Source organism: Secundilactobacillus folii (assembly GCF_009720675.1).
In the GTDB taxonomy this organism is placed as follows: Bacteria; Bacillota; Bacilli; order Lactobacillales; family Lactobacillaceae; genus Secundilactobacillus; species Secundilactobacillus folii.
The window spans coordinates 287,539-345,209 of the sequence record NZ_WNJO01000001.1 but is presented as its reverse complement, the minus strand read 5'-3'; the positions used below and the strand labels follow the sequence as shown (position 1 = coordinate 345,209).

The window sequence follows — 57,671 nt, the reverse complement described above, 5'->3', positions numbered from 1 at the left end:
GATTGTTGGTGCTGGTTACATTGCGATGGAATTTGCAACAATTGCTAACGCTGCTGGGGCTGATGTAACGGTGTTGATGCATGGTGATCAAGCTTTACGGCAATTCCATCAACCGTTTGTTAACGCGGTGATTGATGATTTGACTAAGCGCGGGGTCAGCTTTGTTAAAAAGGCGCAGGTTTCAGCCTTTGCCAAGAATGGGAATGCTTTGACCGTTTCATTTGGGGATGGCCAATCATTGACGACAGATTGGATTCTCGATGCGACTGGTCGGATTCCAAACGTTGAAAATATCGGCTTAGAAAAAGTTGGTGTTAAATACAGTGCGCACGGCATTGAAGTCAACGACCATCTTCAAACCAGTGTGGCCAATATTTACGCCTCAGGAGACGTCATTGATAAAAAGCAGCCGAAGTTGACGCCAACGGCAATTTTTGAATCGGTTTACTTGATGCAGCTGTTTTCTGGTCAAACTAACGGTCCAATTGATTATCCAGCGATTCCATCCACCGTTTTCACCTCGCCGCGAATCGCAAAAGTTGGCGAGTCTGTTGAAAGCGCTCAAACCACTGGTGATTCTGTGGTTGTCAATCACATTGCAGATGATTGGTACCGTCAAATCGATAAGCAAACTTTAGGGGATAGTAAGCTGGTCTTTAATAGCCAACACCAACTTGTCGGTGCAACTGAAATGAGTGAAGAAGCTGATAACGCCATTGATACCTTGCTTCCAGCGATTGAATTTGGACTTGATGCGAGTCAAATTGGGCGAATCGTCAATCTTTTCCCATCGATTGCATCATCGGCATGGGAAAAATTATAATTGTCAAAGATTCAGGTAAAAAATAGCAATCTTTAATGTCGTTTAAAGCATAAATTGGAAAATACACCAGTGGGTCCTTCATAGATTCACTGGTGTATTTTCGAGTTGCAAGGTGATACTGATTCTTAAATTTTGAGTAAGCCGTTTCTGCAACTGGTTGGCATTACAAATAAGCGGTTTACCCGTTATTTAATTCGTTTTTAACAAATCAAACTTAATCGCCTTACTGTATTTTATAAAATAATGTATATAATTATGAATACAAAGGAAAAATACGTATAAAAAGCAAAAATAACTTGCATTATATGAATATTGGTGTTAATCTCGTATCATTAAGTCAAAATGAAGAAATGAGAGGGACATCACATGACAGAAAATAAAAAAGTAGTACTAGCATATTCAGGTGGTTTGGATACATCAGTAGCAATTCCTTGGCTAAAAGATAAGGGTTATGATGTGATTGCTTGCTGTATCAACGTTGGTGAGGGCAAGGACATCGATTTTATCAAGCAAAAAGCGTTAGACGTTGGTGCTGTAAAGGTCTACGTTATCGATGCTCTGGAAGAATTTGCCGAAGATTACGCCTTAGTCGCCCTACAAGGCCACACATACTATGAGGGTGAATACCCGTTGATCTCAGCATTGTCACGGCCGTTGATCAGTAAGAAACTGGTGGAAGTGGCACAAGAAGAAAACGCACAGGCTGTCGCTCACGGCTGCACTGGCAAAGGAAACGATCAAGTTCGTTTTGAAGTTGCGATTCACGCCTTGAACCCCGCTTTGGAAGTGCTCAGTCCCGTTCGTGACTGGCACTGGTCACGGGAAGAAGAAATTGATTATGCTAAAAAGCATAACATCCCGATTCCGATTGATCTGGACTCACCATATTCCATTGACGCTAACATTTGGGGCCGGGCGAACGAAGCCGGAGTTCTGGAAGATCCATGGGTCAGCGCACCAGAAGATGCTTACGCTTTAACCAATCCAATTGAAGCTACGCCGGACACACCAACAGACGTTGAGATCACCTTTGAAAAGGGTGTGCCAACGAAATTAAACGGTGAATCAATGCAGTTAGCTGACCTGATTCAAAAGCTGAATAAGATTGCTGGCGAAAACGGTATTGGCCGGATCGATCACATTGAAAATCGGCTGGTGGGCATCAAGTCACGTGAAGTGTATGAAGCCCCTGCAGCAACGGTTTTGATGAAGGCTCATAAACAACTGGAGGATCTGACCTTTGAACGCGATCTTGCGCACTTTAAGCCAGTGGTTGAAAAACAACTGAGTGAGATGATTTATAACGCCCTTTGGTTCTCACCTTTAATGGATGCGTTGCTAGCCTTTTTGAAGACCAGTCAAGAAGTTGTGACTGGGGTGATCAAATTAGAGCTGTTCAAGGGTAACGTGATCACACTTGGTCGGAAGTCTGATAGTTCACTTTATGATAAGGACCTAGCAACTTACACGGCTTCAGATTCCTTTGATCAGGAAGCAGCCAAGGGCTTCATCAAGCTTTGGGGTCTGCCAACTACGGTTTACTCACAAGTTAAAATGAAGAATCAGCAGTCAGCGTTTGTGAATGCAGTGACTCAAAACACTAAGAGCAAGGTGAAAGTAGCGGTTAAGAAACAGGCTGACAAACACACGGAGGCGGCAAAGTAATGGCAACCAAAAAACTCTGGGGTGGCCGGTTCCAAGAACAGGCGGCCGCATGGGTCGATGCTTTTGGGGCGTCCATTTCCTTTGATCAGCTCATGGCTGAAGAAGATATTGAAGGGTCTTTAGCCCACGTCAAAATGCTTCAGAAAACCGGTATCGTTCCAGTTGATGACTGTGATCAGATTATTGCGGGCCTGGAGGGTATTCAACAAGACCTTGAGAAGGGTCAAATTAAATTTGATGTTGAAAACGAAGACATTCATATGAATATCGAAAGTATTTTGACGGATCGCATTGGCCCAGTAGCGGGCAAGCTGCATACTGCACGCTCGCGAAACGATCAAGTTGCAACGGATTTCCACTTGTATTTGAAAAAACGTTTGCCTAAAGTGATTGATGAGATTACCACGGTTCAAAAAACGTTGATTGACCTCGCTGAGAAAAACGTTGAGACCATCATGCCCGGATACACTCATTTACAGCACGCTCAGCCCATTTCATACGGTCATTATCTGATGGCCTATTACCAGATGTTTAAGCGCGACAAGGAACGGTTTGCGTTTAATGAAGTGCATACTGATATCTCACCCTTGGGTGCTGCAGCGTTAGCTGGAACAACTTTTCCAATTGATCGGCAAATGACGGCCAAGACCCTAGGCTTTTCCAAAGTTTACGCGAACTCGTTGGACGCTGTTTCAGACCGGGACTTTGCCCTGGAATTTCTCAGTAACAGTTCAATTCTAATGATGCACTTATCACGTTTTTGTGAAGAGCTCAGTATGTGGGTCAGTCATGAATTTCAGTACCTGGAACTTTCCGATGCCTACACAACTGGTAGTTCAATCATGCCGCAAAAGAAGAACCCGGATATGGCCGAATTAATTCGGGGTAAATCCGGCCGGGTATACGGGCATCTAATGGGCTTGCTGGCGACAATGAAATCGTTACCTTTAGCCTATAATAAGGACCTTCAAGAAGATAAAGAAGGGGTCTTTGACACCGTTAAAACTCTATTGCCAGCCCTTAAGGTTTTCAACGGCATGCTGTCAACTATCACGGTCAAGGCTGACAATATGAAACAAGCGACGGAGAACGATTTTTCAAATGCCACGGAGCTGGCAGACTATCTCGCAACTAAGGGTGTCCCCTTCCGAGAAGCACATGGGATCGTTGGCCAGTTGGTTCTCAAAGGGATTCAGACCCATCAGAATTTGCAGGATATGTCACTTGCTGAGCTACAGGCTGCGTCCCCTAAGATTGAAGCCGATGTTTATCATGATTTGAAGTCAGAAGTGGCAGTTGAACGTCGCCATTCAGAAGGTGGCACAGGCTTTGATCAAGTGCGCAAGCAAATTGAACAGGCCAAGCGGGACTTAAGTGAATCGGGTGACAAATCTGATTAGGCTGGTTTGAAAGCAGAATAGATGTAACTGACGACTAAAAACAACGCGCTATCGAAATAGTTTCCAAATTCTGGAAATTATTTTGGTAGCGCGTTGTTTTTCAGTTAGTACTAAATGGTGATGATGGCATGGACATTACAGGAAGTGTGTCTCAGCGAAAACATCCTTTTTAAAACTAAAAAAGGGCTTTGATAAGAGCTAATGAAAGCCCTTTACCAAAACCATTGGTCGTGCTGATTTAAACACGGTTGATTTACTTGTGATAACTTCGGTGCTCCTTGATTAAAGCCTTGGCTTTTTTAGAAGCATCTTTTTTTTCGTCATGTTTTAAAAACTTATCGCGTTTTTCATCTTTCAGATCCATTTCGGCAAACTTACCAAACATGGCGTTGAGATCATCTTGACGTTTGACTTTTAATCCCATCGTAACTCAGCTCCTTCATTGAAGTTAGTGTATCATGGATAATTCCGACTAGCAAGCCGTTTGGCACGAATGTCTTTTAAAAGAAATGGCGCGTCAAATTCGTTAACCAGATGAGAAGTTTGAATTAGATTCGTAATTAAATATTGCATATTATAATGAATATTTGGCCGCTAAATAAAATAATTGTGTATAAAAAAGAGTTTTTCTTGATTTTTATTGCATAAAGAATAAAAAAGGTGTACGATTGAAATATTAAAATTTAGAGAGGAAGTTACGGCGGATGAAAGTTCAGGGGAAAAAAGTTATCCTAGCAATTTTAACTTTTTGTTTATCGTTATTTGTCTTATTTAGTATTCAGCCAACGCATCAAACCGCTTATGCCGCGGATCAATCGCTGCAAAGAATTAAGCAAAAGGGGACCATCGTCATGGCGACTTCGCCAGACTACCCACCCTATGAATTTGAGGTTCAAAAGAATGGTAAGTCTCAAATTGTCGGCATGGATGTCGACATTATGAAGAAGGTGGCTAAGGACTTAGGAGTCAAGCTGGTCATCAAAAGTATGTCGTTTGATTCCGTCCTGGTCGCCGTCGAAACTGGGAAGGCCGACGTGGCGATGAGTGGGATCAACCCAACGCCTTCCAGACGTCAAAGTGTTGATTTCTCCGAGATCTACTATAATGGTGGTCAAAGTTTCTTAATTAATAAGACTGATGTCGCTAAGTATAAGAATCAGTCAGCCCTAGCTCATAAAAAAATTGGTGCTCAAACTGGGACGTTGCAATATAATTTAGCCAAGTCTAAGATTCCTGGCGCTACCGTTAAAGGAATGGATAAGAATACCGACTTGGTGTTAGCTTTAAAGACGCATAAGGTCGATGCCCTGGGGATTGAAACACCATCTGCCGAAGCATACATTAAAAATGATCCAGACTTGGCGATGTTTAAGTCCAGTTACCATTTGAATAAGAATGAAACTGGTTCTGCTATGGCGCTGAAGAAGGGCTCTGGAACTTTAGTAGCCGCCATCAATAAGAGTATTGACCAGATCAAACAGCAGCACCTCGCTAATCAGTACCTTGCTGACGCTGGTAAATACATGAAGGTCAACACCCACAATACGTCAATGTGGCACTATCGAAGCTACTTCTTAAAGGGTGTTGAATATACGCTGATCATTTCAGCAATTTCCGTTATCTTTGGTGTTTTGCTGGGGACGATCTTAGCCTTAATGAGATTTAGTAAGAGTAAGATCTTACATGCCATTGCGGTAGCCTACATTGAATTCGTTCGTGGGACGCCTTTGATGGTTCAAGTGCTGTTCGTTTACTTTGGGGTTGGAATCATCATTAACCTACCGGCGTTACTTTCAGGGATTATCGCTGTTTCACTGAATAGTGGTGCTTACGTTGCGGAAATTATTCGTGGTGGTATTAATTCAGTTGACAAAGGTCAAACGGAAGCTTCAGCAAGTCTTGGGCTGACGAAGGGCGACAGTATGCGCTACGTTATTTTGCCTCAGGCTTTGAAGAACATTTGGCCAGCATTAGGTAACGAATTTGTTTCTCTGATCAAGGAAAGTTCAATCGTGTCGATCATTGGTGTCACCGATTTGATTTACCAACTGAACATCGTTCGGGCGGATACTTATCGGGGCGTTATGCCGGTCTTCGTTGCGATGATCATTTACTTCATCATCACCTTTATCTTGACCAGAGTACTCAACTACTACGAAGGGAGAATGAAACATGCCAGATAAGCCATTAATTAAAGTTGATAAACTTGAAAAGAAGTTCGGCGATAACGAAGTCTTGAAGGAAATTGACGGGACCGTTATGGCGGGACAAGTGATTTGTGTGATCGGCCCTTCAGGATCAGGAAAAAGTACCTTTTTACGCTGTTTAAACTTATTGGAACACCCAACCGGGGGTAAAGTTTACTTTGAAGGTAAAGATACTGAAACCTTTACCGAAAGTGAGCTGACGACCCTGCGTGAACGGATGGGGATGGTCTTTCAAAGCTTCAATCTATTCCCTAATTTAACGGTCCTTGAAAACTTAAAATTAGCCCCGATGCGGGTCAAAAAAATGTCGGACCAAGAGGCGGCCGACAAAGCAATGTCGCTACTTAAGCGGGTTGGCCTGGAAGAAAAAGCGGATGTTTATCCGGCGAGTCTTTCCGGTGGTCAACAGCAACGTGTTGCCATCGCACGGGCGTTAGCGATGGATCCAGAGGTCCTATTATTTGACGAACCGACCAGTGCGCTTGACCCCGAAATGGTTGGTGAAGTTCTAGCTGTTATGAAGGGACTTGCTGAGTCTGGTATGACGATGGTGGTTGTGACCCACGAAATGGGCTTTGCCAGGGAAGTTGCTGACGAAGTCTGGTTTATGGCGGACGGCTATATTCTGGAAAAGAATAAGCCAGATGACATGTTTAACCACCCTCAAAACGAGCGTGCTAAGGACTTTATCAGTAAGATTATTGGTCAGTAAAAAACGTTATTGATCTGAATGTTTCGTGATTTAAAGCTCAGATAGTGAATCCTATCAACAAGAAGACAAGCAGTAGTGAGTTTCGGTACGTTTCGAAACTCTCTGCTGCTTTGTTGTTTGTGTTGATAGTAGGAATTGGCGGGGTTGGTTTTGTCGATTCGCTGTTTTTCCCACTGAGTCGTCTTTTGGCAATTGTGGATCAATCCGCGTCAAAATCAAGTTTATTTTAGTTAACCACGCCAGGAATGAACAGATCTGCCATGCAATAATGATCTTAGGTAAAAATGACTGCCAGATGTCCATAAATGGCTAAAGTGCCTTTCTGCTTGCCCCAAACACCCATTCGGTTTATAATATAGGTTCGATACTGGGTCAGTGTGGATTAAATCTGGCTCAAACTTGAATTGAAAGGAGGCCGTCCGATTGGCGACCGAATATCTTGAACATAAATTGGCGTTACTACCAGATATGCCCGGTATTTATATGATGAAAAATATTAATGGTCATATCATTTATGTGGGTAAAGCTAAGAATTTAAAGAATCGGGTTCGTTCCTACTTTAAGAGTAGCCACGAGGGTAAAACTGCCCGGTTGGTCTCTGAAATTGCTGATTTCGAAACGATCGTTACCTCCACTGATAAGGAGGCTTTTCTGCTTGAAATCACAATGATTCAAAAACATCAGCCGTATTTTAATATCAAATTAAAACAGGGGACAGGGTACCCCTACATTAAAATCACGAATGAGCGGGATCCGCAAATGCTGATTGTCAGCAATGTGCGCAAGGACGGCGGTTATTACTTTGGTCCTTATCCAAACGTTTACGCGGCGGAAGAAACACTGCATTTTTTACAAAAAGTTTATCCTTTACGGCGTTGCAATGGGTTTCAGAACCGCCCGTGCTTGTACTATCACATGGGGCAATGCCTGGGTGCCTGCTTTAAAGAGGTGCCAGAGGAAGTTTACGCGAAGCAAATTGAACGGATCAAATCTTTTTTGAACGGGAACGTTGCCAGTGTTAAACGGCACCTGCAAGCCCAAATGAAAAAGGCGTCCGATAATATGGAATATGAGCGGGCGGCTGAGATCCGCGATCAGATGCACTACATTGAAGTGACGGTTGAAAAGCAAAAAATCATTTCAAATGACCGCACCCCTCGAGATATCTTTAATTTTTACTTGGATAAGGGCTGGTTATCCGTTCAGGTTTTCTTCATTCGTCAAGCGCGTTTGATCAAGCGCGAAAAACGTTTATTTCCAATCGTGAATGATGAGATTGAAGAAATGACGAGTTTTATTATTCAATTCTATCACCGAAAGAACAGTGTCTTTCCAAGGGAGATCTTGGTACCAGAGAGTTTGCCAAAGGATATTTTGGAAGAGATGTTGCCAATGCCGGTGCGGACGCCACAACGAGGTGAAAAACGCGCCTTGTTAGAAATGGCTGGGAAGAATGCCCGATTAGTTCTGGAAGAGAAGTTTCGCTTGCTGGAGCTTGACGAGCAGAAAACGACTGGTGCCATGAAGGAAATTACCGACGCACTAGGCATTGCTCCAGGCCATAAAATTGAAGCGTTTGACCACTCCCACATTCAAGGGGCAGACCTGGTTTCCGCGATGGTGGTTTTTGTAGATGGGCTGCCAAATAAAAATTTGTATCGAAAATACAAGTTGCGAACGGTTGACCATGCCGATGAAGCTGCCAGCACACGGGAGGTTATCCGCCGCCGCTATACACGGCTATTGAAAGAGCACGCTCAAATGCCTGATTTGATCTTGATGGACGGCGGTGCGATTCAGCTTGAGGCGGCTAAAGACGTCCTCGAAAACGAGCTGGGGCTTGACGTGCCAGTTGCTGCAATGGTGAAAAATGATAAGCATAAGACGTCGGATCTGCTGTCCGAAGTCAACGACACACCACTTCATCTGGATCCTAAGTCACAGGGTTTCTACTTGTTACAGCGAATTCAAGATGAAGTGCACCGCTTTGCCATCACCTTCCATCGGAAAGTACATGCTAAGAACTCCTTGAGCTCCCGTTTGGATGATATTAACGGTGTTGGACCAAAGACCCGTAACAAGCTATTACGGAAATTTGGATCAATGAAAAAAATTGCCGCAGCCACGCCAGAAGAAATGCATGAAATTGGCATCTCAAAGTCGGTTGCTGACACGATTCACCTGACTTTAGCTAAGACAGCCGAAATAAATTAATTGCGAAAATAAAAAAGTTTTCAATTTACGGTGGTATTTTGGCGGCATTCATTAGATAATGGCAAAGCAGGAAGTTCGAATGAAAAGAATTAATGGAGAAAATTATGTTTGTAGATCACGTTACAATAAATGTTAAAGCTGGTAATGGTGGCGATGGTATGGTTGCATTCCGGCGCGAAAAATACGAACCAAATGGTGGTCCTGCCGGCGGCGACGGAGGTCGTGGCGGCAGTGTTATTTTTAAAGTCAATACGGGTCTACGTACCCTGATGGACTTTCGGTATAATCAAAAATATAAGGCTGACCATGGTCAAAATGGTGGTATCAAAGGTATGACTGGTCGTGGAGCAGAAGATCGCATTATCCTTGTGCCACAGGGAACCACTGTAATCGATGACGAAACCAATCAAGTGATTGCGGATCTCGTTGAGCCTGATGATCAGGTTGTGATTGCAAAGGGTGGCCGCGGTGGACGCGGTAACGTTCATTTTGCGACGCCTAAGAATCCGGCACCGGAGCTTTCCGAAAATGGGGAGCCAGGAGAAGAACGTCGGGTGCGATTAGAACTTAAATTACTGGCTGATGTGGGTTTGATTGGTTTTCCGTCAGTTGGTAAATCAACTTTATTGGCGGCTATCACCAGTGCGAAACCTAAGATTGGTGAGTATCACTTTACGACTTTGACGCCTAACCTAGGAATGGTTAGACTTAGTGACGGCAGAGACTTTGCTGTTGCTGATCTGCCAGGCCTGATTGAAGGAGCTGCTAGTGGTATCGGCTTAGGCATTGAATTTTTAAAGCACATTGAACGCACGCGGGTCCTCCTTCACCTAATTGACGTTAGTGGTTTTGAAGGACGAGATCCGTATGATGACTTTTTAAAGATCAACGCGGAACTGAGTAAATATGATCCTGATTTGCTGAAGCGACCACAGATCGTGGTTGCAACCAAAATGGACTTGCCCGATTCGGCTGATAATTTAGCGATTTTAAAAGAAAAGTTAGCCCATGATCAGACGCTGGCTGTGCCACCTGTGGTGATGGCAATTTCCAGTGTCACGCATGAAGGTTTGACGCCGCTGATTCAAAAAACGGTCGAAATTTTGGATACCACACCAGCTTTTCCGGTTAAGGGTGTCGATGACCTTCAAAAAATGCTGGTTAACGATGACCAGTCTGAGGCTGGTGCCGACTTTGAAATTAACCGCGATGAAGATGGTACTTGGGTCTTAAGTGGAGCTAAATTAGAGCGTCTTTTTCATATGACCAACATGGAACATGAGGAAAGTACACTGCGGTTTGCTCGACAGATGAGGGGTATGGGCGTTGACGACGCTTTGAGAGCGAAGGGAGCTCACAATGGCGACCTAGTCCAAATCGATGATTTTACCTTTGAATTTGTTGAGTAGTCCGGTGAATACACTAGTTTATTGAGGAAATGAGGGAGCATCAGATGCGACATGCAGGGAGTAAACGGCTGAAAAATAGTCGTTATATTTCTGGGTTCGATGGTATTAGAACAATTGCGGTGATTGGCGTGATCGTCTATCACCTGTTACCATACAGCCTGCAAGGGGGTTATTTAGGCGTACCCATTTTCTTCGTTGTTTCGGGTTATTTGATTACCGATTTACTCTTACAGGAATATGAACAAAACGGGCGCATTGATGTGCTCAGCTTTTATGGCCGACGGATGAAACGCTTGTATCCGGCGTTAGTCACAATGGTATTAACAACCGCAGCCTATATTACGCTGTTTCAAAGATCACTCTTTGTGAGCTTAAAAGCAATCATTACGACTAACTTACTGTACGTTTATAACTGGTGGGAAATTGGGCATGGTCAATCTTATTTTGATCGGTTTAACGGTGAATCACCATTTACCCACCTTTGGTCGCTTTCCATTGAGGGTCAATTCTACTTAATTTGGCCTTTGGTGCTGGTAGTGCTCCTTGGTATTTTTCATCAGCGACGGCAAATCTTCTATATGATAACTGGTTTAGCTGTCCTCTCAGCCATTTGGATGGGTGTCTTGTACACGGGCACAGCGATGACCAACCGTGTCTATTACGGGACGGATACGCGGATGTTTGCCATTCTGCTGGGCGTATCATTAGCCTTTATTTGGCCAGCCACAAAATTGAAAACTGATTTGTCTGACCGGTCTAAATGGTTATTGAACGGGACAGGAATTGTTAGTTTTCTGGCCATCGTTTGGCTCTTCTTTAAAATGTCAGGACAGGCTACGTGGACGTACCGTGGCGGGATGTTCCTGTTCACGTTCTTGTCTGCAATTTTAGTGGCTACAGTTGCGCATCCAGCGGGCTTTATGAATCAGGTCTTCACTAACCGAGTGTTTGACTGGGTGGGTAAGCGCAGTTATGGAATTTATCTGTATCAATTCCCAATTATGATTTTTTACGAAGCAAAGGTAACTAATATTGCGGCACATCCGTTACTTAATGCGCTGATTGAAACGGTTTTGATCTTGATTGTAAGCGACTTATCCTACCGCTATTTGGAACGGCCAATGCGGCATTATAATTACAGTCAACTACCTAATTTAGTTCGGCAATTCTTCAAACGGCCCAGTACTTTTGGCTGGCGCCGGTATGTAGTTATTCCAGCTGCCTTGATTGCCGCAGTTGCATTGTTTGGCGCGGCAACTTCGCCAGCTCATTCCAGGGAACAGCAAAGTGCACTGCAAAGTAGCATTAAAAAGAACCAAAAAGCAGCTTCCGCCTCTAATCAAAAGGCTTTAGCACAGCAGCGAGCAGAGCAAAAACAAGCCGCGGCTCAAAAGAAGCGCGAAGAAGCTTGGCGAAAGGTTAAGCTAACACCGCATGAACGCCAATTGATGAAGAGCTATGGACTGACTAAACGCCAAGTTGTCATTGCAAAGGATTTGCCAGTGACTGCGATTGGGGATTCGGTCATGCTTGATGCATCTAGAGACGTGCGAGAAGTGGTCCCTAATACCTATGTTTCTGCAGGAGTTGGCCGCCAGATCTGGCAGGCACCAAAGGAGATCCAAGCATTGCAGGCTCAAGGCGCACTGGCTAAGAACGTTGTCGTGAATCTAGGGACCAACAGCCCAATGACCGATGAGCAAATTGATAGCGTGATCCGAATGATTGGGCCTAAACGCCACATTTACTGGATCAACACGCACGTTCCAACGCGTAATTGGGAAAGTTCTGTGAACACAACGATTGCTAAAGCAGCACGTCGTTATCCAAACGTTGAAATGGTGGACTGGCATGATTTAAGCAAGAATCATCAAAGCTGGTTCTACAACGACGACGTTCATCCTAATCCAACTGGCAACCGGTACTTTACCCGTTTGCTAGTTCAGCGGATGACCCTGCATGCCAATTAGTTTAAAAATCAGAATGTATTTTTAATTAAAATAGGGCTGCCAAAAACAAATTTCTTCTAGGAAAATTGTTTTTGACAGCTCTATTTAAGTTGAAATCTAAAATCTAAGTGGAACCAGTTACTTTTAAATTGAAAAGCATGTAGCCAAAACTGTTAAACTTCAAGTGCACTTTACAGTTGGATACCAATGGCTTTCGGGGCGGCAATTACCGTTTGACCTGCATCGTTAAAGCCTCCCGAGAATTTAATCTGTAATTGAGACACTTTGAAACTGGTTGGGCCCGCCAGAATCATTGCGGAAAACGCTCGGGTTTGGCCAGCTTTAATCGTTGCACCCGCACTGGGATCACTGAGCCCGTCTGATTCAATATTTCTAGACGCGTTAATTGTGGCATGTGTAATACCGTCAATTTTGATTGCCCGGCTAGATTGATTTTTAACCCGAAACTTGATTTGAATCGTCTGGTAAGGATTAGGAATCTTAGCCACATTGAAAGCTTGCTCAGCCATTGATAATGCCCGTTGAGTCTTAGCGTTATTGCGATAACGTTTGACATCAGTTACCCGATAAACGATGCCGTTTGAGGCCGTTTGATGTTTTTGGGTTACATTTTGAGAAAGGGTCAGCTTGGTGCCTACTTTGTCGTAGGCAAATTGACCCGGCAGCGTTAATAAGCCTGAGCGGCGGTAGTCACGGTTCTGTTTTTCCGATTTTGGTACCTGATACGGTTTCATAGTTGCCTGATCAGATGCGGATTTTGCCGGTGTCTTTTGACTTTCGCTCGTTGAGCTTGCAGCTGAGCTCGTCGCTGATCGATGAGCGGTTGCTGCATGACTGCCACAGCCGCTTAATGCCAGTCCGGCGATTAAAATTAAAGTCAGTGTAAGATGTTTATTTGTCATAATGAGCCCCCGTTATTTAAATAATAACCAGTGATTTTCTTGACGGAAACCAAACAGCCGCTTTCCCGATGAAGAGAAAACCACTAGTTGGTCATCAAAGTGGGTCGCATGCTGTCGAAAGGCTTCAATCGTCAGAGGTGTTTTGGTGGCGGTATGGAACAGCAGCCGACCATCGCTTTTGGACATTCCAGAAATCGGTTTGATCGGTGATGAATCAAGGCCAAGCTTGAGTGACGGTGATAGTTGCTGCACTAGGGTCACGACTTCTTTCAAGCGCAAAGTACCCACTCCCCTCTAAAAACATTATACATGATTCAGGTTAGAAAGTGCTTCGGTAGACCGTTTAAGTTGCCTCGTGGCAGGAAATAGTTTGAATTTCGATCAAATAATCAAACAAATACAGCCTGAATCTGCTACAATTATATGGTTGGATTCACAGTAAAGGAACAAATGAACATCGCCGTTTCCGCGGTGCGATTTAATAGAAAAGGACGACAGACATGCAAATTGAATTTTTAGGTACCGGTGCCGGATCTCCTGGTAAATTTCGAAATGTGAGTAGCCTGGCTCTTCGACTACTCGAAGAACGCAATTCCATTTGGTTATTTGACGCCGGTGAAGGTACCCAGCAGCAAATTCTTAGAACAACTATTAAACCTCGAAAAATTGATAAAATTTTTATTACTCATTTGCACGGTGACCACATCTTTGGGTTACCTGGTCTGTTGAGCAGCCGCTCTTTCCAGGGTGGCAATGAAAAGCTGACGATCTATGGGCCACGAGGGATTCGTAACTTTGTGCTAACCAGCTTAAAAGTTTCAGAAACCAAGCTTTCTTACTACATTGATTTTGTCGAATTATCAGATGGTGGCGAGATTTTTAAAGATAATAAATTTACGGTTTATGCCGAACACTTAGACCATAAAATTGAAACTTTTGGCTACCGGGTGGTTGAACACGACCACCAAGGAGAATTGTTGGTTGATAAGTTGCGTGATGACCAGATTCCATCCGGGCCAATTTACGGTCAGATAAAAGCCGGTAAAACGGTCACATTGCCTGATGGTCGAAAAATTGATGGTCATGACTACATTGGTCACGCTCAAAAGGGCAGAATCGTCACGATCTTAGGGGATACTCGTAAAACTGCCAATAGCTATAAACTTGCGCAAAATGCCGACGTTTTGGTTCATGAAAGTACCTTCGCGAAAGATGAAGCGACAATGGCGCACAGCTATTATCATTCAACGAACGTTCAAGCCGCTACAATTGCTAAGGAGTCCCACGTTGGGCGCTTACTGTTAAATCATATTTCCGCGCGTTATAATGGTAAACTTGCTCATGAGCTGGAGAAGCAGGCACAAGCTGTATTTAAAAATGCCAAGGTCGTTAAAGATTTTGACCTGATTGATATTCCGTTTGATAAAGAACGCCACTAGGGGGAATTTGTTTGAAGCGTCAGGGGAAAGTTATTATTGCAATTTTGCTGGTTATTTTGATTGCCGTATTTGCATTGATGAACACAGAACCAGTGCCAATTCATTTTGGGTTCACAACGGTTTCTTGGCCACTAGTCTTAATATTGTTGGTCGCAATTTTTCTTGGCGCCATTTTGATGTTTCTTTTTGCGACGATTTCAAACTATCAGACTAAGCGAACCATAAAACGCCAGGCTGACCGAATTCAAACGTTAGAAACCCGGCTTGGTCGGCCTAGTAACGATCAAAAACAAGTCTCTAAAAAGGATAATCAAACAGAAGTAAAGGATGATAAACGTGATTGAAGCACATTATGACTGGCAAATTAAACATGTTGATCAGCCTTCCACAGCGGCAAAAGATTTAGCTAAATCGTTATCATTACAGCCAATGGTGGCACAGATCTTGCTTAATCGCGGCTACGACGATGAAACAAAGGCCAGTCGGTTTCTGCATCCAGATTTATCACAATTACATGATCCCTTTGCCATGCACGATATGCAAAAGGGGATTGACCGGATTCAAGAGGCAGTTGCAAATGGGGACCACATCACAATCTACGGTGATTACGATGCTGATGGTGTGACCAGTACTTCAATTCTATACGAAACGCTGGATCAGATTGGTGCTGACGTGGACTACTTCATTCCCAATCGCTTTGTTGATGGTTATGGGCCTAATAAGGCAGCGTTTGAGCGCTTGATCGAAGCCGGGACAAAGTTGATCGTTACCGTTGATAATGGGGTGGCTGGAAATGATGCCATTGCGCGAGCAAATGAACTTGGTTGTGACGTGGTGGTTACGGATCACCATGAGTTACCAAGTGACTTACCAGCAGCGTACGCAATTATCCATCCGCGTCACCCTGAGAGTGATTATCCCTTTGGTGGTTTGTCCGGCGCCGGCGTTGCTTTTAAGGTAGCGACCGCAATGTTAGATGAAGTCCCACAGGAGATGTTGGATCTAGCTGCGATAGGAACAGTGGCTGATTTGGTGCCATTAGTGGATGAAAACCGAGTTATTGTGACCGCTGGGTTACAATTAATGCGGCAAACGGATCGGTTAGGTCTTGTCGCACTCATCAAGCAGGCAGGCATTGATCCAGAGCGTATTGATGAGCAGTCGATCGGGTTTGGCATTGCACCTCGTTTAAATGCTTTAGGTCGGCTAGATGATGCGGCACCTGCCGTTGAATTATTAACGACACTGGATGATGAACGGGCAACCAAGTTAGCTGAACTAACGGAAAAGCAGAATAAATACCGTCAGAAACTGGTGGCTGATATTAGTGAGGTCGCACTGAAACAAGCTCAGGATGAAAATCACCGTGATCATCCCACACTTTTGATCGCCGGGAAGGGCTGGCATGAAGGAGTGCTTGGTATCGTTGCTAGCAAAGTCGTTGAGGCGACTGGCAAACCAACCGTGGTGTTAAACGTTAATTTAGAAAATGGTACTGCCAAGGGGTCGGGTAGAAGCGTTGAAAACTTTAATCTTTTTGAGGCCTTTGACGGTCAGCGCGACCTGTTAGTCAACTTTGGGGGTCATGCTGCCGCCGTTGGGATGACCGCGAAGGCTGACCAACTTGAGGAGTTGCAGACGGGGTTTGACCAGGCCGCTGCTGATCAGCAGTTAGCGGACCAGCCTAAAACGAAGTTAACGGTTGCTTCTGAAATGGCAGTGCAAGACGTTACGGAAACGCTTTACGATGAATTACGGCAGCTTGCACCTTTTGGGACTGATAATCCGGTACCCTTATTTGTCTTTAAACCTAACCAAGTCCAGAATGTTAAAGCCATTGGCGCAGAAAGCAAACACCTTAAATTCTCGCTGGTAGACGGTAATCAGCAGTTAAATGCGATTGATTTTGGTGCTGGGCAGCTGGCAACAGTCCTTCAAAGTGCTGATCAACAGGTAAAAGTGGTTGGGCAAATTGAAATCAATGTTTGGCAGGGTCGAACTTCGATGCAGCTCATGGTTAAGGATTTAGCGGTCGATGGTATTGTAATTGCTGACAAGCGAACCCAAAAATTACGTCGTGAAATGTTTTCAAACACGGATGCTACTTATGTCTTCTTCAACCAGCACCTTTACGAGCAGTTACAGCCACAGATTCCAGCTACAGCGAATAGCTGGCTACTGGCAGATGCCGAACGTTTGGGTCAAATCAAGACGACCACGATGTATCTGGTAGATTGTCCGGTAAAAATTGAGGATTTACAAACGGCTCTAAACCACGTCAATGCTGAACAAATCGTCACTTATTTTTATTTAAAGCAAAGTCATTACCTTTTAGGGATGCCAGATCGCGCACAATATGCTAAACTGTTTAGGTTCGTTCAAACCCATCAAAATGTTGATGTGGGTCATAGACTGGGCGAACTTGCCAAGTATTTGCAAATTGAAACGGCGCAGTTGGTGCTGATGCTACAGATTTTCCGGGAACTTAAATTTGTGACCATTTCAAATGGTATTTTAAATCAAGTGAAGTCTCCGGATCACCATCAAATTACTGAAGCCCCAAGTTATCAACGTCGTCAACAACAAATGGAAACTGAAAAACAACTATTGTACAGCGAGACGGCCGATCTCAAGTCATTGTTGACCTCGCTGATTGCACATGATTAAAGGAGCTGCTTATTAAAATGTCGATTGATTTAACCAAGTATATTGCTACGGTACCAGATTATCCTGAACCAGGCGTAATGTTTCGTGATATTTCACCTTTGATGGCAGACGGCGACGCTTACCGGTATGCAACTGATCAGTTAGTGGATTATGCCCGCAGTAAAAATGTTGAAATGATCGTAGGTCCAGAAGCCCGTGGCTTTATTGTGGGTTGCCCTGTGGCTTACGAATTAGGGGTTGGCTTTGCGCCGGCACGTAAGGAAGGTAAACTACCACGCGAGACCGTTAAGGCAACCTACGACCTCGAATATGGCAAATCAGCACTGTATTTGCATAAAGATGCGATTAAGCCAGGTCAACGGGTGCTCGTTACGGATGATCTATTAGCGACTGGCGGCACAATCAGCGCAACGATCCAGTTAGTAGAGGAACTTGGTGGCATTGTTGTTGGGACTGCTTTTATCATTGAGCTAAAGGATCTTCATGGTCGTGATAAGATTAAAGACTATGACCTTTTTAGTTTGATGGAGTTTTAATTTAAACACCTAAACACTAAATAATGGGCGAGGGTGGTTGCAAGTTTGGCCAGTTTTGGTATAATTATTTAGTGTGCTATGGAGAGTTGGCAGAGTGGTAATGCACCGGACTCGAAATCCGGCGAACCGGCTAATACCGGCGCGCAGGTTCAAATCCTGTACTCTCCTTATAATAAATCATGTAAGAACCCCGCTAAATTAACGTTTAGCGGGGTTCTTGTTTTGAACTATATTTTGAAAGCATGACTTTAACTAATTGTTCAAATCTTTGGTGAAAATAATAGGATCACTCCCGAATGTGCGGAAAATACCAGATCATTAAAGGCGTTCCGGGATCACCCCTGCATGTGCGGGGAATACCCTGCGACAAAAATAGTTCGATAACTGGATTCAGGATCACCCCCGCATGTGCGGGGAATACTGTTAGATTGTTGAGGCATGGCTATCACCATCGGGATCACCCCCGCATGTGCGGGGAATACCTGCTAGGCATAAACACCGCTTGGATGTCACTGGGATCACCCCCGCATGTGCGGGAAATACATTTTTCATCAAGATGTACGGGACGATTCAAGGGGATCACCCCCGCATGTGCGGGGAATACGCTTCATTCATCGAGATAATGCCATAATTGGTAGGATCACCCCCGCATGTGCGGGGAATACGCTTTTGATATCGTGCAGCACACTTCGATTCAGGGATCACCCCCGCATGTGCGGGGAATACTTGGTCCGCTGAATTGTATCAGTGTCATTTTCAGGATCACCCCCGCATGTGCGGGGAATACTTGCCAAAAGCTGTCGATGTGTCAAAATTTTCAGGATCACCCCCGCATGTGCGGGGAATACACGGTCAATACGTGCTTGCCAGTCTGACGCAAAGGATCACCCCCGCATGTGCGGGGAATACAACGAACTTATCATTAAGTATGAAGGCAATCAAGGATCACCCCCGCATGTGCGGGGAATACACTAAAGAATCCCTTATATAATGTTGTTTTGAAAAGTGAAAATTGCCATTTTTTATCACTTTTAATTTACAGAGAAACTTTTTTGCCTGATTTGATATTCTGGGTGTGACAACAATTAACTAGACTAAAAAGAGATGGTAGTTTTTTTAAGCATCACGCTAGCAAGAAAACAAATACAGGCATAATGCTAGAACTTTAACGATTGCTAAGCCCATTACTGAGGTAGGTCGTTAGTCCTACACTTGATTTGAAAATTCGTAAATCAATCATACGTTCAGCAAAGCGAAAATTGAAACTTCATTTAGATTCTATTGCCAAGTTATCCTGTTTTTAGAGACGGAAATTTTGACTAATACAATTTTCTTATAGAGATGCAGTCATTTTTGATTACTTATAGTACCAATGTCCACTAGCAACGAGGAAGAAGGTTCGATGATTATGGTAATAGATATTCTTTGATTTAATGATCCAGCCACCGGTGCTCATAAAGTATTGAGATGCATAGACTCGTGAACCTTTATGAAGATACTTATAGAATGACCAGTGATTATTAGCTTCACAATTTCCAGTTCGAATTTTGTAAACTCGAACTGTCTTTTTTGCTGTGACTAAGTGTGTAGCTTCTCTGGCATAGTCGTTCCCGTTTAAATAGCTTGCCTTAGCATCGGTATTAGAAATTGTCAATCCAGTTCCAAATGATAGTACTGCAATGGCAGAGATTGCGTAATACTTTATTTTCATGTTAACTATTCTCCTGATTAGTATTTGTGCCAAACTTGGACATAACCCATTCCTTCGTAGTTGATCAATTCTTTTTGACCATGACGATAGGCTACACGCCAGGGATCGCTACTCTGGTATTCGTACTTTGCTCTGTTGAAGTCGTAGACGCGATGGTGGTGAATTTTGTCAACATAATGAAAAGAAATTCGGTGTGAGCCGTATCTATAGCTTGAGTAAAATATTTTACCTCCAAATGATACGTAGTGGGCGGTGATGTGTAAATGACGTTGATAACCGGTTTTGCTGTAGTAGTATCCACGCCAGACTCGTGGCATATAATGAATAGCAGCATGAGCAGTTGGCTGGTTAACTTGAATGCCAATGCCCATTGACAATGTAGCAATTCCTAACAACACATAACGTTTTAATTTCATTTTTTAGCCCCTATACTTCCATCGAATTAATATGTAAATTTTAAAAAGTTAGTTAATACCGTTTGAGTATTGGCGCGGTAGACAGTTTCATCTTCACATTTTTCATTCACCAAGTTTCCGGTAGAGATTTAGTCCAGTTTTGCCCGCTAAACTGGTGCCGACGAATATTGATCCGATCTCGCGCAAGCAATCCTGAAGTAGATAGCAATATATGATTCTTTCCATACGTATATAATAATACGCTAAAGCAAAATAATTTAAAATGCAATTTTATTTTTTTGTTGAAAATCTATGATATTAGCATTAAGTAGCAGAATCTGTCTAACTTAACGGGACTGACGATACAAAGAAAAACTCAGGTGAATGGGAGATCAACAATAATCTCATTTTAATAATTTATAATATGTTTTAGTTAAGCCACAAATTCAGAAGAATTAAAAAATAATTAGAGTATTTTCAAAGTCCATTTCAAAATTGCTTTGAACTTAATTCCAACAATTAACCTGATATGTATAAAAATATTAGAGAACTATTGGAAAATGTAATCGGTTTCATTCCTAAATGTTCAAAAAATGGATTAATTTACAAAAAAGTCTTGCACCCAACGCATCGTTCGTGTACAATGCAACTTGTACTTTCTTTCGAAGTATCATTCTCAACTACAACTACATTATCTGGACTACTACACCCAGATAGCAAAAAGCACCGGTCAGTCTTTACCATAACGAAGACTACCAGTGCTTTTTGCTATTTTGGGAAAGAGTAGGGGTGATGCAATAAGAGTTTCTACCTTTTCGTTAGAAACCTTTCGAGTCAACTGAGTTTAAAAACCCACCAGTTGAGAAGTTGAAAGTTTGAGAACGATCCTTATCAAAGCGAGATCAATTTACCAGCCAACGGGTCCATCCACATTACTAAAGGTGGCAGTTACGTTATTTTCAGGTGCCAGGGCTAGCTCAATCAGCCGGGCAACACCTTCACTAACTGCTTTGGCACCCATTTTCTTGACTTTTTCGGGGTCACCGCCCCCAAAAGAGGTTGCTACCATACCTGGATCAACGGTATTCACTGTTATCGGCCAATGAGCATTTTGCATTTCCTTTGCTAGCTGGACCGTAAACATGTTTGCGGCCGCTTTAGCGGACTGATAACCGACCGCCGTGGCACGGTAGACGATTGAATGAGGGTCGAGCGCAGCGGTTTTCGATCCCATCATACTGGACATATTTAAGATCTTTGCTGATTTTGACTGTTTAAGAAGCGGCAGGAACTGCTGCGTGTTATCCACCAAGCCAAAGTAGTTAATGTCGAAATCTTTGCGAATATTTTCGAGACTAAGAACCGATGGAGCTTGGTGATGGTCAAATGCAGCACCAGCGTTATTGACTAATATATCAAGACGACCATATTTTTGCGCGATGGTTTTCACTGCTGTGCTGATCGACTCGTGACTGGTGACATCCAGCTCAACAACGTCAACGTCTAAGCCAGCGTCCTTAAGTTCATCTGCTGCTAGCTTTCCTTTTAACTGATTACGAGCGCCTAGAATCACGTGTTGACCATGTTGTGCTAATTCCTTCGAGATTTCAAAGCCCATCCCGCGATTAGCTCCTGTGACGAGGGTGAAAATTGTCTCTTCGTTCATGACATAGCTTCCTTATAATTTAATAGCTTCTGGACACTTAATGAGGATCCAGATAAATTGGAATTCATTGAAACAGAAAATACGAATTTGCGACAACTAAAGAATCTATGCTTTAAAGCAATTCAAAAGTTTAATTTAAACGGTTTGTGACCGCGGTCGCAAAAGAATCTCGTTGATAGCCACTTTTTCAGGTTGATCGATTGCATATGCTACTGCATTGGCCACGTCCTCAGCTTTTAAGCCGTTTTCTTTTTCCTGCTGCTCAGTCTTAGCCCGTTGATCCGGATCACTGATGGTGCTAAATAACTCGGTGTCCACAGCGCCAGGCGAGATCATAGTTGTTTTGATGTGGTTGTTAACTTGTTCCTGACGAAGGCCGTCCATAATCGCTTGAATGGCATACTTTGTACCGGCGTAAACCGCAGTTCCAGGGTGAACGACATGGCCAGCAACGGAATCAGTAGTGATGATTTGGCCGCTCTTTTGTCGTTCCATCACGGGTAACACGGCTGCGATGCCATATAAAACACCTTTGATATTAACGTCAATCATCCGGTCCCATTCGTCAACTTTAAGTTCTTCCAGTCGAGAAATAGGCATAAGACCCGCATTATTGTAGAGTACATCAACCCGGTTAAACTGCGCAGTAGCTAAGTTGATCAGGTCTTGGATACTTTGGCGATTAGTCACATCGGTCAGCTTATAAAGTACCTGATGCTCCGGAAACTGACTGGCGATTTCCTTTAAACGGTCTTCTCGACGAGCTCCAATCACGACTTTAGCACCCAAACTGGCTAATTTTTCGGCGGTTGCCCGACCAATACCGCTGGAAGCTCCTGTAATGACGACCACTTTGTCCTTTATTGTCAAATTCACTCACTCCTTTAATTTGATTACTTTAATCGTATCACAGGGTTGGGGGAGATGACTTATAAATTGTGAGACATCAGTCAACTTCACACGAGTAGTCTTACCTAGATTAATTTGACTTCGTGTGTACTCGAACTGCTATACTAAATTTGATTCAAGCAGTTGGGTCAAAATGATTTTAGAAGGGGATATTACTTCAATGAAAAAAGCAATGTTTGAAAAAGTTGGTGAAATGGCGATCGAAGATGTCGACCGACCAACGATTCAGGCAAGTGACGACGTTATTATTCACGTCGTCCGAACCTGTGTCTGCGGTTCTGACTTATGGAACTTCCGTGGCATTGAAGAAAAAGAGGAACACTCTGAAAATTCCGGTCACGAAGCAATTGGAATCGTTGAAGAGGTTGGCAGTGATATTTCAACAGTTAAGCCAGGCGACTTTGTGATTGCGCCGTTTACCCATGGCTGTGGTCACTGTGCCGCTTGTTTAGCCGGCTTTGATGCTGATTGCCAGTCGCACTCAGATAATTTCAGTTCTGGTGTGCAGGCTGAATACATTCGTTTCCAGCATGGTGATTGGGCATTGGTTAAGGTTCCGGGCAAGCCCGAAGATTACAGTGATGAGATGTTGGATTCACTTTTGAGCTTGGCGGATGTCATGGCTACTGGTTACCATGCTGCTCGCGTTGCCAACGTTCAAAAGGGCGACACCGTTGTCGTTGTTGGTGATGGTGCGGTTGGCCTTTGCGGCGTTATTTCGGCTAAAATGCGTGGTGCAAAACGGATCATTGCCATGAGCCGTCACGAAGATCGGCAAAAGTTGGCGCTTGAATTCGGAGCTACTGATATTATCCCAGAACGTGGTGATGAAGGTGTTGCTAAGGTTATGGCAATGACTAACAATGCCGGTGCTGATGCTGTTTTGGAATGTGTCGGGACTGCTCAATCAACTGATACTGCCATGAAGGTCGTTCGTCCAGGCGCAATTGTGGGTCGGGTCGGTGTACCGCACGATGAAAAGATGGATATGTCAGATTCCTTCTTCAACAACACGATCCTTGCCGGTGGTCCAGCCTCCGTAACGACTTATGATAAGCAAGTCTTGTTGAAAGCCGTATTAGATGGTGAGATTCACCCAGGGAAGGTCTTCACGAAATCGTTTAAACTTGATGACATTAACGATGCATACCAAGCAATGGACAAACGCGAAGCCATCAAAGCACTAGTTTTGGTTTAAATCCCAAATAACACTGAAAAATTTTCAAATTCAAGTTAAACCAGAGCAGCCATCGCACGTTTAGCTTCAAAAAATAAAGCGATACCAGGGGATGTTTCCAATTTTGGGAACTTCAACTGATATCGCTTTTTAAATTTTCAAAACGAGGACTGAACGGATTGAAATATGCTTGTTCTTAAAAAGTTAGCGTTATTTATTCATGTTTGCTTCCCAATGACCACGGGTATTCACGTGGGTTTTGGCAGCCAGATCCTCGAGTGATGTCATCTCATCTTGGGTCAACTTTAAGTCTGTCGCCCGTTTGGTGTCAGCAATGTATTCCTTTTTGGTGACCCCAATAATTGGCGTGGTCCCTTTTTGAATGACCCAAGCCGTTGCAATGTCAGCAACTGCCACACTGTATTTATCAGCAATTTCTGACATTTTATCGGTCAAAGCTGTCAGTTCTTTTAACATCGGATTGTAAGTTCTAGCCCGTTGGCTGTCGCCTGCAAAGGGATGATCAACGTTATATTTGCCGCTGAGAGCGCCTTGTTCCAGCACCATATATGGGAAGAAGGTAATGTTGTTTTGATGGCAGTAGTCCAAAATGCCAGTTTCTTGCGATTGTGGATACAACAGGCTGTAGTGGTTTTGAACGGCAGATAGTTCAACGCCACCCTCATTAAGAATCTCTTTAGCCCGCTTGATCTGAGCCAGATTATGGTTGGAAACGCCAATGTGCTTGACGAGACCCTGCTTAACGAGCGGAATCATTTTTGGGGTCCACTTTTCAACGTCATCCGAATTATGGATCCAGTAGAGATCGACGTAATCGGTGTGTAAGCGTTTTAAACTTTCCGATAGCATTTGGTCGACGGCATCTTCACCATCGCTGGCAAAAACGGGTGTGAACTTAGTTGATAAGAAGTAATCGCTGCGGTTATACTTCTGCAGACAATTACCTAATAATGTTTCGGAACTACCTTGACCGTACGCTGCTGCAGTGTCCCACAGGTTCAGTCCTGCGGCCATAGCAGTGTCGACCACTGCTTGAAGATCAGCTTGTTTCAAGTGGTTCCCAAAAATTTGATCACCACCATTGCGACCGGAGCCCCAAGACCAAGTACCAAGCGCAACTTTTGAATTGAACATAGTAAAACCCTCTTTTTAAAATTCATAATTAGTTTGCACATTTAATTATGAAGAATTTACTGTAAAAATGCAACTTGTGAGGGTTCAAATGTGACTGCTGAAAGGCATTTAACAAGACTCATAACTGGTAAAAAGCATGAGAAAACGAGGAAGACAAATTGCGGGAAAAATTGGTTATCCCGGGGTATACTACCTCTGAAATCGGTTGCAGAAGTGCGTTAAACGGGAGGTGGTTAAAAATGTCAAAATTTCGTCTTCATGCCCAGGCCACTGTTTTTGTGATGGTTACCTTCATGCTCGGTTGTAATGAATTTATGGTCGTGGGAATTTTATCTGACATTGCCCGCCATTTGCACGTGCCAATCACCCAAATCGGCTATTTGGTAACGGTATTTGCCATCGTTTATGCCGTCAGCACACCGATTTTGACAATTCTGACCAGCCGTTTCGACCGTTATAAAACACTGCTGGTATTCATTACTATTTTTCTGGTTGGAAATACATTGAGTGGGCTGGCCCCAAATTACATTTGGTTGCTGGTTTCACGGATAATTGCCGCCAGTGTTGCCGGAGCAATTATTTCGCTAGTGATGACGTTTGTGACTGCTATTGCGCCAAAAGAAAAGCGGGCGAGCCTGGTTGCTAGTGTTTTTGCCGGTTTTAGTATTGCGTCGGTATTTGGAGTTCCAATTGGCACCGCAATCAGTATGCGATTGTCGTGGCGAGCTGCTTTCCTAGTGGTTTCCGTGCTAACATTTGGCACGCTCCTTAGCCTAATTGCGTTGTTACCAAGACACACGCCGCAGGTCCGGGGGACGATTATTGATCAATTAAAATTATTTCGTGATCGGCGGATCATTTTAGGTAATTTACTGGCCTTATTTACAGCTGCGACGATGTATGGTTATTACACTTATATCCGACCATTGCTGACGAGTGGCTTAGGGTTCAGTCAAGGAAGTTTGAACCTGCTACTGTTTTTACTAGGTATTATGACCATTGGTTCAAACCGGTGGTCGGGTCATCTGGCGAAACACGGTGGTTTAAATCGACTACCAAAGTATTACGTGGCGGATATGATCATTTTGACGCTCCTACCAGAGGTCTTAACAAATAAGTTTTTTGGCTTGGGCATTATCTTATTATTAACGTTGATGGTGACGCTCTTAAGTTCACCATTACAGGTTCATTTACTGTCGATTGCAGAGCACGACTATCCCCAGGCACTGGTCTTAGCGTCTTCATTAAGTTCGATTTTCTTTAATTATGGTATTTCACTGGGCTCAGTCACAGCGTCAATGATGCTAGATGTCGTGGGTTTACGAGAAATCAATTTCGGTGCCGCCTTCTATGCAGTAGTTGCGCTTGGTTTAATTACGGCATTGAATAAAGCTTTGCGGCAACAACCAACGGACTGGGAAACATGAAATTCCGTATTTTTTGCAGCAAAGTGAACTTGGAAAATTATTGGCTAATCAGCTTTAAAAGTGACCAAGTCGACAGACTCATACTTCTGATTATTTTCTAGAAATCCGGCGTGTTGTCTAAGGCAACTGAGCTTGGAAAAAGTGATGGGTGTTAAGATCAAACTGATTTTCTAATGCAAGGAAGTTAAAATCGCTGTTCAATTTTAAGACTGCCTTTACCCGAAAACGCTCCTTAAACCCGGATCTCGCGCCATTGCGCAAATAACGTCGTAGATTCTAATATTAGAACTCCACGACGTTATTTATTCCATTCTGGAATCTAAGCAAGATTCCTTTCATTTTCAGTTTTTCAACTATAGGTCACCAGTTAAAAATTGCGCCTTTCCAGAAGTGAAACTCCAATCCTCATCAGTATTGACGATCATCGTAATCATTAAATCATTTGCATCTAGCCTTAATTTATCGTGCAGTTGTTCCATAAGCTGATGATAAAAGTTGATCTTTTGTTCCCGAGTTCGCGGCCGAGTCCGAATATTCAGCAGGATCCGTTTTTCTGAACGTTGAAAGCCTAGACCAGTATCGCCCATGATCAAATCATCTGGATCGTAGTAGCTGACAGTTTGGTAACGATCACCCTGGGGTGCGCCCAAAGTTTTTAAAGTCACATCGTAGGCACTATCCAGAATAGTCTGGACCTGCTCTTTGGTCCAAGCATCTTTAACAAGATTAAACTGAAGTAATGGCATTTTACAGACTTCCTTTCATTTTAAGGACTTGTGTTATTTTAATGGTGCGGTGGCGGTAACTCAAGTGACTTGCCTTAGAAAATGTCGTGGCTTGCTGATTAAAAATGGCTATCACGTATTTTATTCAAGGTAGGGTCGGTTTAGGTTACGTTTCCGTTGGTTAACAAAAAAGAGGAATCTCCTAAAATTCAGGAAATTCACTCTTTGAGTTGCTCTATTCTGATTTTAAACGAGCTTTGTCAGGCTCATTTAGTTGTTAGCTGGCCTGTTCTGCAGATTCATGGGGTAGTTTTTCGTAAACAAAACTTTCATCTGTTGGGTGATAGACACCGTAGATCTCACCAACTTTAGTAAAGCCCATTTTGTTGATCAAATGTTGCATTGGCTTATTGTCTGCATGGGTGTCGATTCGAATACTTCTAATTTCAGGGTGGTCAGAAATCACGTGGTTGATAACTGCTTCAAGTAGTTGTGTGGCATAGCCGTGTCCAGCATGGTTAGAATGAACAGCAACACGATGGATGACAATGTAGCTATCAGAATTGTTCCGCCATTGGCCCTTCATCGTGTCATAAGAGGTATCTGGCGCACTGACTACCGCAATTGCACCAACCGTTTGATTGTCATCAGATTGCGCCACGTAGGCGAAACCATGATTAATATCATAGGTAATTTGGTCTCTAGAAGGGTAGTCGCCCTGCCACTGATTAACGCCACTTTCGGCAAGCTGGTTACTGCCGTCTTTTAAAATATCAATAATCGTATCTAAATCTGCGAGAGTTGCTTTTTTTAGTTTCAAAATATCGACTCCTTTTCCTTAAAATCACTTTTACAAGATTACGCTAAGTTAACGCTAATTACCAGCAAAAGATTTCAATTTAAGGATCTTTTGCAATCTTTCGTCATCGAATTGTGATTTGCCCGTGATGTGTCCTTAATTCTGTTACGTTATGCTAGTAATCATATTATTTAATGTATAAGGAGGACGCCATGGACAAACGCATTAAAATGTCAGTTATTATGTTAGCTCTTGGTTTTCTGGGACTTAACTGGCTAAATAGCCAGGGGTTTCCAGCCGCAGCAGCTACCCGGCATACTTCGGCACTGAAACAGGTGACTACCCGCTCAGTCTCGACTAAACGTGTTACTGTGACGCCAACACATCGATTGCACGTGGTGATCACAGCCTATAACGCCAACCAAAAAGAAAGCCATCGTCGGTACACTTTTCGACTGTTCCGAAACGGCAAACGTTACAAAACGTTGACTTTCAAAAATGGCCATACCACACAAGCAATCAAGGTGAAACCGGGCAACTATTCAGTTCGGGTTTACGGCAACAGTAAAAATAACAGTTTTTCTGGCGGTATTTCGTCATCAAATCAGCCTCATTTTGTCTGAAAATACAACAAAATTCAACGCATTTTAATTGCACCTGCTCGTTTTTTCATTCATAATTAAATTAGTAAGAGGCTCAGGTTTGTCAAAGGAGTGATGACAATGTATTCCCAGATTTTGGTCCCGCTGGATGGTAGTGAGAACTCACGGTCGGCGCTGAAAACAGCAATTCAGATCAGTCGGTATTTTGGTTCGACCATTACGTTGATGTCGGTAGTTAACCAGAGTGGCATGGCAATTGCATCGGGTAGCATTCCGTATGATTTGAGTGGTGAATTTAGAAAACAAGCACAAGGTATTCTCACAGAAGGTCAGAAATTGACTGAGGAAGCTGGCGTTCAGACCAAGACGATCATCACTGAGGGCATCCCCAAAAATGAAATCGTCTCAGCAGCTGACAAGGAAGGTATTGATCTCATCGTGATGGGTAAATCTGGAGCGGATGCGATCAACCGTTTGTTAATTGGCTCGACAACGGCGTATGTAGTCCGTCAGGCAAACGTGCAGGTTCTCGTTGTGAATGCGCAGGAAAAAGATGAATGATCAGGGAAAGTTGACCGATTTGAATCTGTGTTCATTATTAACTAAACAAAAGAAGCGGTTGATTTCCATAATGGGGAATCAACCGCTTTTAACGTGCATAGACGCATTCACTGAACTTGGGATTGGTTTAAAGGCCACCGCTGGTTATCAATGGTTGGCATGAGCAATAAAACAAACAGCCACAAGTTGCCGATGACCGGTACAACCGTGATCAGCAGCCACCAGTTACTGTGGTCTGAGTCGTGAAGACGGCGCGCTCGAATGGTAAAGTTAGCGATCCAGTCCAAAATTAATAAAAGAATAAAAAACAGTGAGTTTAAACTGGCCCCCAAATGGGAAAAGTCACCTCTGAAAGCCCAAAGTTCCCCGCTGGCTAAGGCGTATAACCAGATAATGATTGCGTTAGCTATATAAGCCGTCCAATATTGCGACCGCGTAGCCGTTGCATTGAAGACGGTAATTTTGGTCCAAAATTCAAGGTAGTTTGTCAGCATGAACAGGCTCCTTTTTACTTTACAATGAAGTTGGATCGGAAGAGGTAACCGCATGATGGACAGCGGTTCATGCCATAATAAATTGTCATTTCATGATGACACTGAGGGCAGCTTCCGTGCATGCCACGACGAATTTTTTTAAAGGTCGACTTTTTTTCAGGTTCTTTTTTTTCAGGCATAGCGCTCACTCCTTTTACACTTTAGTATAGCATGATTTCAATTGTTAGATACCGTTTTACGTTGTTTGAAGAACAGTCACAAATCCCTTAATTTTCAGACTGTTCTTGAACCGATTGAACAAATTGTCGAACCGCTTGAGTCAAGTATCTGCTTTTTTACAAATCATTAAGTGTTTGATTGGATGGGCTCCTACTAGCGGCAGAAACTTTAATCCGGGAGTTCCGGAAATTAATGCACCGCCAGCACATAATGAATTAGCAACGTTTAATCGACAAAGATGTAAGGAGTTGGTGACTAGGTTTTGTGTTCCGATGATATTTAGGTCATCAGTTGAAATTCCTAAAGAGTCTGCTAAGCTATTCTGAACTAAAGAGCTGCGAGGAACTAGTAAGGGCATTTCTGTCATCTCTTTAGCTGATATTTGGTTTAAACGAGCGTATTTTGAATTCTGAGAGACGATGACTCCCCAACGATCGGTAACATTTAAATTCGAAAAATGATATTTCACCGCTTCCACAGGTTGCAGCACAAAACCTAAATCGATAACGCCTTGGTCTAAGTCGGTTTTGATTTCGTTACCATCCATATCATAAAGTTCAAATTTAACTAATGGAAAATGCTATCTAAACGCTTTAATATAGTTGACTAAAGCTTCAGAAATTGTGGATTCAACGCAACCGATGACGAGGGTTCCCGTTAATTCATCGTTACTAATTTTAACTTCGTCACTCGCTCGATTGATTAACGATAAGATTTGACGCGCTCGACTTTGAAAGATACCGCCAGACTCAGTTAAAGTCATATGGTGTTGTTCACGAATAAATAAGGCTGTTTGCAATTCGGCTTCTAGGTCTTTTAATTGTCGGCTCAACGTTGGCTGCGAAGGGAGCCGAATTTCTTTCAAAGGTTAATTGAGCATGTTAAGGATATCAAAATTTAATTTAAGATAGGATCATTAAAACATGAATGATATGTAGTCTAAGTGTCTAACCGACAACCGGGACTACGGAAATCAATCCAAATTCGAACAGCTGGGGTCTGATCAATTAGAAAATGGGTCGATTATTCAAAGAAAAACGACTTATCAAGAAATCCAATTGGAATTTTTCAATAAGTCGTTTTTGTTCATCATAATTTACGACACGTTATTGTCTTTGCTACTTAAAGTATTACACAGCAGACTGAAAATTAGTGTGAGGTCAATTTAGTAATCATCAACTAAGCATTGGGATTTACACCTGCGTGCAAATAACCACGCCAGATCCAGCCAGCATGTTTACCATTGCCACTGCGGATGTGGTAATAGATGATGGAACTCTTAGAGGCCTTCCGGTATAACTTTTCGTGACCGTCTGTATACCATGTCGTGTGCGGTAGATTTTTCATCGATGCGTATTTGACGCCCAGATGTTTAGAATACCGCGCGCCAGATAACGTCCAATAGGCGTGACGTTTCATTGAATAGCGCCAAACTAACCGGACAGAGTTAGAACGGGTGGCCGAGTAAGTATTCGTCGTGGCCGTGGGAGCTGGGACCTTAACTAGCGTCGTCTTCGGAGTGGAATTACTGGTGCTTGTATGAGCTGAAACTGAGGCGTCGCCATTAATGTAGTAGTCGTTGTTTAACTGGCTCACGTCCAGATCCTGTGATTCACCATTAAAGCGGTAGTCACTGGCCCATTGCCAAGCATTCGCATTCGGGTAGGAAGTCCCCGTGGGATTAGCGGGCCATTGAGCTATCCAGCCTTGGTTACTAGCATTGGTGTCGATGTGATCGCCAAGCCAGCTAGCCATTGTGTACAGGTCGGTCTTATTGTATCCGGCAGCGTTTAAGGTACTGTCAAAGGCAGCTAGATCAGCATCATTTTGACTCTTTGATAGTCCAGCCAGTTCACTGGACTCGAAGTCGACAACCATGACCATGTTTTTAGAATCAGTGACCGCTTGGACAGCCTTAATGAAGTTTTGTGCTTCAGTCTTTGCCGCAGCGACAGATGTAAAGTGCGCAAAGTGATAGTAGTTGACTGATAGACCTGCGTCTTGTGCATCTTGAGTCTGTTGCTGCAACACTGGGCTAGTGTATGTAGTGCCTTCAGTTGCTTTGATGGCGACCGCTTTAACACCGGCGTCATGGAGGTTTTGGTAGTCACTAGCACTTAAATTTGATTGCCAACTAGATAAATCGACCATGTCAGTTCGTGGTTGTGAACTATTAGGACTCAACGAGGCGTGCGCCGTTTGACTATTGGTGAAGACTAGTAGGGCGCCTGCCGCCACTAATCCGGTAAACAATTGTTTTGTTATATGCATGCTTAATATTCTCCCCTGAATCTTGCCGAAACAAGACAATCTGTGATAAAACTAAAAACAGTCGGCTAAATAGCTGCCGACTGAAAGGAACTTTAGACAGTTGTCGCAAACTTGTTATCAATTAAGGTTTGAACAACTTCTTTAAGTTGATCAGCGGTGCCGTCAACACTAAGCTGAATTTCGGCGCCCTCTGGAACTCCAAGGCTCATAACACCAAGCGAACTGTTAGCAATCGTTGTCGTGCCCTGATATTTCAGCATGACTTTAAAAGTATATTTTGACAGTTCATTCGTTAATTGATTAACAGTTTCACCTGTTAATCCGCCTTTGGAAATAATTTTAATCGAAGTACTTTCCAATCCAAACACCCCATTATATTAAAATAGTTTTGCGCAATCACTGCGCCAAGTGGTGTAACTGAAGCGATGTCTCACTATTTAAAACGCACCGCAGGATCGATCGCAGCATATTGAAGTACTGCGCCCAACCACAAACTGCTGATCAAGACCAACAGCAAAGTTATCACTAGCAAAACGATTCGTTGGCGCGATCTCGGGCGATGATAGAACATTGATGTCAACCAAAGACCCACCAGCAAAAGTATTAATGCAGTCAAAACGTTCCAGTTGCTAGAAAACCAAAATTGCAAGACAGTCACTCCTTGGTAAGCGATTAATACTATGATAGCATGGTAGACGATGAAATGAAAAGCAGACGGTATGAATAAGTACTTAATTTTTACAAAGGGGGCCGTAAAATGCGTTTTCAAGACCTAAAGCCGATTTCCTTAAACGTGATCGAAGCCTCGTCCGTTTATCAATCAGGCCAAAAACGGCCAAAGAAACACAATTGGCAAATTGACTGGACACGGTTACGACTGCTAATTTTGGATAATGATGAACGGCTTGATGAGGTGAAGGCAGGGATTGCCGAAGACTGGGTCAGAACTCACGGCACAGTGTGGGACCGAACCCAGGGCTTTCACCATCACCCAAACGACCCGTATGACTATGATGACACCGTCTTTTGGGGCTACTCATCGTGGGGGACCCCCGCAATTGCCGTGATTTTTGCCGATGAAACGGAGGCATCATACGAGCTTTATACGGATGGCATGGATTATAATTACCACTATCTTGGACAAAAAAATGCTAAATGAGGCGAACTTTTATGCAAATTGGAATTGATCAACTGGCGTTTTACACGCCCCAAACGTATTTAGACCTGACAGATCTTGCTCATGCAAGGGACGAAGATCCTGACAAATACCGGATCGGTATTGGTCAATCTGAACAAGCGGTTATTCCGGTGACCCAAGATGCAGTCACGTTAGCGGCCAACGCAGCTTCACAGATCATTGATCAAGACAACCGCCAACAAATTGCCATGGTTTTGTTTGGTACGGAATCAGGGATCGATAACTCTAAGTCAGCGGCCGTTTACTTAAAACGGTTGCTGAACTTACCTGATAACCTGCGAACAGTTGAACTGAAGCAGGCATGTTACGGTGCCACGGCCGGGCTGCAGTTTGCTCATGATTACGTCTTGCTGCACCCTGATAAACAAGTTTTGGTCATTGGGTCTGACATTGCCCGGTACGGGTTAAATACCCCGGGTGAGGTCACGCAAGGTGGTGGAGCAGTGGCGATGACGATCACCGCTGATCCACGACTTTTGATTTTAGATGACGCATCGGCGTTTCACTCAGAAGACATTATGGACTTCTGGCGGCCACTATATCGTCGTGAGGCTTTGGTGGATGGTCGCTATTCTGAAAATGTTTATATTGACTTCTTTAAAGCGGTTTGGCAAGACTATCAAGGCCAAACAGGGCGTTCAATTGCTGATTTTACAGCTTTTGCTTTCCATTTACCCTTTACTAAAATGGGTCTTAAGGGGTTACGCGCCATTCTTCCAGAGGCCACGGCGGCACAGCAAGAAACGTTGATGCAAAATTTTGAAGCTAGTCGATCTTACAATCGACGGGTCGGTAATTTGTATACGGGGTCGCTCTATCTCAGCCTTAGATCGCTTTTCGACAACGCCACGTTACACACCGGTCAGCGAATTGGATTATTTAGCTATGGTTCTGGTGCGGAGGGCGAATTTTTAAGTGGCACGATCAGTCCCGAATTTGACTCCAAATCATCACAGCAATGGTTTGAACACTTCTTTGCTTCTCGTAAACAATTAAGTGTTGCGGAGTATGAGGCAGTTTTTAACCGCCAGTTGCCAGCTCACGACGTTTTGCTTGATACATCGGATGATGATGCTAGATTTGTGTTAAAGGGCATCCAACATGATCAGAGACAGTACCTTGACCGCAGCAAAAAAGCAGTGACTGATCAGTAGTGGATCCAGGTTCTAACTAAACATTTAATTAAGGTCTTAAAAAGACAGGCGAGTCCGAAGATGTTTCGAACTCGTCTGTCTTAATTTTATATCCAGTGATTCATTGACATCACCATTGGCGCAATGCACTATGAAATTTCATCACGATATAAGCCGATGACCTTACCTAGAATTGTCACCTTATTGAGAATGATTGGAGCCATCGTATCGTTTTCAGGTTGAAGACGGTAGTAGTGATCTTCCTTGTAGAATCGTTTGCAGGTGGCTTCGTTTTCTTCAGTCATCGCAATGACGATCTCACCATTTTCGGCAGCGTGCTGTTTTTTCACAATGACTTTGTCACCATTTAAAATACCCGCATTGATCATACTTTCACCGCGAATCTGAAGCATGAATAAATCACTGGCTTCCTCTTGAAGTTGATCAGGCACAGGGAAGTAATCGACAGCCTCTTGGACAGCCAGAATTGGTTCACCAGCGGCAACGGTTCCGAGAACGGGAATCTTAGTGGGAGTCGTCACTACGCCCAGTGTCTCAATGCCTAAGTCGGTAACCTCTAGTGCCCTGGGTTTGGTAGGATCCTTAATCAGGTAGCCCTTTTTGGCTAGTCGGGCAATGTGGCCGTGAACGGTCGAAGTCGAGCTTAAGCCCACTTTTTCACCAATTTCTCGGACAGTTGGCGGATAGCCATGTGACTGAGTCTGATCATATATAAATCGCAAAATTGCAATCTGTTTTGATTCTGAAGATTTTGTCATGGGTACACCTCTAGCATTCGGTTTCATTTATCGCTATAATATCATAGTTTCTAAAGGATTTCAAACACATGTTCGGCTTTTGGCAAAATTGATCAATTATTAGTGCCTTGATTTAAAATAAACGTGTATCTATTCATTAAAGTCAGATGATTTCTGGTCTCGCATTAAGGTCAGGGCGGCTATGCCAGCAACAAATAAGACGATTGCGGATGACAGCGCAATGCCCTTCATCGATTGACTATACGCAGAAAGGACTACACGTTGAAAATCGTGGGCAAACGGCGTGGCAGCCATTCGTTTTGAAAAAGCGATGCCGTGGCCAGCAAACGGACCGGCATCCACGAGCGCTTTTTTTAGAGTGGTCACCAGGCCAGATGGCAGGTTGGCAATTTGATGAAGATGAACGTTCAAATAGTCCTCATAGCGGTTATCTTGGACGAGTCCCAAGCCAACCACGCCAATGGTCGTTCCAATTTGCCGGAAGACGTTGATCAATCCCGATGCCATCCCCATTTCTTGGGGAGGAACACCCTCCATTCCGGCGGTATTCAACAGCGGGTTGACCATCCCGTTAGTAATGCCCATCAAAATCATTGCTGGCCACATATTGCTAAAGCTAAGGTGGACAGTCATCGCATTCATAAACATTAAGAAACCAATGCCACCTAGGAAAAGACTGAAGCCAATCATTTTGCGCTTGGAAAAACGAGCCCCTAAAACACCGGTTACGGGACCGAGAATGAGTGACCAAATGCTGATTGTTAATTGCCGAACCCCAGTTTGAAGAGCTGAATAACCAATGTAGTTTTGCATTAACACGGTCAAAAAGGCGTTGAACGAATAAATTGCTGTTCCTAATCCGAGGGCGATGATCAAAGTGCCAATTAGATGCACGCTCTTAAACATCCTTAAATCAATCATCGGCTGCTTGACGTGGCGCTCTGTGTAAATGAAAAGGACTAATAATACAACGGCTGCAATCAGCCAGGCGAGGACATTTAAATTGGTCCACTGCCAAGTTGTGTGACCTTCTTTTTGGATCAAGCCATAGATCAGGCTAAATAGGGTAGCTGCTGATAGGATCATGCCCAGTAGATCGATTTTTTGATTGGCACCATAACTTGGCGTCTCGTTAACGTAGATAATGGTGAGAATAATGGTAATAATTCCGACTGGCACGTTAACAAAAAAGATCGATGACCAGCCAAAGTTTTCAACTAAGTAGCCACCAATTAGAGGCCCCGAAGCTGTTGACATACCGATAACCGACCCTAGGATGCCTAACGCAAGACCTCGTCTGGCACCGCTAAAGTTAGAAGCTACCAGTGCCATTGCTAAAGAATTCATGCCAGCGCCACCAACCGCTTGAAAAGCTCGACCAATATCTAAAACAATTGGATTGGGTGCGATTCCGTTAATGGCAGAAGCAACAATGAAAACGATAATTGAAGCTAAAAAGATCTTTTTACGTCCGTACATATCCCCGATCTTAGAAAGAATCAGCAGGCTAACTGCCAGGACTAACGTGTAAATGTTTAAAACCCACTGTAGATTAGTAAATGTCTCGTTAAAATGCCGAGCCATTGTTGGTAACGCCACGTTGACAACCGTGACATCCAGCAAGCCCATAAAAGTGCCTAATGACATGGCCGTTAACGCGATCCATTTACGATAACCTTTTTCCATAATATGACCTCTTAACTATCTTTTTTGTATTTTTGTTATATTTTTGGTGGTTCGATGAAAACCGAGTCATCGGATCTTGATTTTAGCTCGTTTAGTTGGCTTCGAGTCCAAGCCAGCTTAGCGTTTGAAACTGCTAGTTCCAGTTGTAAAGTTCGCAGTGACCATCCGACATCCATTTTCCTTTCTGGACGCTCAACAATTTTCTTTAGGTGCGAAATAACCTCCTGATAAACTTCTATATCGGAGTGAATGGCTGTTTGATAGGCTTGAAGAACGCTTCGTTGAAACTTAACTTTTTCTCTACCTAAAGCTCGAAATTTAAAGTGAAAGGTGGATTCTCGTTTAGCGTCCATCGCCACTGGCGTCTTCATTAAAGTGTGAAGATATTGTTCACCAGCCGGTGTAATATGGGCGATTTTTCTTTCATGGCCCTTGACGATCTTAGTGTCCAATTCGATATAGCCAGATTTCTCTAATCGATGTAAGAGCGGATACATCACGCCATTCGAGATTTGTCTTCGCGGATCAAGGCTAGTTTCAAGAATTTTTCGTAGCTTGTAGCCAGTACGATCGTGTACCAGTAAAGCACTTAGAACCAATAAATCGTACATAATTTCCTCCTTAATAGGTCGAACCGACATATTGAAGTATAGTTTTCTTTAATATGACTGTCAAGCTTTGATCAAATAAAGTAACTGTCAGCTGCATTTTTATAGTCCTTATCCTTGAACCGGACTGCCTTTTGCGGTATTATCAATAGTCGTGTTTGTACAAGGGAGTGAAAGTAATGGCAGATACAGAAATGAAAGAATTAATTGCCCGCATCAACGAATTGGCTCGTAAAGCTAAGGCCGAGGGTTTAACTGAACTTGAAAAACTGGAACGGAAAGATTTGCGTCAAAAGTACTTGAAAAAGTTCCGTGCTGGTTTTAAAAACGATATTGAAATGTTACGTGTCTTCGACAAATCTGGTAAGGAGATCACGCCTAAAAAAGTGCAAAAGATTCAAAAGAAAAAGGGTTTGCGCTAGTCACTTTTAAAGGTTTCCTTCAGAATCCCTTTTAAAATGACTTGAACTTGTGTAATATTACTTATTGGAAGTTACTGAAAAAGGAGGCATACCCGCTTGACACTTGGAACTGGCATTTGGATTCTAATTGTGATCGTTGCTTTATTAGCTGGGTTAGCAATCGGCTTTTTTGCTGCACGTCGGTACATGGAAAAATATATCCGTGAAAACCCACCGATCAGTGAAGATCAATTGCGCATGATGATGATGCAGATGGGACAACGTCCGTCCGAAAAGAAACTGCATCAGATGATGAACAGTATGAAACAACAGCAATCAGAAAAGCATTGATCCGCATTTACAGAGTAAAAGACTTGGGCGCGCCCGGGTCTTTTTTAATTTAGTCTTTGAAAGGAAAACTCGATATCAAAGAAAGGGGGCACCATGATGAGTATTTTTAGAAAGTTAGGTTGGTATTTTAAAGTCCAGTGGCGAACCTATTTATTTGGTCTGCTTGGTCTGTTATTTACGGCGTTATTAGCCATTATTCCACCACGAATGATTGGGGTTATCGTGGACTTGATCCACAGCCACCGATTGACGGTTCGTCTGCTGGTGATTGATCTATTGATTTTATTTGGCGCCGCTATTGGCCAGTATGGTGCCCGCTACATGTGGCGGACAGCCATTTGGGGGGCAGCTGCTAAACTCGAACAAACCTTGCGGCGCCGACTTTTTGGTCACTACATGAATATGGATCAAACTTTTTATCAAAAATACCGGACAGGTGACTTGATGGCTCGGGCTACTAACGACCTTCAAGCTATTCAGCGGGTTGCTGGTGGCGGTATTTTGCAGTTTGCTGACTCAATCATTACCGGTGGAACCACTTTGATTGCCATGATGACCTTGGTCAACTGGCGATTGACGTTAATTGCCGTACTACCATTTCCACTGTTAGCAGTGATGGCGTTTTATTTGGGTCAAAAGATCAACGTTGCCTTCCGTGATTCACAAGCGGCTTTTTCCCGTTTGAATAATAAGGCTCAGGAAAGTATTAGTGGCGTAAAAGTCATCAAAAGTCTGGGTCAGGAACAAGAAGATATTGATGATTTTAATCAGCAAGTTGACCAAACTATTAACGTCAACCGCCGTGTTAACCGTTTAGACGCCATGTTTGATCCAATTACCACACTGATCATTGCTTTAGCTTATGTAGCCACCATTGTGATGGGTGGTTCGTTAGTCGTTGATCACGTGATCTCAATTGGAAATTTAGTTTCATTTATTACCTATCTATCAATGATGATCTGGCCGATTTTTGCCGTGGGGATGCTGTTTAATACCATGGAACGTGGAAATGCCAGTTACGACCGGGTCATGCACCTGATCAACGAGCGGTCACAAGTGGTTGATCAAAGTAACGGGTTAACAAAACGGCCTAGTGGTGACCTGCAATTTAACGTTGAATCGTTTCATTATCCTGATGATGAACAGGTGACGTTGCAAAGGGTATCATTCACGATCCCAGCTGGTAAAACATTGGGAATCGTTGGTCGTGTGGGTGCTGGTAAAACGACGATCATGCGGCTGCTGCTGCGGCAGTTTGAACAGTACCGTGGCACGATTAGCTATGGCGGAACCAACATTTTAGACTATCAGTTGGATGCTTATTTGCCTGCGATCGGCTACGTGCCACAGGACAGTTTCCTATTTTCAGAGTCAGTACGTGATAACATTGCCTTTGCCAAGCCTGAAGCAACTCAGTCCGAAATCGAAGCGGTCGTGGCAGAAGCTGGGCTGACGGAACAAATTGCCCAGTTTGAAGACGGCTACGACACGCTTGTCGGTGAAGAAGGCGTATCCCTGTCAGGGGGACAGCGACAGCGATTGGCGATTGCTAGGGCCCTTTTGATCAAGCCGGAATTACTCATCTTGGATGATGCTTTGTCCGCCGTGGATGCGGAAACTGAAAGTAAGATCTTGAATAATTTGCACGGTGAACGAGCAGGTAAAACGACGATCATCGCTGCCCATCGTTTAAGTTCTGTCATGCAGGCGGATGAAATTATCGTGCTAAATCATGGCACCATCACTGAACGTGGGAATCACGCCGAACTGATGGCGCAAAACGGTTGGTATAAGCAGATGTTTGAACGTCAGGAACTTGAGATGAAGGTAAGGGGGTCTAACGTTGAAAAATAATAAGCATGAATCAGCTTGGGCTAAAAGCATTCCCATTAAACAGCAAATGAATGTTGTCGGTAAGCTGATCCGCTTCGCTAAACCCTACTGGAAGAACTTTATTGTCTCCATTTTTTTCGCGGCGCTGATCAGTGTCGTTAACATTCTATTGCCGATGATCATTCAAAACTACATGGATCACTACTTAAAGGTTGGTCGAGCAGATTTGAAAATCATGTGGTTCTTTGCGGGCCTGTACTTCTTTGCGATGGTCATCAAAGCACTGCTGCAATTTTGGCAAACTTACCTGTATAGTATGGGCGCTGAGTACATGCTGGAGCGCGTTCGTCGACTCCTGTTTAATAAGTTACACCGGCTTGGCATGCGGTTTTTCGATCAGGTGCCAAGTGGCTCGATTCTGTCGAGGTTGACTAACGATACCATGTCGTTTTCGACCTTCTGGCAGTTATTTAGCAGTCTAATTGTCGCCCTCTTTTCGGTGGTTTCTTCAGTGATCGCCATGTTTGTGTTAAATGCACGAGTGGCGATGTGGCTACTGATTCTATTGCCATTTCTGGCGGTAACGATCTGGTACTATCAACGGTATAGTTCCAAGGTCTACCGGCGGATGCGAGAACGTTTGAGTGAACTCAACGACCGACTGTCCGAAGCCATTACTGGGATTAGCATCATTCAGCAATTTCGGCAGGAAAAGCGAATGAACAAAGAATTTGATGAGATCAACGGGGCTTACTTTGATTCACGCCGCGCGATGATTCGAATCAATTCATTGCTATTGAGTCCGCTGATTGATTTATTTTATTCTTTAGGCGTTATCCTGGTCTTATCGTTGTTAGGTATTCGCGGTCTCAACGGTTTTGTGCCTGCGGGTATGATTTACGCCTTTGTGACTTATTTGGATAACTTATTTAACCCGATGACCAGTATGATGGATAGTTTGAGTGATTTCCAAGACGGAATCGTTTCTGGGTCCCGAGTCATGAAGCTGATGGCAGATGACACGGCTGTGCCGACTCAGCATCCAGTTGCTGGACGGGAGATCACGGATGGACGAATTGAGTTTAAACACGTCAGTTTTTCTTACGACGGCCATACGCCGATTTTAAATGACATTTCCTTTGTTGCTGAACCAGGCCAGACAGTGGCACTAGTCGGTGAAACGGGAAGTGGGAAATCTTCAATCATCAACGTCTTAATGCGCTTTTATGAATTTCAGTCTGGTGAAGTGCTGATTGATGGTCATGATATCCGTGAGTATGAGTACAAAACACTACGAAGGAAAATGGGCTTAGTGCTGCAGGAACCATTTCTGTTTTACGGCACGGTAGCCTCCAACATTCGGATGTTTGACAAATCGATCTCTGACCGTCAAGTCCGGGCCGCCGCACAGTTTGTGAACGCCGCCGACATGATCGAGTCGCTGCCACAGGGTTACGATTCACGGGTGATTGAACGTGGAAACGGTTATTCCAGCGGTCAACGACAGCTTTTGTCGTTTGCTCGAACGGTGGTTACTGATCCCAAGATCTTGATCTTGGATGAAGCAACGGCGAACGTTGATACTGAAACTGAACAGGAGATTCAAAAAAGTTTAGCAAAACTGCAATCTGGGCGAACCACAATTGCGGTCGCTCACCGGTTGTCAACCATTCAAAATGCTGATTTGATACTTGTTTTGAATCAGGGTCGCATTATTGAACGGGGAACCAATGATGAATTAATGGCGCAGAAGGGTGCTTACTATGATATGATTCAGCTGCAAAATACAGCTCATTTGGATTAGAGCGTGTTATTTTAGATGATTTCAGACTAATTTGGATGCAAATAAAAATAAAGCAGCAATAAGCGTAAACCTATTGCTGCTTTATTTTTGCTAATGAGAAAACTAATGGTGTGATTAAATTAGATGGTAACCGAATGGTTAATTGAGTAAGAATGGCTGGCAACATTATCGTTACCAGCCAATCCAAATAGCAAACATTAAATATTCAGCTGCCAACCCAACTGATTAAGCCTCCGACTTGGAACGGGCCTTAGCTTTCGGGTCAACGTAGTGGAAGTTGGGGTCGATTGCTTTATCAAGTGAATCGAAGCCCCGTTGCATTTTGGTTTCAATCACTTTGAAACCCGCATCGTCCATTTTCATTTTCGGATCAACGCTAAATGGTTCGCCAAATGCAACGGTGATCCGTTTGCGCGTGAAGAGCGCCTTAAACGTTAATGGGCCTTGATAAACGGTGGGTACGATTGGGACCTTCGCTAATTTGGCAATCACCGCCACGCCACCCTTGAGTTCCTGCGAATGCCGGGTACCGGAAGGAAACATGATCAATGATAAATCGGTGTTTTTCAACAGTCGAACCGGTGTTTTAATGGCTGATGGACCGGGGTGCTTTCGGTCAACGGGGAAGGCGTTGGCATGCTTTAAGATCCATCTGAGAATAGGGTTCTTGAACAGCTCGACTTTGGCCATGAAACTAAACTTTTTTGGACTACCCGCAAGTGCATAGTAGATTGGATCAAACCAAGTTCGGTGCGGTCCAACTAGGATGTAATTGCCCTTTGGGAGTCGGTCGGTGTGTTCGAAGTGTGGTTTACCATTAATAATATAAATGAGTATCCAGACTAAAACACGGATAAACGAGTAAAACATCGTTGTAACCTCTCTTACGTAAAGTTGTATAATAGTTGCTATTATAAAGATAATTTACGAAAACATCAATGAAATGGGTGATTATTTGACAACTCCTGAGCTTCTGGCTGGCGAACGAATTGACCAGCTATACAGCCAAGACATAAAGATTATTCAGAGCCCACAGGTTTTTTCATTTTCGCTGGATGCCGTTTTACTGGCTAATTTTGCTAGATCACCAGCAAAACGAACGGGACTGATGGTCGACCTGTGTGCCGGTAATGGTGCGGTTGGATTATTTATGGCGCCAAAAACCAGGGGCCACATCGCAATGGTGGAATTACAACCCCGGCTAGCAGACATGGCAAAACGCTCGGTTACTTTGAACCATTTGGATGAGCAAGTCACAGTCTACCAGCAAGACCTGGCGACGATCACTGACCAGATTCCTAAAGATTCGGTGGACGTGGTGGTTTGTAACCCACCTTATTTTGCGGATCTGCCAGCCAGTAAGAAAAATCCAAATCAGTACCTGGCAATTGCTCGGCATGAAATCACGACCTCATTAGAAACGGTGATCCGCGTGACTAGTGGCCTACTGAAAATGAATGGTCGCGCCTATTTCGTGCACCGCCCAGATCGGCTGCTTGACTTAACGACCGTCATGGGGCGGCATAGACTAGCCATTAAGCGGCTGCAGTTTGTTTACCCCAAGCCTGGTCGAGACGCTAATATTGTACTGGTTGAGGCAATTAAGGACGGGCAGGCAAGCGGCTTAAAAATATCACCAGCGCTAATGACCTACGATGAATCGGGGGAATATTCTGCACCGGTAAAGAAGATGTTATACGGTGAGTGAAAAGCAATCAACTCAAAAATACTATTTTTACGTCCTTTTGTGTGCAGATAATACGTTATACGGTGGTTTTTCTACGGACGTTTATAAGCGGTTTGAAGCCCATCAGCAGGGTAGGGGTGCCAAATATACGAGGGTTAAAAGTCGCCATCCACTAAAACTGATTTATTTTGAAACTTTTCTCACTAAATCGGCTGCCTTGAAAGCGGAATACGCGTTTAAGCATCAGTCACGGCGAGCAAAGGAACGGTATTTGAAAGCTCGCGGGATCAAGATTTAGTTGTGTTAGCGGTATCATTGATATTGTTGGGTACCGTCTCCAGTATGAAAGCATGCTCGAAAATGCACGTTTTTTGCAACATTTACTGGAAACGCTTATCAATCGCACTGAAACGTGATAAAATAATAGTCAGATTAGTGAATGGAGGAAACAATTGTGAAAATTATTGCATATGGTATTCGTGACGATGAAAAACCTTACCTCGAACAATGGTCCAAGGACAAGGGTATCGAAGTTAAGGCTGTTGCTGAATTATTGGATGACTCAACAGTGGATCAGGCTAAGGGCTATGATGGTGCTGTTGTCTACCAACAAAAACCATACACTGCTGAAGTTTTGGACAAATTAGCAAGCTTTGGTATCAAGTCGCTTTCACTGCGTAACGTTGGTGTTGATAACATTGATGCGGACGCGATCAAGCGGAATGGCATCAAAGTAACTAACGTGCCTGCATACTCACCAAGCGCAATTGCTGAATTAACAGTTACACAATTAATGCGTTTACTTCGTAAGACTAACACCTTTGACCGTAAGATCGCCCATGGTGACTTACGTTGGGCACCAGACATTGCTGATGAACTGGATCAAATGACAGTTGGTGTGATTGCAACTGGTCGCATCGGCCGTAAAGCAATCAACATTTACCGTGGTTTCGGTGCCAAGATCGTTGCTTATGATATCTACCACAATCCTGAATTGGAGAAGGAAGGTATCTACGTTGATACCTTGGATGAATTATATGCTCAAGCTGACGTTATCTCATTGCACTCACCTGCAACTAAGGAAAACGAGCATATGTTAGACGATGCTGCCTTCAACAAGATGAAGGATGGCGTCTTCATTTTGAACCCTGCTCGTGGGACTTTAATTGATACGGATGCTTTGATTCGGGCCTTAGACTCTGGCAAGGTTGCTGGTGCTGCTCTGGATGTTTACGAAGACGAAGTCGGCATCTTCAACACGGACTTTGGTAGCTTCGATGCTATTCCAGACGAACGTTTGAAGAACTTAATCAAGCGTGAAAACGTTTTGGTTACGCCACACATCGCCTTTTACACCAAGACCGCTGCTAAGAACATGGTTCAATTTGCTTTGAACAGCAACGTTAACTTGATTGAAAAGGGCACTGACGATAGTGAAGTTAAGTTCTAATTTGAATTAAGCTTAAAAGAAAACGGCCTTTACGGGTCGTTTTTGATTTACTTTGAGTTCAGAAAATAAAGCGCGAGGCCAGCAGCATTTTCCAAAACTTCGGGAATGCTGCTGGCCTCGCGCTTTATTCTTTCAAATCAGATTGTTATTGATAGTGAATTGCAATTGTGGTGAACACTTTAAAACTCTTTGTAGATTAAAGCTAGATATTTCTAAGTATCATATAAAACAGGTGAATTACATCTTCATACCCATTTTACGATATGAATCCATTCCGGCCATCCAGAGATCCTCTGGTTTAATGCCCCGTTCTTTAGCAAAGGCATTCATCAACGTATCCATATCCATCAATTTGTATTTTGGCATCGGTTTGCCCTTTTCGTAGGTTTGAATCTGGGCCATCATACCACCGTCTTCGTGCTCGATAATGTGGCAGTGATACATGTAGACGCCAGGGAGATCAAAGCGAACCAGCAAACGGACCGTTTCACCGGGATTAACGCCAATGGTATCTTTATAACCGTGTTCATTCGGGTATGGGTCGTGACCATTTCTGGAAATAACGAGGAAAGCAGTTCCGTGAACATGGAATGGGTGAACCATACCGCTATCCATATCATTCGTGTTCGTAATGTCCCAGTACTGTGCTTCGCCAACCGGTTGAGTTGCATCGATCCGTTGCATCGAGAACTTTTTGTTATCCATCATCACGGACTCGTCCATGCCGCTCATTGTGATCTTTCGAACGGGTGTTGATGGGTCGACAGTCGGACGTTGGATATCTAATAGGTGGTCAGGAATGGTTGTGTTGTCAGCCGCAAAAGCGTGAATCTTGAACGTGACAATTGGCACGTCGTCGCTGAAAAGTGTAACAGTTTGGCCATCGTGGTAGCCAGCAAAATCAACGACGATCTCAGCCCGTTCTGCGCAAGTCAACATGAGGTGGGTCAATTGCACTGGTTCGGGCAAAAGACTGGAATCACTCGCAATTTGCGTGAATGACAGGTCATCTGAAAAATGCAGGCGCCACTCACGACGGTTGGCACCATCAAGGATCCGCAGCCGCAGCTTCTGGGTGGTTACGTCAAATACTGGGTTAACGGTACCGTTGATCAGTGCTGTTGGTCCTTGGACACCGTCAGGATCATAATCGGCGTGGTAATCCCACTGATTGTTTTCGTGGAAACGGCGGTCCTGTAAAACTAACGGAATGTCATCGACACCGTAATTATGAGGTAATGGCAAGTCATTGATGTGTTGATCAGTTACCAGCACCATTGTGGCGAGTCCATGCCAAACCTGTTCAGCTGTCGATGGACACGGGTGGGCGTGCAACCAAGTTGTTGCGGCCGGCTGATCGAGCGTGAAGTCGATCTGTTTACTTTCGCCAGGGTAAACTGGAGCGTGACAGCCACCATCGACGTAGGGACCAGAAACGATCAGCCCGTGCCAGTGAAAAGTGGTGAGCTCTGACAAATGATTTTGCAGGGTTACATGAATATGCTTACCAACGGGGTAGACAATTGTCTGTCCAAGTAGGGAAGTGTTGTAGCCCCAAGTTTTCGTTTTGGCGCCCGGCAAGATTTGCGTTTCACCTGCCTGGGCGGTCACCGTGTACCAGATGTCGGTATCGGTTTGTTTGTCTGGTTTCAGGAGTGGTGGAATGGCGAGTGGTGAGACAGGCGCATCTGCCACCTCGAGTGGGACGTAGCCACCATCATGGGTGTTAAAAGCTGGTTCATCAAAAAAATAATCATTATACACTTTTGCTGCCATTTGAATATTCCCCTTTCCTAATTGCCTATATTATACAACTTTTTTGGTTAGTACATGAATTATTTAGGAATGCCTAAACAATTTGTATTATAATGATAGGTATTCTGGTAGGAAGAGGGATGGTAGCAATGCCAAAGGGAATACTGTGGTTGATTCTAATCTTAAATATCGTTTTGATCGGGCTGTTATTTGCTATGAAAGACATGCTGGCAATGTGGTTAATGGCAATCATTATGACGGTTGAATCGCTTGGCTCACTTTATGCGGCTTATCACCGTTAAAAAATGGGGGTGTGGCAAGACTCGGTTAGATTTCAGGAGGTTAGCAAAAGCGTCGTGAATTCCTAGTTTGGAATTCACGACGCTTTTGCTTAATGACCGGGCCTGAATCTTGACGTAGATTTACGCTAGATAACAGTTTTGTACCAATTGGTAATTAAGATGAATGTTGGTGTAAAAAACGGGTCACACTTTTAACATCCGCAATTTGTTTACAACCTCATTTTTATTTAGGACCAATCCCGTTAGTAGGTTGTCACTGACATCGCTTGTAAGAGTTCCGCCAGTTCGGCTGGTGATTCAATCGTTTGGTCGGGAATAAATTCCGACTTGGGTAGGTCTAGCTGCCGGTGGTTAAACCAAAAGGCGTGCCAACCTGCTTTTTTTGCTCCGACCATGTCCCGTTCAAAATTATCGCCGATGTAAACCACTTCATTAGCTTGTAAATTCAAGAGCCGGTTAAAGTAAGTGAAAATTCGTGGGTCAGGCTTTCGCAGGCCGACTTCATCAGAAATCACCGTATTGGGAGATTTGATCCACTGGTTTAAATCGAGCCGTTGAACCTTTTGCTTTTGAGTGTGAGTTTCACCATTGGTGATAATTCCTAATTCATAATGCTCTTTTAAAAGTTCCATTTGTTCGCGGATTTCTTTGAACAGGCTGATGTGCGCCGCTTCTTTTTGGTAACGATCCCAAAAGGACAACCATACTGAGTGTGATAAAGCCGGTAGGTCATGGTTATCAAGGACCGCATTCAAACGGTCAAATACCTGGGTCATGGTTAAAGTTTCAAGCTCGGCGACGCGGTCGTTCATGTGCTTAAAAGCCTCAAAGAGGTCGGTCAACACATGACCGGCAGCAGCCGGATCATTCCAGACAGAGATCAATGCCTGACGGAACGGTCGCTGTTGATCATAAAGTGTATCATCGAGATCAAAAACGATTGCTTTGATCATAATCGGTTCCTCCTCGCAGTTCTGCGACAAGTAGTGTAACATGAATGTAACATTTATTTCAAATGTTTTTTATTTAAGTTGGGCTTAAGGGTTGATAATACCCGCTAAAACAGGTATACTAATTTTCGGCTAATTGCCGTAATTCACACCCTGAGCAATACGTTGGGCAGTGCTCGTTAGAGTTCTTGACGTAGACGACCTCAGGGGAGGAAAAAACTTTAATGGAGGCTATTTCATGGCTGTTATCACAATGAAACAATTACTAGAAGCAGGTGTCCATTTTGGTCACCAAACCCGTCGCTGGAACCCAAAGATGAAGGAGTATATCTTCACCGAACGAAATGGGATCTACATCATTGACTTACAGAAGACTGTTAAGTTGATTGACGCGGCCTATAACTTTGTTAAGGATGAAGCATCGAAGGGTGCCGTTGTTCTGTTCGTTGGTACTAAGAAGCAAGCTCAGGATTCAATCGAAGAAGAAGCTACCCGGGCTGGTCAATTTTACGTTAACCACCGTTGGTTAGGTGGAACTTTGACCAACTGGGAAACAATTCAGACCCGAATCAAGCGCCTGAAGGATCTTAAGAAGATGGCTGAGGACGGTACTTTCGACCGGTTACCTAAGAAGGAAGTTTCCTTACTTAAAAAGCAAACTGATAAGTTGGAACGATTCTTAGGCGGTATTGAAGATATGCCTAAGTTACCTGACGTAATGTTTGTTGTTGACCCTCGTAAGGAACAGATTGCCGTTAAGGAAGCTCAAAAGCTGAACATTCCTATCGTTGCGATGGTTGATACCAACACTGATCCAGATGACATTGACGTGATCATTCCTTCTAACGATGACGCTATCCGTGCCGTTCGCTTGATCACCAGCAAGATGGCCGATGCTGTCATTGAAGGCCGTCAAGGTCAAGACGAAGCTAACCAAGAACAACAACCTGCTGCTAACATGGAAGATGTTAAGGCTGCCGTTGAAGGTAACAACGCATCAGACAAGACTGCTGAATAGTTTTATAACATGAGTTAGAAAACCATCAGTGCTAAGGCTGGCTTGAAAATGTGGACCCGCGAGGCCTGATTATTTTCGGGTCAGCCTTTTGTGCTGGTTGGAAAAATTAATTCGATCTTAAATTTAAGGAGGCCATATAAATGGCAAGCATTTCTGCAAAAATGGTTAAAGAACTTCGTGACAAGACAAGTGTTGGTATGATGGATGCTAAAAAAGCACTCGTTGCCACTGAAGGCGACATGGACAAGGCTGTTGATTACCTGCGTGAAAAGGGTATCGCTAAAGCTGAAAAAAAGAGCAGCAACGTGGCTGCTAACGGTTTAGCACACATTTCCGTGAATGGTAACGTGGCTGCCATCACTGAAGTTAACTCGGAAACCGACTTTGTGGCCACTAACGACCGGTTTATCAACTTAGTTAACACGATTACTGATTTGATTGCTGCTAATAAGCCAGCTGATATGGATGCAGCATTGGCGCTCAAGAACGATGCTGGTCAAACCATTAACGACTTGATCATTGAACAGACTCAAGTGACATCAGAGCACACGTCACTGCGTCGGTTTAAAGTTGTTGAAAAGAGTGACAGTGAGGTCTTTGGTGCTTACTTACACAATGGTGGCCAAATTGCGTCATTAGTCGTCCTTGACGGTGCTGATGAAAGTGTTGCTAAAAACGTTGCCATGCACGTTGCTGCGGTTAACCCAGAATTTGTTTCCCGCGACGAAATTCCTGCGGAACGTTTAGACCATGAACGGGAGGTTCTGAAGAAGGAAGCTTTAAACGAAGGTAAACCAGAAAAGATCGTTGAAAAGATGGTTGAAGGTCGTCTGCGCAAATTCTTGTCTGAGATCAGCCTTGCTGACCAAGAATTCGTTATGGATTCTGACCAAACCGTTAGCCAATACGTTGCTTCTAAGGGCGGCAAGCTTAAGAGCTTTGTTCGTTATGAAGTTGGTGAAGGCATCGAAGTTGAAACTAAGAACTTTGAAGACGAAGTTAACAGTCAGATCAATGGCTAAAACTAGTTTTAAAAAAGATGTACTTTTTAGTACATCTTTTTTTATGCAATTTGGGTGTGATACGACTATCGGTCGATACCGGTTTATGATAGAATTACACAATGAAAGCTAATAGGAGGCTCATCATGTCGGATTTAAAGTATAAGCGCATTGTTTTGAAGCTTAGTGGCGAAGCCCTAGCAGGTGATCAAGGTTTTGGCATTCATCCACCAGTGATCAAAACAGTGGCAAAAGAGGTCAAAGATGTATTTGAATTGGGTCTTCAAATCGGTATCGTCGTTGGTGGCGGTAATATGTGGCGCGGAGAATCAGGCGCCCAAATGGGAATGGAACGTGCCCAAGCAGATTATATTGGCATGCTGGCAACGATTATGAACGCTTTAGCATTGCAGGATAACCTAGAATCGTTGGGAGTTCCGACCCGGGTTCAGACTTCGATTGAAATGCGGGCCATTGCCGAACCATACATTCGACGGAAGGCCATTCGTCATTTGGAAAAGGACCGGGTCGTGATCTTTGCCGGTGGTACTGGTAGTCCTTATTTTTCTACTGACACCACCGCTGCACTGCGGGCCGCTGAAATTAATGCCGATGCCATTTTGATGGCTAAAAACGGTGTTGACGGGATCTACTCAGCTGATCCTAATATTGACCACAATGCGGTAAAATTTGATCATTTGACCCATATGGATATTATTAACAAGGGTCTGCATGTCATGGATTCAACAGCCAGCACGCTTTCCATGGATAATGATATTCCGTTAGTTGTCTTTAATTTGAATCATCCAGGAAACATTAAAAAAGTTGTTCTTGGTGAAGAAATCGGAACTACAGTTAGGGGGAAATAAAGTTGGCTAATCCAATTATTGATGAAGCAAAAGATAAGATGAACAAGGCTGAACAAGTATTGAGCCGTGAGTTTGGCACCATCCGAGCAGGTCGCGCGAATGCCAGTCTGCTGAGTCGGGTCACCGTTGAGTATTACGGTGTTGAAACACCGATTAATCAAGTGGCATCGATCACCACACCCGAACCACGGGTGATTATGGTAACTCCATTTGACAAAACGGCGCTGCAGGATGTTGAAAAGGGGATCATGGAATCTGATTTAGGCATCACACCCGCTAATGACGGGACAGCAATTCGCTTAGTTGTTCCGCAGTTGACGGAAGAACGCCGTAAAGAACTAGCTAAGCAAGTTCGCGGGGTTGCTGAGAATGGCAAAGTTGCTGTTCGTAACGTTCGTCGTGAAGCAATGGACTCATTAAAGAAGGGTCACAAGAATGGTGACTTTACGGACGATGAGGTGCACCGGCTTGAAAAAGACGTGCAAAAAGTCACGGATGAGGCAATCAAACAAATCGATAAATTAACCGATGACAAAGAGCAGGAAATTATCTCTGGCTAATTTGCCGGACTCAGAAAGGAATTTTACATGGCTAAAGATGATGAGATTCAAGAAATTACACCAGGTACACCTGAATTTGCCAAAATGGTCTTTAAACTAAACGAGGCGGTTACAGAGGAAAATTTGACCGTCTTGAACTATAACGGCAATGAACTGACCCAGATTGATGACGGTGTTTACGCCCAGCCCGCTTACGTGGCAGATGATTTTAACCTATTTTTTGTGATTACTCAGCTGATCGAACAGGATTGGATCATTGCCTTTTCCAAGGCCAAGATCGAAAACGAATCTGAAATCACGGATTTAAGCGAACCAATTCCCACTGGGCAAGCGTTAAACATGCTGGGCGAGGTCAGTCCTGACGATGCTAACAATCTGCTTCAGTATTTTAATACGTTGACGGATGCTAATCGTGGTGAATGGCGCTTACTCCAATAGCATATTTAGATTCTGTTAAATAATCACCTTTCAAGCAGAGTTGGGATAGTCGACAACTCTGTTTTTTGGTATGATTATGCCCTAAGAAGCAAATTTGGGAGGTGTCATTTTGTTTTCTTGGCTCAATAAGAAAGATCAAGAAGATCTTCAAGACGACTTTAAGCTTGACCCTAATAATATTCCGGCCCACGTTGCAATCATCATGGATGGAAATGGCCGCTGGGCTCAACGACGCCATTTACCACGGGTCGCTGGTCATAAGCAGGGGATGGACACTGTGAAAATTATCACCCAGGCAGCCAGTGATCTGGGCATCAAAGTTTTGACCCTCTATGCTTTTTCGACGGAAAATTGGAAACGTCCAGCAGACGAAGTGAATTATTTAATGAAATTACCCGTTGATTTTTTTGACACTTTTGTGCCAGACTTGATTAAGCATAATGTTCGCGTGAATGTGATGGGTTATACGGATCAGTTGCCGGCTAAAACTCAAAAAGCAGTGGCAGATGCGATTGAAGATACAAAAGACTGCGACGGCATGGTGTTAAACTTTGCCTTGAATTACGGTAGCCGAGCTGAGATTACAACTGCGGTTCAAGAAATTGCCCAAGCCGTTAAAACGGGTGAAATGGAACCTTCAGAAGTGACTGATGAAACAATCAGTCAACATTTAATGACGGCTTCACTGGGTCAGTATCGTGATCCCGATGTGGTTATCCGAACGTCGGGTGAGGAGCGCATATCGAATTTTTTGCTGTGGCAGATTGCCTATTCAGAGTTTGTCTTCATGGCACCGCACTGGCCGGATTTCACACCCGGCTTGCTACAGCAGGCAATTTATGAGTATCAGCACCGAAAGCGCCGTTTTGGCGGCTTATCGAAATAAACTAGGGAAAAGGGAGCGTATTATGAGACAACGGGTTATTACGGCGGTCATCGCTTTAATTATCTTCATTCCAATTGTCATTGCCGGCCATGTATGGGTCGATATTGCAGCGGCGGCACTCGGATTGGTAGCACTGTCCGAGATTTTGGTCATGCGTAAAAAACTAATTGTTTCGTGGGAGGCGCTGCTTTCTGCGATTGCACTGTTGCTAGTGATTTTACCCGATGTTTGGCATGATTTCATACCTGGACATTTAAACTTAACCTTTGTGATTTACGCCATGATCATTTTGCTATTGCTCTACACGGTATTTTCCAAGAATCGGTTTTCATTTGACGATGCTGCTGTGCTGACGCTTGGTGCAATTTACATTGGGTTTGGGTTTCACTACTTCATCGTGGCTCGGGCGGCCGGAATTTCGACCATTTTCTTTGCCCTGTTGATCGTTTGGATCACTGACAGTGGTGCCTATATGATTGGCTGCAAATTTGGCCGCAATAAACTAGCACCCCACATTAGCCCGAATAAAACTTGGGAAGGCTCTGTTGGTGGTACGGTGGTGGCTACCATTGTGTTGGCTATTTACGCTTACTTCTATCCGCAGGGGGATTACAGCTGGTTAATGACCGTCTTGCTGACGATCGTTCTTTCTGTCATCGGTCAACTGGGTGACCTGGTTGAATCCGCCTTGAAGCGTTACTATGGCGTCAAAGATTCTGGTCGCATTTTACCAGGTCATGGTGGTATCTTAGACCGTTTTGATAGTTTATTATTAGTTTTACCTGCGTTGCATCTGCTTGGATTCATTTAGCGTTTTAAATTAGACATTTACGAAAGGATCGACGTCTGTGATTACGACCATCATTACATTCATTATTGTCTTTGGCCTAATCGTTTTCATCCACGAGTTTGGTCACTTTTACTTTGCCAAACGAGCAGGGATCCTCGTTCGGGAATTTTCAATTGGCATGGGTCCAAAGCTTTTCAACTATCGGACTGCCGATACCACCTACACAATTCGGCTGCTGCCAGTCGGTGGTTACGTGCGTATGGCCGGTGCGGAAGACGATGAAGACGAGTTAAAACCCGGGACGCCGGTCAGTCTTTACGTGGGTGATCATGACCAAGTTACTCGAATCAATACCAGCAAGAAATCAACCCTCTTTAATGGCATCCCAATGGCTGTGACGGCAACCGATCTAGAAGATCAGTTGTGGATCGAAGGCTATGAAAACGGTGATGAAAGTGCTGTTAAACGCTATTCAGTTGCTCATAACGCCACTATTATCGAAGCGGATGGTACCGAAGTCCGCATTGCTCCGCGGGATGTTCAATTCCAATCAGCTAGTCTTGGCCATCGGTTGATGACCAACTTTGCGGGTCCGATGAATAATTTCTTTTTGGCCATTATTGTTTACACGATCCTCACATTTGTGATGGGTGGCGTGACCAATAATGGTAATCGCGTTACCCCGACGACTACGCAAGTGACAGTGGCTCGCAACGCTGGCATTAAAAATGGTGATTACATTACTGCGGTCAATGGCAAGGCGGTCAAGACCTGGGATCAAATTTCTACTCAGATTCAGGGGCGGGCTAACAAACCAACCACCTTTAAAATTAAGCGTAACGGTCAAAATAAGGCCATCCAATTGACGCCAAAAGCACATACAGTCAATAAACAAACGGTGGGGGAAATCGGCATCACCCAGTATCGCAGCCATGATATAGGTGCTATGTTAGTTTCAGGATTTACCCAGACTTGGCAAATGACAGTTCGGCTACTAGGCGCAATTTGGACAATGATTTCCGGTCATTTTAGATTAAACGATTTGGGTGGACCAGTGGCCATTTTTGCGACAACGTCAACTGCTGCGTCTGAGGGCCTAGTTGGCGTGCTTAGTTTTTTGGCCTTTTTATCATTAAACCTAGGAATCGTGAACTTATTACCAATTCCGGCCCTTGATGGTGGTAAAATATTACTTAACGTGATTGAAGGCATTCGACGGAAGCCACTTTCCGAAAACGTTGAAACAGCGATCACCCTTGTTGGGGTCGTTTTCCTCGTTGTCTTAATGTTGCTTGTGACGTGGAATGATATCGAACGGTACTTTATCAGATAAATAGATTAAAAGTGAATTTGGAAAAGGAGTTTAGTTGAGTATGAAACAGTCAAAAATGCTTATTCCAACCTTAAAGGAGGTGCCAAGTGATGCTGAGGCACTAAGTCATCAAATGATGCTTCGTGGGGGGTATATTCGCCAAGTGACTGCCGGCATGTATGCCTATCTACCCTTGGCATTTCAAGTTTTAACAAACATCGAAAAGGTGATTCGTGAAGAAATGACCAAGATCGATGCCGTTGAAATGGTAGTGCCCACGGTTTTACCCGCACAACTTTGGAAAGATTCAGGTCGGTATGATACATACGGTCCAACACTGTTTAAATTTAAAAACCGACACGATACCGATTTTATTTTGGGTCCAACTCATGAAGAAACCTTTACAACGCTGATTCGTGACAGTATTAAATCCTATAAAAAATTGCCGTTAACTTTGTATCAGATCCAAGCTAAGTACCGCGATGAGGAACGTCCTCGTTATGGTTTGCTGCGTGGTCGGGAATTCATTATGAAGGATGCCTATTCATTTTCAACCAACTATGATGATCTAGACGTGGTCTATCGTCAGATGGAAGCCGCTTATCGCCGAATTTTTGACCGGATCGGTTTAAAATACCGAACGATTATCGGTGATGCCGGTGCAATGGGTGGGAAAGATTCGAAGGAATTCTCTGCTATTGCCCCGATTGGTGAAGATACGATCGTTTACGTCGACGAGTCTGATTACGCTGCCAACCTTGAAATGGCTACCAGTTTATATACACCGAAAAAATCCCATGCTGCCCAAAAGGATCTCAAAAAGGTCGCTACGGGTGATGCGAAGACAATTGATGACGTTGCGAAAAAGCTTGAGCTTGAGCCTAGTGAACTGATTAAGAGTTTGTTGTATATTGCTGATGAAAAGCCAGTTTTAGCACTCATTCGTGGTGACCATGAACTAAATGAAGTTAAGCTCAAAAATTACTTACAGGCTGATTTTTTGGCCCCGGCAACTAACGACGATGCTAAGAAATATTTGGGCGCCTCATTCGGAGCACTAGGTCCGGTTGGGGTTAGCGAAGACGTCACTATTCTGGCTGATCAGTATGTTCAAGACATGGTCAACGCTGTGGTTGGTGCTAACGAAGATGGTTTCCACTACATGAACGTCAATGTGGATCGTGATTATCGGGTGGATCACTTCACTGATTTACGGACGGTTCAGGAAGGTGATATTTCACCAGACGGCGCTGGTAAGCTGAAGTTTACCCGCGGGATCGAAATTGGCCATATCTTTAAACTTGGAACTCGTTATTCAGAGGCTCTGGATGCTAAAGTTTTGGATGAAAACGGTCGTTCGGTGCCTGTTATTATGGGTTCCTATGGCATTGGTGTCAGTCGCTTGCTGTCCGCTGTTGCTGAACAACAAGCTGATGAGAACGGCTTAGTATGGCCACGCGCGATTGCACCGTTTGATTTGCATGTCATTCCAGTCAACGTTAAAAATGACGTTCAAATGAATGTGGCTAATCAACTGACTGCCAGCCTTGAAAAAGTTGGCTACCGTGTATTGATCGATGACCGAAAAGAACGGGCCGGTGTTAAGTTTGCTGACTCAGATCTGATTGGTCTGCCGATTCGAATCACGGTTGGTAAAAAGGCCAGTGATGGTATCGTGGAAGTTAAAATTCGTAAGACTGGCGAAACGGTCGAGGTTAAAACGGATGAAGTTGAAAACACCGTGGCAATCTTATTAAAAGAGATCAATGATGATTCAGACGAATCTGAATCATCAACTGATTAGCGATATTTGTAAGGACGGACTTGAGAACAAACAAAACCATTTTGTTTTGTCTCAGGTTCGTTTTAGGTTAAAATGATAGGGCTTATCAAAACGAAGGGGGCAGTTTGGTGTGGCTTTAGATCACCATGCTTTATTTGAAAAATTATTACAGCAACTCCAACTCTCGGACTTAGCCAGTCAACCATTCTTCCAGGATGCCGGGCTGGAAAAGCTGACCGTTCACGAGCAGTCAAAACGGTGGCACTTTAACTTTGATTTGCCAGCCGTTTTGCCATTCGATACCTTTATGACCTTTCAGGGGCAATTGCATCAAGCGTTTAAGTCAATTGCTCAGGTCGATTTTGAGATTCACACGCATAATACGGACCTTGATAATCGTCTGATTGGTGACTATTGGAACTGGGTCGTCCAGCACAGCGGCGTGACGTCGCCATTACTGCAGGAACTGTGTCGCAATCAGGTGCCGAAGCTTGAGGATGGTCGCGTGATTTTCATGGCGGAAAACGAAGTCGTGAAGAATTTCATGGTTAATCAAGCACTGGGACCAATCGAAAACCGGTATGAAATGTACGGTTTCCCAAAGTTCTCGATTCATACGATGGTGGATGAAACTGCCTCGCAAGCTAAAATTCAGGAGTTTAAACAGCAGAAAGCCCAAAACGACGCGCAATTGGCTCAAAAAGCGGTTGCTGCTATCAAGGTTGCAAACCAAAAACGAGAAAAGCAGGGTGGCGATGTTGCCAGCGGGCCCACCGTGATCGGTCGCAAAATTAAGGCGGACGAAGAGCCTGTCCAATTGATTTCGATTGAATATGAAGAAAAGTCGGTAGTCGTACAAGGATACGTTTTCAGTAAAGAAATCCGTGATTTGCGTTCGGGTCGAAAGCTGATGATTTTGGAAATTACGGACTATACGTCATCGATCACCGTTAAAAAATTCTCTCGTGACGACAGTGATGAAGCCCAGTTTGCGGGTTTAAATGAAGGTGACTGGATCAAGG

At 43.8% G+C, this 57,671-nt stretch carries 56 protein-coding genes, 1 tRNA gene, 1 pseudogene and 1 CRISPR repeat array (2 of these 59 only partly in view); of the genes and pseudogenes, 37 read left to right on the top strand and 21 right to left on the bottom strand.

All coding sequences use genetic code 11. From position 1 onward, the window contains the following. The 3 genes from GM612_RS01565 to argH form a co-directional block, all read left to right on the top strand. Positions 1-823 carry the 3' portion of a dihydrolipoyl dehydrogenase family protein gene (locus GM612_RS01565; protein ID WP_155430609.1) on the top strand. It extends 506 nt beyond the left edge of the window, so 823 of the gene's 1,329 nt are visible here — the last part of the coding sequence; the start codon falls outside the window, past its left edge; the stop codon is at positions 821-823. Positions 824-1,189: 366 nt separating this feature from the next. After that, positions 1,190-2,488, top strand: coding sequence for an argininosuccinate synthase (locus GM612_RS01560; protein ID WP_155430608.1), 1,299 nt, complete (start codon positions 1,190-1,192; stop codon positions 2,486-2,488). After that, entirely contained in the window at positions 2,488-3,888 is a 1,401-nt protein-coding gene (gene argH / locus GM612_RS01555) for an argininosuccinate lyase (protein ID WP_155430607.1), read from the top strand. The genes GM612_RS01560 and argH overlap by 1 nt, the downstream gene beginning before the upstream one ends. Before the next feature lie 253 nt (positions 3,889-4,141). Here the strand turns inward: argH and GM612_RS12210 are convergent, their stop codons facing one another. Then, positions 4,142-4,312: an SPJ_0845 family protein gene (locus GM612_RS12210; protein WP_173021188.1), complete on the bottom strand. Its 171-nt coding sequence runs from the start codon at positions 4,310-4,312 to the stop codon at positions 4,142-4,144. Positions 4,313-4,592: 280 nt separating this feature from the next. On the opposite strand from GM612_RS12210, the gene GM612_RS01550 reads away from it, so the two are divergent. From GM612_RS01550 to GM612_RS01530, 5 genes are all read left to right on the top strand, one after another. Continuing rightward, on the top strand, positions 4,593-6,071 hold the full coding sequence (locus GM612_RS01550; protein ID WP_173021187.1) for an ABC transporter substrate-binding protein/permease: 1,479 nt from the start codon (positions 4,593-4,595) through the stop codon (positions 6,069-6,071). Further along, positions 6,061-6,807: an amino acid ABC transporter ATP-binding protein gene (locus GM612_RS01545; RefSeq protein ID WP_155430606.1), complete on the top strand. Its 747-nt coding sequence runs from the start codon at positions 6,061-6,063 to the stop codon at positions 6,805-6,807. Before GM612_RS01550 ends, GM612_RS01545 begins: the two co-directional genes overlap by 11 nt. Before the next feature lie 423 nt (positions 6,808-7,230). Next, complete coding sequence (gene uvrC, locus GM612_RS01540; RefSeq protein ID WP_155430605.1) at positions 7,231-9,021, top strand: excinuclease ABC subunit UvrC; 1,791 nt, start codon at positions 7,231-7,233, stop codon at positions 9,019-9,021. A gap of 104 nt (positions 9,022-9,125) precedes the next feature. Beyond that, the gene (gene obgE, locus GM612_RS01535; RefSeq protein ID WP_155430604.1) at positions 9,126-10,430 is read left to right on the top strand and encodes a GTPase ObgE; all 1,305 of its coding nucleotides are present in this window, start codon (positions 9,126-9,128) and stop codon (positions 10,428-10,430) included. Between the two features lie 29 nt (positions 10,431-10,459). After that, positions 10,460-12,400 (top strand): acyltransferase family protein, encoded by a 1,941-nt coding sequence (locus GM612_RS01530; protein WP_155430603.1) that lies wholly within the window; start codon positions 10,460-10,462, stop codon positions 12,398-12,400. 170 nt (positions 12,401-12,570) lie between these two features. On the opposite strand, the gene GM612_RS01525 is transcribed toward GM612_RS01530, so the two are convergent. Then, complete coding sequence (locus tag GM612_RS01525; RefSeq protein WP_155430602.1) at positions 12,571-13,302, bottom strand: hypothetical protein; 732 nt, start codon at positions 13,300-13,302, stop codon at positions 12,571-12,573. A 12-nt stretch (positions 13,303-13,314) separates the two neighbouring features. Further along, complete coding sequence (locus tag GM612_RS01520; protein WP_155430601.1) at positions 13,315-13,581, bottom strand: hypothetical protein; 267 nt, start codon at positions 13,579-13,581, stop codon at positions 13,315-13,317. 221 nt (positions 13,582-13,802) lie between these two features. On the opposite strand from GM612_RS01520, the gene rnz reads away from it, so the two are divergent. The 5 genes from rnz (at position 13,803) to GM612_RS01495 (ending at position 18,112) form a co-directional block, all read left to right on the top strand. Next, positions 13,803-14,741 (top strand): ribonuclease Z, encoded by a 939-nt coding sequence (gene rnz, locus GM612_RS01515; protein WP_155430600.1) that lies wholly within the window; start codon positions 13,803-13,805, stop codon positions 14,739-14,741. Positions 14,742-14,752: 11 nt separating this feature from the next. Continuing rightward, complete coding sequence (locus GM612_RS01510) at positions 14,753-15,085, top strand: LapA family protein (protein WP_155430599.1); 333 nt, start codon at positions 14,753-14,755, stop codon at positions 15,083-15,085. Next, positions 15,078-17,408: a single-stranded-DNA-specific exonuclease RecJ gene (recJ, locus tag GM612_RS01505; protein ID WP_343031741.1), complete on the top strand. Its 2,331-nt coding sequence runs from the start codon at positions 15,078-15,080 to the stop codon at positions 17,406-17,408. Before GM612_RS01510 ends, recJ begins: the two co-directional genes overlap by 8 nt. A 17-nt stretch (positions 17,409-17,425) precedes the next feature. Next, a complete protein-coding gene (locus GM612_RS01500; RefSeq protein ID WP_155430597.1) occupies positions 17,426-17,944 on the top strand; it encodes an adenine phosphoribosyltransferase in 519 nt (172 codons plus the stop codon). 80 nt (positions 17,945-18,024) lie between these two features. Further along, positions 18,025-18,112, top strand: a tRNA-Ser gene (locus GM612_RS01495). Between the two features lie 115 nt (positions 18,113-18,227). Continuing rightward, positions 18,228-18,914: a CRISPR direct-repeat array (repeat unit 28 nt; unit sequence GGATCACCCCCGCATGTGCGGGGAATAC). Between the two features lie 387 nt (positions 18,915-19,301). On the opposite strand, the gene GM612_RS01490 is transcribed toward GM612_RS01495, so the two are convergent. The 4 genes from GM612_RS01490 to GM612_RS01475 all read right to left on the bottom strand — a co-directional run bounded on the left by GM612_RS01490 (position 19,302) and on the right by GM612_RS01475 (position 22,586). Next, entirely contained in the window at positions 19,302-19,655 is a 354-nt protein-coding gene (locus tag GM612_RS01490) for a hypothetical protein (protein ID WP_155430596.1), read from the bottom strand. Positions 19,656-19,672: 17 nt separating this feature from the next. Then, positions 19,673-20,071 (bottom strand): hypothetical protein, encoded by a 399-nt coding sequence (locus tag GM612_RS01485; RefSeq protein WP_155430595.1) that lies wholly within the window; start codon positions 20,069-20,071, stop codon positions 19,673-19,675. An 886-nt stretch (positions 20,072-20,957) separates the two neighbouring features. Beyond that, complete coding sequence (locus tag GM612_RS01480) at positions 20,958-21,716, bottom strand: SDR family oxidoreductase (protein WP_155430594.1); 759 nt, start codon at positions 21,714-21,716, stop codon at positions 20,958-20,960. Positions 21,717-21,851: 135 nt separating this feature from the next. Next, positions 21,852-22,586: an SDR family oxidoreductase gene (locus GM612_RS01475; protein ID WP_155430593.1), complete on the bottom strand. Its 735-nt coding sequence runs from the start codon at positions 22,584-22,586 to the stop codon at positions 21,852-21,854. A gap of 199 nt (positions 22,587-22,785) precedes the next feature. On the opposite strand from GM612_RS01475, the gene GM612_RS01470 reads away from it, so the two are divergent. Continuing rightward, a complete protein-coding gene (locus GM612_RS01470) occupies positions 22,786-23,823 on the top strand; it encodes a zinc-binding dehydrogenase (RefSeq protein WP_155430592.1) in 1,038 nt (345 codons plus the stop codon). Between the two features lie 189 nt (positions 23,824-24,012). Here the strand turns inward: GM612_RS01470 and GM612_RS01465 are convergent, their stop codons facing one another. Then, positions 24,013-24,957 carry an aldo/keto reductase gene (locus GM612_RS01465; protein WP_155430591.1) on the bottom strand — a complete coding sequence of 315 codons (945 nt, stop codon included), beginning with the start codon at positions 24,955-24,957 and terminating at the stop codon, positions 24,013-24,015. Positions 24,958-25,196: 239 nt separating this feature from the next. Between GM612_RS01465 and GM612_RS01460 the strand changes: the two genes are divergently transcribed. Beyond that, the gene (locus tag GM612_RS01460) at positions 25,197-26,384 is read left to right on the top strand and encodes an MFS transporter (RefSeq protein ID WP_155430590.1); all 1,188 of its coding nucleotides are present in this window, start codon (positions 25,197-25,199) and stop codon (positions 26,382-26,384) included. 353 nt (positions 26,385-26,737) lie between these two features. On the opposite strand, the gene GM612_RS01455 is transcribed toward GM612_RS01460, so the two are convergent. Both GM612_RS01455 and GM612_RS01450 read right to left on the bottom strand, forming a co-directional pair. Next, complete coding sequence (locus tag GM612_RS01455; RefSeq protein ID WP_155430589.1) at positions 26,738-27,130, bottom strand: tautomerase family protein; 393 nt, start codon at positions 27,128-27,130, stop codon at positions 26,738-26,740. Between the two features lie 256 nt (positions 27,131-27,386). Next, on the bottom strand, positions 27,387-27,929 hold the full coding sequence (locus tag GM612_RS01450; RefSeq protein ID WP_155430588.1) for a GNAT family N-acetyltransferase: 543 nt from the start codon (positions 27,927-27,929) through the stop codon (positions 27,387-27,389). A gap of 191 nt (positions 27,930-28,120) precedes the next feature. On the opposite strand from GM612_RS01450, the gene GM612_RS01445 reads away from it, so the two are divergent. Next, on the top strand, positions 28,121-28,531 hold the full coding sequence (locus tag GM612_RS01445) for a hypothetical protein (RefSeq protein ID WP_155430587.1): 411 nt from the start codon (positions 28,121-28,123) through the stop codon (positions 28,529-28,531). Positions 28,532-28,630: 99 nt separating this feature from the next. Next, a complete protein-coding gene (locus tag GM612_RS01440; RefSeq protein ID WP_155430586.1) occupies positions 28,631-29,071 on the top strand; it encodes a universal stress protein in 441 nt (146 codons plus the stop codon). Between the two features lie 107 nt (positions 29,072-29,178). Here the strand turns inward: GM612_RS01440 and GM612_RS01435 are convergent, their stop codons facing one another. The 5 genes and pseudogenes from GM612_RS01435 to GM612_RS01415 form a co-directional block, all read right to left on the bottom strand. After that, positions 29,179-29,565: a DUF805 domain-containing protein gene (locus GM612_RS01435; RefSeq protein WP_173021186.1), complete on the bottom strand. Its 387-nt coding sequence runs from the start codon at positions 29,563-29,565 to the stop codon at positions 29,179-29,181. Positions 29,566-29,884: 319 nt separating this feature from the next. After that, a pseudogene (locus GM612_RS01430) lies at positions 29,885-30,349 on the bottom strand (type 2 periplasmic-binding domain-containing protein); the annotation flags it as partial. Positions 30,350-30,364: 15 nt separating this feature from the next. Then, the gene (locus GM612_RS01425) at positions 30,365-30,616 is read right to left on the bottom strand and encodes a LysR family transcriptional regulator (RefSeq protein ID WP_173021185.1); all 252 of its coding nucleotides are present in this window, start codon (positions 30,614-30,616) and stop codon (positions 30,365-30,367) included. A 347-nt stretch (positions 30,617-30,963) separates the two neighbouring features. Continuing rightward, positions 30,964-32,055 (bottom strand): GH25 family lysozyme, encoded by a 1,092-nt coding sequence (locus GM612_RS01420; RefSeq protein WP_155430582.1) that lies wholly within the window; start codon positions 32,053-32,055, stop codon positions 30,964-30,966. Positions 32,056-32,147: 92 nt separating this feature from the next. Beyond that, the gene (locus GM612_RS01415; RefSeq protein WP_155430581.1) at positions 32,148-32,414 is read right to left on the bottom strand and encodes an HPr family phosphocarrier protein; all 267 of its coding nucleotides are present in this window, start codon (positions 32,412-32,414) and stop codon (positions 32,148-32,150) included. Between the two features lie 398 nt (positions 32,415-32,812). Here GM612_RS01415 and GM612_RS01410 point away from each other — a divergent pair, with 398 nt between their 5' ends. Together GM612_RS01410 and GM612_RS01405 are read left to right on the top strand one after the other, a co-directional pair. Beyond that, positions 32,813-33,214, top strand: a complete 402-nt coding sequence (locus tag GM612_RS01410; RefSeq protein WP_155430580.1) for a hypothetical protein — start codon at positions 32,813-32,815, stop codon at positions 33,212-33,214. Between the two features lie 11 nt (positions 33,215-33,225). Further along, on the top strand, positions 33,226-34,407 hold the full coding sequence (locus GM612_RS01405) for a hydroxymethylglutaryl-CoA synthase (protein WP_155430579.1): 1,182 nt from the start codon (positions 33,226-33,228) through the stop codon (positions 34,405-34,407). Between the two features lie 128 nt (positions 34,408-34,535). Here GM612_RS01405 and lexA read toward each other — a convergent pair whose 3' ends face one another. The 3 genes from lexA to GM612_RS01390 all read right to left on the bottom strand — a co-directional run bounded on the left by lexA (position 34,536) and on the right by GM612_RS01390 (position 37,462). Then, positions 34,536-35,165 (bottom strand): transcriptional repressor LexA, encoded by a 630-nt coding sequence (lexA, locus tag GM612_RS01400; RefSeq protein ID WP_155430578.1) that lies wholly within the window; start codon positions 35,163-35,165, stop codon positions 34,536-34,538. A gap of 129 nt (positions 35,166-35,294) precedes the next feature. Then, on the bottom strand, positions 35,295-36,851 hold the full coding sequence (locus tag GM612_RS01395; RefSeq protein ID WP_155430577.1) for an MFS transporter: 1,557 nt from the start codon (positions 36,849-36,851) through the stop codon (positions 35,295-35,297). 35 nt (positions 36,852-36,886) lie between these two features. Further along, on the bottom strand, positions 36,887-37,462 hold the full coding sequence (locus tag GM612_RS01390) for a PadR family transcriptional regulator (protein ID WP_173021184.1): 576 nt from the start codon (positions 37,460-37,462) through the stop codon (positions 36,887-36,889). Positions 37,463-37,638: 176 nt separating this feature from the next. On the opposite strand from GM612_RS01390, the gene GM612_RS01385 reads away from it, so the two are divergent. The 4 genes from GM612_RS01385 (at position 37,639) to GM612_RS01370 (ending at position 41,848) form a co-directional block, all read left to right on the top strand. Further along, positions 37,639-37,881, top strand: coding sequence for a DUF896 domain-containing protein (locus GM612_RS01385; RefSeq protein ID WP_155430575.1), 243 nt, complete (start codon positions 37,639-37,641; stop codon positions 37,879-37,881). Positions 37,882-37,977: 96 nt separating this feature from the next. Further along, positions 37,978-38,211, top strand: coding sequence for a YneF family protein (locus tag GM612_RS01380; RefSeq protein ID WP_155430574.1), 234 nt, complete (start codon positions 37,978-37,980; stop codon positions 38,209-38,211). A 96-nt stretch (positions 38,212-38,307) separates the two neighbouring features. Next, positions 38,308-40,065, top strand: coding sequence for an ABC transporter ATP-binding protein (locus GM612_RS01375; RefSeq protein WP_155430573.1), 1,758 nt, complete (start codon positions 38,308-38,310; stop codon positions 40,063-40,065). A gap of 46 nt (positions 40,066-40,111) precedes the next feature. Beyond that, positions 40,112-41,848 carry an ABC transporter ATP-binding protein gene (locus GM612_RS01370; RefSeq protein ID WP_155430660.1) on the top strand — a complete coding sequence of 579 codons (1,737 nt, stop codon included), beginning with the start codon at positions 40,112-40,114 and terminating at the stop codon, positions 41,846-41,848. A gap of 225 nt (positions 41,849-42,073) precedes the next feature. Here GM612_RS01370 and GM612_RS01365 read toward each other — a convergent pair whose 3' ends face one another. Further along, positions 42,074-42,718: a lysophospholipid acyltransferase family protein gene (locus GM612_RS01365; RefSeq protein ID WP_155430572.1), complete on the bottom strand. Its 645-nt coding sequence runs from the start codon at positions 42,716-42,718 to the stop codon at positions 42,074-42,076. 73 nt (positions 42,719-42,791) lie between these two features. Here GM612_RS01365 and GM612_RS01360 point away from each other — a divergent pair, with 73 nt between their 5' ends. From GM612_RS01360 to GM612_RS01350, 3 genes are all read left to right on the top strand, one after another. Continuing rightward, on the top strand, positions 42,792-43,556 hold the full coding sequence (locus tag GM612_RS01360; protein WP_155430571.1) for a tRNA1(Val) (adenine(37)-N6)-methyltransferase: 765 nt from the start codon (positions 42,792-42,794) through the stop codon (positions 43,554-43,556). Further along, entirely contained in the window at positions 43,549-43,833 is a 285-nt protein-coding gene (locus GM612_RS01355) for a GIY-YIG nuclease family protein (protein WP_343031740.1), read from the top strand. The genes GM612_RS01360 and GM612_RS01355 overlap by 8 nt, the downstream gene beginning before the upstream one ends. A gap of 156 nt (positions 43,834-43,989) precedes the next feature. Next, on the top strand, positions 43,990-44,985 hold the full coding sequence (locus GM612_RS01350) for a D-2-hydroxyacid dehydrogenase (RefSeq protein ID WP_343031739.1): 996 nt from the start codon (positions 43,990-43,992) through the stop codon (positions 44,983-44,985). Positions 44,986-45,222: 237 nt separating this feature from the next. On the opposite strand, the gene GM612_RS01345 is transcribed toward GM612_RS01350, so the two are convergent. Further along, positions 45,223-46,761: a multicopper oxidase family protein gene (locus tag GM612_RS01345; protein ID WP_155430569.1), complete on the bottom strand. Its 1,539-nt coding sequence runs from the start codon at positions 46,759-46,761 to the stop codon at positions 45,223-45,225. Between the two features lie 128 nt (positions 46,762-46,889). Between GM612_RS01345 and GM612_RS12205 the strand changes: the two genes are divergently transcribed. After that, on the top strand, positions 46,890-47,042 hold the full coding sequence (locus GM612_RS12205; RefSeq protein WP_173021167.1) for a hypothetical protein: 153 nt from the start codon (positions 46,890-46,892) through the stop codon (positions 47,040-47,042). A gap of 242 nt (positions 47,043-47,284) precedes the next feature. Here GM612_RS12205 and GM612_RS01340 read toward each other — a convergent pair whose 3' ends face one another. After that, positions 47,285-47,995, bottom strand: coding sequence for an HAD family hydrolase (locus tag GM612_RS01340; RefSeq protein ID WP_173021183.1), 711 nt, complete (start codon positions 47,993-47,995; stop codon positions 47,285-47,287). Between the two features lie 235 nt (positions 47,996-48,230). Between GM612_RS01340 and rpsB the strand changes: the two genes are divergently transcribed. From rpsB to GM612_RS01290, 10 genes are all read left to right on the top strand, one after another. After that, complete coding sequence (gene rpsB, locus GM612_RS01335; RefSeq protein WP_155430567.1) at positions 48,231-49,010, top strand: 30S ribosomal protein S2; 780 nt, start codon at positions 48,231-48,233, stop codon at positions 49,008-49,010. Between the two features lie 140 nt (positions 49,011-49,150). Next, positions 49,151-50,032, top strand: coding sequence for a translation elongation factor Ts (tsf, locus tag GM612_RS01330; RefSeq protein WP_155430566.1), 882 nt, complete (start codon positions 49,151-49,153; stop codon positions 50,030-50,032). 125 nt (positions 50,033-50,157) lie between these two features. Beyond that, the gene (gene pyrH / locus GM612_RS01325) at positions 50,158-50,880 is read left to right on the top strand and encodes a UMP kinase (protein ID WP_155430565.1); all 723 of its coding nucleotides are present in this window, start codon (positions 50,158-50,160) and stop codon (positions 50,878-50,880) included. Continuing rightward, entirely contained in the window at positions 50,877-51,440 is a 564-nt protein-coding gene (gene frr, locus GM612_RS01320; protein ID WP_343031749.1) for a ribosome recycling factor, read from the top strand. The genes pyrH and frr overlap by 4 nt, the downstream gene beginning before the upstream one ends. A gap of 27 nt (positions 51,441-51,467) precedes the next feature. After that, entirely contained in the window at positions 51,468-51,878 is a 411-nt protein-coding gene (locus GM612_RS01315) for a hypothetical protein (RefSeq protein ID WP_155430564.1), read from the top strand. Between the two features lie 109 nt (positions 51,879-51,987). Then, positions 51,988-52,764 carry an undecaprenyl pyrophosphate synthase gene (gene uppS, locus GM612_RS01310; RefSeq protein ID WP_155430563.1) on the top strand — a complete coding sequence of 259 codons (777 nt, stop codon included), beginning with the start codon at positions 51,988-51,990 and terminating at the stop codon, positions 52,762-52,764. Positions 52,765-52,786: 22 nt separating this feature from the next. Beyond that, positions 52,787-53,575, top strand: a complete 789-nt coding sequence (locus GM612_RS01305) for a phosphatidate cytidylyltransferase (protein WP_155430562.1) — start codon at positions 52,787-52,789, stop codon at positions 53,573-53,575. A gap of 37 nt (positions 53,576-53,612) precedes the next feature. Further along, positions 53,613-54,887: an RIP metalloprotease RseP gene (rseP, locus tag GM612_RS01300; protein ID WP_343031738.1), complete on the top strand. Its 1,275-nt coding sequence runs from the start codon at positions 53,613-53,615 to the stop codon at positions 54,885-54,887. Between the two features lie 40 nt (positions 54,888-54,927). Beyond that, positions 54,928-56,670 carry a proline--tRNA ligase gene (locus GM612_RS01295; RefSeq protein WP_155430561.1) on the top strand — a complete coding sequence of 581 codons (1,743 nt, stop codon included), beginning with the start codon at positions 54,928-54,930 and terminating at the stop codon, positions 56,668-56,670. Positions 56,671-56,779: 109 nt separating this feature from the next. Next, positions 56,780-57,671 carry the beginning of a PolC-type DNA polymerase III gene (locus tag GM612_RS01290; protein ID WP_343031737.1) on the top strand. 3,437 nt of this gene lie beyond the right edge of the window, so only the first 892 of its 4,329 coding nucleotides appear in the window; it begins with the start codon at positions 56,780-56,782; its stop codon lies beyond the right edge, outside the window.

What these genes read in the sequence shown, in the direction of transcription:
- GM612_RS01410 (WP_155430580.1), top strand. Translation starts at nt 32,813, where the DNA reads ATGCGTTTTCAAGACCTAAAGCCGATTTCCTTAAACGTGATCGAAGCC.
- GM612_RS01365 (WP_155430572.1), bottom strand. Translation starts at nt 42,718, where the DNA reads ATGTTTTACTCGTTTATCCGTGTTTTAGTCTGGATACTCATTTATATT.
- GM612_RS01440 (WP_155430586.1), top strand. Translation starts at nt 28,631, where the DNA reads ATGTATTCCCAGATTTTGGTCCCGCTGGATGGTAGTGAGAACTCACGG.
- GM612_RS01435 (WP_173021186.1), bottom strand. Translation starts at nt 29,565, where the DNA reads ATGCTGACAAACTACCTTGAATTTTGGACCAAAATTACCGTCTTCAAT.
- GM612_RS01360 (WP_155430571.1), top strand. Translation starts at nt 42,792, where the DNA reads ATGGGTGATTATTTGACAACTCCTGAGCTTCTGGCTGGCGAACGAATT.
- GM612_RS01340 (WP_173021183.1), bottom strand. Translation starts at nt 47,995, where the DNA reads ATGATCAAAGCAATCGTTTTTGATCTCGATGATACACTTTATGATCAA.
- GM612_RS01455 (WP_155430589.1), bottom strand. Translation starts at nt 27,130, where the DNA reads ATGCCATTACTTCAGTTTAATCTTGTTAAAGATGCTTGGACCAAAGAG.
- GM612_RS01390 (WP_173021184.1), bottom strand. Translation starts at nt 37,462, where the DNA reads ATGTACGATTTATTGGTTCTAAGTGCTTTACTGGTACACGATCGTACT.
- GM612_RS01500 (WP_155430597.1), top strand. Translation starts at nt 17,426, where the DNA reads ATGTCGATTGATTTAACCAAGTATATTGCTACGGTACCAGATTATCCT.
- GM612_RS01345 (WP_155430569.1), bottom strand. Translation starts at nt 46,761, where the DNA reads ATGGCAGCAAAAGTGTATAATGATTATTTTTTTGATGAACCAGCTTTT.
- GM612_RS12205 (WP_173021167.1), top strand. Translation starts at nt 46,890, where the DNA reads ATGCCAAAGGGAATACTGTGGTTGATTCTAATCTTAAATATCGTTTTG.
- GM612_RS01490 (WP_155430596.1), bottom strand. Translation starts at nt 19,655, where the DNA reads ATGAAAATAAAGTATTACGCAATCTCTGCCATTGCAGTACTATCATTT.
- tsf (WP_155430566.1), top strand. Translation starts at nt 49,151, where the DNA reads ATGGCAAGCATTTCTGCAAAAATGGTTAAAGAACTTCGTGACAAGACA.
- obgE (WP_155430604.1), top strand. Translation starts at nt 9,126, where the DNA reads ATGTTTGTAGATCACGTTACAATAAATGTTAAAGCTGGTAATGGTGGC.
- GM612_RS01485 (WP_155430595.1), bottom strand. Translation starts at nt 20,071, where the DNA reads ATGAAATTAAAACGTTATGTGTTGTTAGGAATTGCTACATTGTCAATG.
- GM612_RS01375 (WP_155430573.1), top strand. Translation starts at nt 38,308, where the DNA reads ATGAGTATTTTTAGAAAGTTAGGTTGGTATTTTAAAGTCCAGTGGCGA.
- GM612_RS01525 (WP_155430602.1), bottom strand. Translation starts at nt 13,302, where the DNA reads ATGACAAATAAACATCTTACACTGACTTTAATTTTAATCGCCGGACTG.
- GM612_RS01370 (WP_155430660.1), top strand. Translation starts at nt 40,112, where the DNA reads ATGAATGTTGTCGGTAAGCTGATCCGCTTCGCTAAACCCTACTGGAAG.
- GM612_RS01295 (WP_155430561.1), top strand. Translation starts at nt 54,928, where the DNA reads ATGAAACAGTCAAAAATGCTTATTCCAACCTTAAAGGAGGTGCCAAGT.
- GM612_RS01470 (WP_155430592.1), top strand. Translation starts at nt 22,786, where the DNA reads ATGAAAAAAGCAATGTTTGAAAAAGTTGGTGAAATGGCGATCGAAGAT.
- GM612_RS01445 (WP_155430587.1), top strand. Translation starts at nt 28,121, where the DNA reads ATGGACAAACGCATTAAAATGTCAGTTATTATGTTAGCTCTTGGTTTT.
- GM612_RS01420 (WP_155430582.1), bottom strand. Translation starts at nt 32,055, where the DNA reads ATGCATATAACAAAACAATTGTTTACCGGATTAGTGGCGGCAGGCGCC.
- lexA (WP_155430578.1), bottom strand. Translation starts at nt 35,165, where the DNA reads ATGACAAAATCTTCAGAATCAAAACAGATTGCAATTTTGCGATTTATA.
- pyrH (WP_155430565.1), top strand. Translation starts at nt 50,158, where the DNA reads ATGTCGGATTTAAAGTATAAGCGCATTGTTTTGAAGCTTAGTGGCGAA.
- GM612_RS01315 (WP_155430564.1), top strand. Translation starts at nt 51,468, where the DNA reads ATGGCTAAAGATGATGAGATTCAAGAAATTACACCAGGTACACCTGAA.
- GM612_RS01460 (WP_155430590.1), top strand. Translation starts at nt 25,197, where the DNA reads ATGTCAAAATTTCGTCTTCATGCCCAGGCCACTGTTTTTGTGATGGTT.
- GM612_RS01395 (WP_155430577.1), bottom strand. Translation starts at nt 36,851, where the DNA reads ATGGAAAAAGGTTATCGTAAATGGATCGCGTTAACGGCCATGTCATTA.
- rnz (WP_155430600.1), top strand. Translation starts at nt 13,803, where the DNA reads ATGCAAATTGAATTTTTAGGTACCGGTGCCGGATCTCCTGGTAAATTT.
- GM612_RS01560 (WP_155430608.1), top strand. Translation starts at nt 1,190, where the DNA reads ATGACAGAAAATAAAAAAGTAGTACTAGCATATTCAGGTGGTTTGGAT.
- GM612_RS01530 (WP_155430603.1), top strand. Translation starts at nt 10,460, where the DNA reads ATGAGGGAGCATCAGATGCGACATGCAGGGAGTAAACGGCTGAAAAAT.
- GM612_RS01550 (WP_173021187.1), top strand. Translation starts at nt 4,593, where the DNA reads ATGAAAGTTCAGGGGAAAAAAGTTATCCTAGCAATTTTAACTTTTTGT.
- GM612_RS01480 (WP_155430594.1), bottom strand. Translation starts at nt 21,716, where the DNA reads ATGAACGAAGAGACAATTTTCACCCTCGTCACAGGAGCTAATCGCGGG.
- GM612_RS12210 (WP_173021188.1), bottom strand. Translation starts at nt 4,312, where the DNA reads ATGGGATTAAAAGTCAAACGTCAAGATGATCTCAACGCCATGTTTGGT.
- GM612_RS01305 (WP_155430562.1), top strand. Translation starts at nt 52,787, where the DNA reads ATGAGACAACGGGTTATTACGGCGGTCATCGCTTTAATTATCTTCATT.
- argH (WP_155430607.1), top strand. Translation starts at nt 2,488, where the DNA reads ATGGCAACCAAAAAACTCTGGGGTGGCCGGTTCCAAGAACAGGCGGCC.
- GM612_RS01465 (WP_155430591.1), bottom strand. Translation starts at nt 24,957, where the DNA reads ATGTTCAATTCAAAAGTTGCGCTTGGTACTTGGTCTTGGGGCTCCGGT.
- GM612_RS01545 (WP_155430606.1), top strand. Translation starts at nt 6,061, where the DNA reads ATGCCAGATAAGCCATTAATTAAAGTTGATAAACTTGAAAAGAAGTTC.
- rpsB (WP_155430567.1), top strand. Translation starts at nt 48,231, where the DNA reads ATGGCTGTTATCACAATGAAACAATTACTAGAAGCAGGTGTCCATTTT.
- GM612_RS01405 (WP_155430579.1), top strand. Translation starts at nt 33,226, where the DNA reads ATGCAAATTGGAATTGATCAACTGGCGTTTTACACGCCCCAAACGTAT.
- GM612_RS01385 (WP_155430575.1), top strand. Translation starts at nt 37,639, where the DNA reads ATGGCAGATACAGAAATGAAAGAATTAATTGCCCGCATCAACGAATTG.